The sequence below is a fragment of the Amycolatopsis azurea DSM 43854 genome (assembly GCF_001995215.1).
GTDB classification, from domain to species: Bacteria; Actinomycetota; Actinomycetes; order Mycobacteriales; family Pseudonocardiaceae; genus Amycolatopsis; species Amycolatopsis azurea.
This window is the reverse complement of sequence record NZ_MUXN01000008.1, coordinates 14,880-71,333: the sequence shown is the minus strand read 5'-3', so window position 1 is coordinate 71,333 and position 56,454 is coordinate 14,880. Positions and strand designations below refer to the sequence as shown.

Genomic DNA, 56,454 nt, shown 5'->3' with positions numbered 1-56,454 from the left:
CGAGGGCGCCGTAACACAGCAGAAAAGCGCCGCCGACCAGCGCGACGACAGTCAGCGCTTCCGGTGACGCGCCCACGATCGCGCCGACCCCGCCGACGCCGAGGCTCACCAGGATGGCGTCCGAGAAGATGCAGATCAGCACCACCACGAGCACCGCTTCGCGCCGGATCCCCTGCCGCAGCACGAACGCGTTCTGGGCGCCGATCGCGACGATGAGGGCCATGGAGGCGCCGAAACCGGCGCCCGCGCTGAACAGAACGTCTCCCATACGGAGGACATTAGGAAGCGGATCGTCAACAGTACAGCTAAAGATTCTTACGTAACATTAGCGCTCATGATGACAGATCTGCCTCTCGACCTGGTCCGCACGCTCTTGGCGGTCGCCGACGAAGGCACGTTCGACGCGGCGGCGTCGGCCCTGCACGTGACGCCGTCGGCGATCAGCCAGCGCGTCAAGGCGCTCGAACAGCGCACCGGCCGGGTGCTGCTGATCCGCACGAAACCGGTGCGCCTGACCGAATCCGGGCAAGCCGTCGTGCGGTTCGGTCGTCAGCTGGCCCTGCTCGAGGCCGATACGCGGGCCGAGCTCGGCCTGACCGCCGGTGACGAACCGGTGCGGCTGCCGATCGCGGTGAACGCCGATTCGCTGGCGACGTGGTTCCTGCCGGCGCTCACGCGGGTGCCGCCCGAGCTGAAGATCTGCTTCGAACTGCACCGCGAGGATCAGGACCACACCACGACCCTGCTGCGAGAGGGCCTGGTGATGGCCGCCGTGACGTCGTCGCCGGATCCGGTCGCGGGCTGTTCGGTGCACCGGCTCGGGCACATGCGCTATCTGGCCGTCGCGAGCCCGGCACTCGGCACGGACCTCGACCTCACCGAAACCCCCGTCGTCGTTTTCGACCGCCGTGACGACCTCCAGGACCGCTTCGCCCGCGAGCGCGGCTTGATCGCGAGTTCGCTGCGGCACTACGTCCCGTCGTCCGAAGGGTTCTTCGACGCTGTCGCCGCCGGGATGGGCTGGGGCATGGTGCCGCTCGCGCAGATCGGGGACCGGCTGCGCGACGGCAGGCTCGTCAGTTTCGACCCGGACCACCCGATCGACGTACCGCTGTTCTGGCAGCAGTGGAAGCTCGACTCCCCCGCGCTGGCGGCGGTGTCGGCCGCCGTCACCACCGCGGCCGCGGACCTGCTCGTCGACCCACACGGATGAGGACGCGCGCGGCGGCCCGGTCGTGAGATCCTGGGCGCATGACGCGCGCATTGCACCTGGTCGGGGACGAGGAAGCGGACCGGCTGCTGACCGAGGACCCGTTCGCGCTGCTCGTCGGGATGCTCCTCGACCAGCAGTTCCCGATGGAACACGCGTTCCGCGGCCCGCAGAAGATCGCGGACCGGATGGACGGTTTCGACATCGCGAAGATCCACGCGATGGACACCGAGACCTTCGTCGAGCTCTGCGTGGTCCCGCCCGCGATCCACCGCTACGGCGGCTCGATGGCCCGCCGGGTGAAGGACCTGGCGCAGCACGTCGTCGAGGTCTACGACGGCGACGCGGCCGGGATCTGGACCGCCGGACGCCCCAAGCCGGACGGCCCCGAGGTCCTCAAGCGGCTCAAGGCACTGCCCGGCTTCGGCGACCAGAAGGCCGCGATCTTCCTCGCGTTGCTCGGCAAACAGCTCGGCATTCACCCGAAGGGCTGGCGCGCGGCCACCGGCTCGTACGGCGACCGCGGCTCCCGGCGTTCGATCGCCGACGTCGTCGATGCGAAGACCCTCGGCGAAGTGCGCGCGTTCAAGAAGGCGGCGAAGGCCGCTGCCAAGGCTCCGGCGAAGTAGCTACTTCTTCCCCGCTCCCGGCCACGGTCCCGGCGTCTCGGCGGGCAGTTCGGCCTGCTCGACCTCGGTGCGGAACACCCGGAAACCGCGCGCCTGGTAGTTCTTGAGCGCGGCCGGGCCGTCCGTGGTGCAGGTGTGGACCGTGACGCGGCGTGTCGTCGTCTTGCCCGGCCAGCGCTCCGCGAGCGACCACGCCTCCCGCAGCGCGACGGTCAGCAGGTGCCCGCCGACGCCCTTGCCGACGAAGGACGACATCAGCCCGAAGTACGCGAGCTCGACTTCGCCTTCTTCGCTGCCGTCGAGTTCGAAGTAGCCACACGGCGTTCCCTGCGCGTACGCGACCCAGGTCTCGACGCCCGGCCTGTCCAGCCACTCGATCCACTGTGCCCACGTCCAGCTCAGCCGGTCGATCCAGAACCAGTCGCCGCCGACGGCGGTGTAGAGGTAGCGGTTCAGCTCCGGGCTGACCAGCTCGGCGCGGGTGACCGTCACCGGCACGGCGGGCGGTTTCGCCGCGCTCAGGTCGTCCGGCGAGGTCTGTTCGAGGTGCCAGGTCGTGATCTCCATGCGGCGATCATTTCAGCCAGACCCGCAGCGGTCCCAGTGCCGTGTAGCCGTTGCGGAGAGCGGCGTCGAGATCCTCGCCGTGTTCGTAGCCGGTGATCGGCAGACCGGGGAAGCTCGTCGCGACGGCCGAGGTCGCACCTCGCCACGCGTCGTCGACATCGCCGCGAGTGTACAAATTGGACAGTCCCGCGAAGTCGCCGTCGCGATTGGCGGTGACGCCGGAGACGCCGTCGGACCACACTGCGACGGACGGGTCGCCGAATTCGTCGTCGACTCGGGACCAGCCGGGTTCGAGCGGCATCCGGACCGTGCGGGTGATCCACGTGGCTTCGAAGAGCACCTCGAAGCCCGCTTGCGAAAGATCCAGGCAGCCGAAGCTGTCCTTCACCGCGCAGCCCGGCGACAGGTCGATCCCGTCCAGGACATCCTCGACCGTCGCGTCCGGCGTCAGGGTCATCGCGTCCGGATACAGCGGCGGCGTCCGGCACGCCGACTTCCAAGCGCGGGCGGTGAAGGTGCCCGTCCCGCACACCGTTTCGCACCAGCGGGCGTTGACGCGCGCGGCGTCGGCTACCTCCGCGCGAACCACAGCACGTCCGGTTCGCCTTGCGGCACCGGGATCTTCAGCTCCCGGACCTCACCGAACCGCGCACGCAGCCGCTTCGCGAACGACGGCACCGACTCGGCGCTCCACACCCCGAGCACACCGCCGGGCCGCAGCCGCTCGGCGAGCATGTCGAGCCCGTCTTCCTGGTACAGCTTGGCGTTGCCGTCGGTGACCGTCCACTCAGGACCGTTGTCGATGTCGAGGCACAGCGCGTCGAACCGCTCTTCCGTCCGGCGTAACCACTTCACCAGATCGGCCTCCACGACGGTGACCCGTTCGTCGGACAGGGCGTCGCCGTGGACGTCCCTGAGCGGGCCCTCGCGGTTCCACCCGATCACGGCCGGCTCGCGCTCGACGACCACGATCTCACCGACACCGGGGTGGTCCAGCGCGGCGCGCAGCGAGTAGCCGACGCCGAGGCCGCCGATCAGCATCCGCGCCTTGCCGGGCACCAGGTCCGCCGCCACCGAGACGAGCAACCGTTCCGATTCACCGTTCCGGGTGTCCATCAGGAAGACACCGTTCGCGATGACCTCGAAGTCGTCCCCTGCCCGGCGAAGTACCAGTTCGCCGCTCTTCCCGGCCACTGTGTCGAGTACGTCGGTCATCCGGGCAGCCTATCGGCGACGGTCACAGCAAGCCCGCCAATTTGTACAACACGAGACTGCCCGCGACGGCGACGTTGAGACTCGCGCCCGTACCCACCATGGGAATTTCGACGACGGTGTCGAGAAGGTCGAGCGCTTCCGGAGGAATGCCTTGCTGCTCATGGCCCAGCACGGCGATCGTCCGACCCCGCGCGGGAGGAAGATCGGCGAGGCGCACGGATTCGTCGGCGAGTTCGACGCCGACGATCGCCGTGCCCGCCGCCTTTTCCCGGGTCAGCCAGCCTGGCGGGTCGTGCACCCAATGCACACAAGCCGGGCGCCGCAACGTGTTCCCGCGGCGCAGCGCCTCCGGCACCCACGGGAACTTCGGCACGGCAAGACAGGCACCCACCGCGTCGCAGGTCCGCAAGAGGGTGCCGAGATTCGCGCCGTGCAACGGCCACAGGGGTGCCGCGACGAGATGTCCCCAGCAGGAGTGGGATTTCCTTCTTCTGGCCGCGCGCAGTTCCGAGGGCGTGCGGACCCGGATCGACGGGCTCACCGGCGGTGAGGCGTCGCGCCTCCAAGGATTTCGAGGATCATGCCCACACTGTAGCGGGATCACCTCCGACGCTCCTAACCTTGAAGCGTCGGAGGTGGTTCTCATGCAGGCGACCGTCGGAGACGAGATCCACGTGCACGGACGCACGGTGGGCTCGGCCGAGCAGCGCGGCGAAATCCTCGAGGTACGCGGAGAACACGGCGGCCCGCCGTATCTCGTCCGGTTCGCGGACGGGCACGAAGGACTGGTGTTCCCCGGCCCCGACTGCGAAGTCCAGACTCGCGCCGAATAGGCGTCAGTCGACCAGCGCGGGCTGCCTCACGCGGCTCCGCCAGCCCACCACGACCACGGCCGCGCCGAGCGCCGTCAGCACCGCCGCGATCTCGGGCAGCAGGAGCGGGCCGCCACCGCTGAGCACCGCTCCCCCGACCAGACCGGAGAGTCCGACGCCGAGATAGATCGCGGACGCGTTGAGCGAGAGGACGAGCCCCGCGTTCTGCTTGGACAGCTCGATCAGCCGGTGCTGGATCGGCGGGTTGATCGACCAGGTGGCCAGGCCCCAGAGGAACAGGATGACGGCCGCGCCGGCGACGGTGGTCGCGACCAGCGGCAGCAGCGCGAGCACCACGGTGATCCCGCCGAACACGATCAGCAGCGGTCCCTTGGCGCCCCAGCGGTCGGTCGCGCGGCCGCCGAGGACGTTGCCGAGCGCGCCGCCCGCGCCATAGACGAACAGCAGCAGGCTGACCGTCGTGCCGTGGACGCCCGCCGTGGCGGACAGGACCGGCGAGATGAAGGTGTAGACGGAGAACGCGGCGAGGCAGCCGAGCACGGTCGCGCCGAGCATGGCGAGCACGCGCGGGTCCTTGGCGACGGTGAACCGTTCGGCGAACGGGACCGGGGGCGGTGCCGGGACGGCGGGCAGGACCAGCCGGACCGCGAAGGCGCCGAGGAGCGAGAAGGCCGCGACGAGCGCGAAGACAGCCTGGTAGCCGACGCTCTGCGAAAGGACGCTGCCGAGCGGGACGCCCAGGATCGTCGCGATGGTCAGGCCGCCGAAGACGAGCGCGACCGCGCGGCCCCGGCGTTCCGGCGAGGTGAGTTCGGCGGCGACGGCGCTCGCGGCCGGGGTGAAGACCGCGGCGCCGATCGCGGTGACGACCCGCGCGAGGAGCAGGGTCACGTAGCCGGGCGCGAGGGCGGCGAGGGCGTTGCCGATCGCGGTGACGACGAGGGCGGCGACCAGGAGCGTGCGCCGTTCCCAGCGGCCCGTGACCGCGGCGAACAGCGGCGACCCGACCGCGTACGCGATGGCGAAGGCGGTGACCAGCTGGGCGGCGGCCGTCTCGGAGACGGCGAGCTCGCCGGTCAGCGCGGGCAGCAGCCCGGCGACGACGTACCCGCTGGTGCCGACCGCGAAGGTGCCGAGCGCCAGCACCGCGGTCCTGGGTGGTGAGAAAGTCATGACTCCCCAGCTCCAGACCCCTTTTTCGCCCACTTCCACGGTGGCGACCGGATCGCGTTTAGCCCGCGAAAGTCGCTCCCGGTCCCTCGGTCGCCCAGGTGCCGCCGGATCGCGATTAGGGGGCTAAACGCAGGTCGGGCCCAGGTCTCCCTGGAGCCGCCCGGATCGCGATTAGCCCGCGAAACGCAGGTCCGCGCGGCAGGCGGCCGGATCGCGATTAGCCCGCTAAACGCAGGTCGGTGCCGGATCGCACTTAGCCCGCGAAAGTCGACCTGGGGGTCGTTGTTCGATGGTTGTCGTAGTTCGATGAAGACCGTACTACGAACTCGCGAGAAGTTCGAGGGGCGTCGTACTATGGACGGATGGCCGCGACGACCCAGCAGTACGTCTACCCCGATCAGGACGAGATCCGGATCGAGGCGGTCCTCGCCGCGCTCGCGGACCCGGTGCGGCTCGACATGGTCCGCCAGCTGGCCGAAGCCGGCACCGAGATCTCGTGCAGCGGTTTCGACGTCGCCGTGACCAAGTCCACACTCACCCATCACCTGCGCACCCTGCGCGAAGCGGGCATCATCATGGGCCGCCAGCAGGGCACCGCGCGCTACAACTCCTTGCGCCGCAACGATCTCGACGAGCTCTTCCCCGGACTGCTCCAGGGAGTGCTCGCCGCCCGCCGCTGAGGGTGGGCAGCCTCACCCGAAACCGGGATGACAAAGGGCCCCTTGATCCGTTGAACTGGACGCCGGACAGCTCGTCGACGTCGGGGCCGCACGCGCTGTCTTCTTTTGTGTCCGAGAACTAAATCGATTCAGCAAGCCCATCCGCGACGGTGGGCGAGTAATCGTTTACCCAGAACGACCACCCCTGAGAGGAGAGCCGTGCCCGTCGCGCTGCTCGCGCTCGCCATCGGTGCCTTCGGCATCGGGACCACCGAATTCGTCATGATGGGCGTGCTGCCCGAAGCCGCCGCCGATTTCGGCGTGTCGATCCCCTCCGCCGGCTACCTCATCTCCGGGTACGCCCTCGGTGTCGTGGTCGGCGCCCCGCTGCTCACCGCCGCCGCCGTCCGGCTGCCGCGCAAGACCATGCTGCTGGCGATGATGGGGCTGTTCACGCTCGGCAACACCCTCTTCGCGCTCTCGCCGAACCAGGAGTTCGGCGTCGCCTTCCGCTTCCTCGCCGGCCTGCCGCACGGCGCGTTCTTCGGCGCCGGCGCGGTCGTCGCGTCCAGCCTGGCCAAGCCGGGCGAACGCGCGAAGGCCGTCTCGATGATGTTCCTGGGCCTGACCCTGGCCAACGTCGTCGGCGTGCCGCTGGGGACGCTGCTCGGCCAGAAGGTCGGCTGGCGCGCGACGTTCGGCGTCGTCGCCGTGATCGGCCTGATCGCCATGGCCGCGATCGCGAAACTGGTCCCCCACCAGGGCAAACCGGTCGAGCCGTCGCTGCGCGGCGAACTCGGCGCGTTCCGCCGCCCGCAGGTGTGGCTCGCGCTCGCGATCGTCACCTTCGGCCTCGGCGGCGTCTTCGCCTGCCTGTCCTACATCGTGCCGATGCTGACCGACGTCACCGGCTACTCGCCGTCGAACGTCACCCTGCTGCTCTCGCTGGCCGGGGTCGGCATGACGATCGGCAACATCCTCGGCGGCAGGCTCGCCGACAAGGCGCTGATGCCGAGCCTCTACGTCTCGCTGTTCGGGCTGGCCACGGTGCTGGCGATCTTCACCTTCACCGCGAACGGCAAGGTCGGCGCGGCGGTGACGATCTTCTTCGTCGGCCTCGCCGGGTTCATGATCGGCCCGATGATGCAGGCCCGGATCATGGAAAAGGCGGGCGGGACGCCGTCGCTGGTCTCCGCCGCCGTGCAGTCGGCGTTCAACATCGCGAACTCCATCGGCGCCTACCTGGGCGGACTGGTGATCGCGGGCGGATTCGGCCTGGTCGCGCCCAACTGGGTGGGTGCTTCGCTGGCCGTGCTGGGCCTCTCGCTGGCAGCGGTGTCGGGCGGCCTGGACCGCCGCGAAGCGCGGCTCACCCCCGCCATGGCCTCCTGACCGTCCAGGACATTCAGGACAGTGGGCCGCCGGTGATCGTGAAGGCGATGAACAGGATCAAAACGGACAGCGCGCCATAGGTCAGGACGTCGACAGGCTTGCCCCGGATCGCCAGCAGACCGGCCTTGGCTTCGGGCAGCGCCGCCCGGAGCAGGCCCGCGAGCAGCAGTGCTCCGCCGATGAGCACGGCCCCCTGCCGCCAGTGGTACTGCCCGATCCGCAGGGCGGCGACGGCCACCACCAGCATCACCAGCAGGAACGGCAGGTGATGGAGCAGTGCCCCACGGTCACGCCGCTGTCCGGCCACCGCCATCAGTCCCCGTCCTTTTCGGTCTCGCGGGCAAGTCGGTTCACTTCGCCAGTATCCCGGGTGAGTGACGCGGCACCAGGTCAGGGCTTATTCCGGGCTGTCAAGAGCGGCAAAACCCACATGCGGGGTGCACACGAGCGCGGATACGGTCAAAATGTGACCGTGGCACAACCGACGACTCAGTTGAACGCGACCGAGCAGGACACCCTGGTCAAACAGATCGGCCTCGCCCTGCTGCGGGCCGCGCCGCGCGATTGGCGGAAGGTCAGCGCCGAGTACCGAGCCGTCGGCAGGTACCACGAGATGACCGGCGAGATCATCACCGAGGACGGCTCCGCGCACGAATGGGTCGCGACGCACGACATCGCGACGCTGTTCGGCAGGCTCCGCGCCGGGATGTATCGCGACGGCCGCGGCACCTGGTTCAACGCCCGTTACCAGCTCGACCACCCGTCCAGCTACAACCTCGAGTACAACCGCGACGAGCCCCAGTGGCGCCTCGCGCCGCCTCCGCAGGCGCTCTCCGACGAGCTGCGCATGTTCCCCCGCTCCGAGGAGAACGTGCCCGAATGGCTGATCCGGCGCATGTCCGGTCTCGGCCCGGAGCAGCCAGGACCGCATTTCCGCATCGCCCGCATCTTCGACACCATCGGCCCGGCCGGGCGTCCGGTGATCAACCGGCCCGACCTGGAGATCGAGGAGCAGGACAGGCTGCTCGAGTACCTCGACCACGCGCCGTTGGTGGTCACCGAGCGCGGCTACGACATCGACAGGCTCGCGCAGACCCCCGAGGCCACCGTCCCGGTCGCCTTCCACAGCGACGGGCAGTGGATCTGGCCGGCCGCCGTCAACTTCTACCTGCGCGAGTACGGCGTCTCGCCGGAACTCGACCTGATCGACCACGTCCGGCAGAACGACTTCACGCTGCCCGAGGTCGACTCCCCGACGTTGCAGGCCGCGGCGGGGTACCTCACCAGGGGGAATCAGCCCCCGCAGCAGCGCCCCAACGGCCCGGGCGCGCCCAACGGCGGCCCCGCCGGACCGCCTCCGCAGGGCCCGCCCCAAAACGGCCCGGCACAGAACGGCCCGGTCCAAAACGGTCCGGTGCCGCCGCAGCAGCAGGCCGTGGTCAACCAGCCCGGCCCTCATGGTCCCGGCGGCGGTCCCGCGGGTCCCGGTCCGAACCAGGCCGCTCAGCCGCCCGTCCCGCCGCCGCATCAGCAGGGCCCGGACCCGGCCGCGGCGGCTGCCGCTGCCGCCGCACCGGTCGCCGCCGCGGCGGCCGTGCCCGCCGTCGAGTCCACGCTTCCGGATCAGGCCGAGCAGGCCCAGCGGTACGAAGAGGACTACGACACCCAGGACTACCAGGCGCAGGACTTCCACGAAGCCGCCGCCGAGCAACAGTACGAAGACGGCTACCAGGACCCGTACGCGCACGACGAGGCGCAGTTCCACGAGTCCGAACAGGACGTCTACGCCGACGAGGACCGGCAGGACGAGGCGTCGCATCAGCTCGCCGAGCCCGAACCGGCGCCGCAGGCCGCCGACCCGGAGGGCACCACGTACGTGCGGGCCCCGCAGGTCGACGCCTACGAGCAGCCTCGCGAAGAGGAGCAGGACGCGTACGCCCGGCAAGACGAGACTCAGCCGTACGCGCCTCCCGAGGAGGAGACGACCAGGGGCTACACGCCGGTCGAGCAGGCCGACGCGGGTCCTGAACTGCCTCTCCTGACCCACGACGCGGAGCCGAACGTGCCCCCGCCGTCGGACTCCGAGGTCACGCAGGTCGACGCCCCGCCGCAGGAGCGGGGGACCTTTGCTGCCGCTGCCGCGCCCGTCCCCGTGTCCCGCCCGGAGCCCGAACCGCGGCGTGAGGAAGCCCCGCGCCGCGTCGAGCACCTCGAGCCGGTGCTGAACGAGCTCCAGGCGAAGTTCGACGACCTCAACGTGCCCGGCGACGTCTACCGCATCGGCGGCCCCGTCGACCAGGGCTGGAGCGTCGAGCAGGTGGACGGCGGCGGCTGGCGGGTCGGCTGGTACGACGGGAAGCTGACCAACCCGGCGGTGTTCGGCGACGCCGAGGACGCGGCCGCGTTCATGCTCGGCAAGGTCCTGCTGAACCCGAACGGCGCTCCCCCGGTCGACGAACAGCCCTTGGACGAGCAGGCCTTCGACGAGGAGCCCGCCGTCGAAGAACCGCCCGCCGAGAAGCTGCCTCCGGCACGCCCCGTGCTGGCGACGCTGTCCCCCGAGGTCGCGACCGGGTCGCATCCGGTGCCGCCGCGGGAAGCGATCCCGGCGCAGGAGCAGACGGCGTTCACGACGGCCGAGGAACTGCTCGGGGACGACTTGGACGACGAGCCCGCCCCCGCACCGGTCCCGCCCGCGCCCCCGGTGCGGCCGAATCCGGTGCTGGCGAGCCCGCCGCCGCCCGCGCCGCCGCGCCGTGAGCCGCCGGTGACGCCGCCGCCGCTGCGGCGTGAGGAACCGGCCCGTCCGCCCGCCGCGGCGAACGCCGGGGCTCCGGACGCCAAGCAGAACTGGCCGATCTCGCCGCTCAACGGCGAGCCGCCGCTGACGCTGTTCCGCGGCAAAGAGCTGCGCGAGCTGCCCGCGGGCAGCGAGCTGGACCGCTTCGGTGGCCCGAACGGCAACCTGACCTACGCGGCCGGGACGCCGTTCGAGGAGCGCTCGCTCGTGCCGGAGTGGGTGAACCGGCCGTACCACGTGTACCGCGTGCAGCGGCCGCTCGAAGCGCTCGCCGGTGTCGCGATCCCGTGGTTCAACCAGCCCGGTGGCGGGTCGGCGTACCTGCTGCCGGCGTCCATCGAGGAGTTGCTCGCCGAGGGCGACCTCATCGAACTGGACCCGGGCGAACCGCCGATCGATTAGTCACGAAAAGGGCCCTTCCCGGCGAGTTCGCCGGGAAGGGCCCTTTTTCAGTGGATGACGAGGCCGTGCGCGGCGGCGTAGGCGATCGCGGTCTCGGTGTCCACGTGCACGCCCGAAAGGTTCGCCTGCACCAGGCCGTTGGCGTCGATCCGCGCTCCCCGAAGGTCGGCGCCATCGAGTTTCGCGCCTGCCAGCCGGGCACCGGTGAGGTCCGTGCCGCGCAGGTCGGCGCCGGTGAGGTCCGCCTCGGTCAGATTGGCCTCACGCAGCCGCAGCCCGGAGAGATCCACTTTGGACAGTCGGTTGCGGCTCAGTGAAACCAGCGAGAGATCACATTCGGTGAACGCGACCTTCTGGAACCGGCAGTCCACAAAGGACGATCCGAGCATCGAGCAGGAACTCCACCGGGTACCGGCGAGCACACTGCGGTCGAAGGTGCACGAGCGGAACGCGGACGCCTCGTGGCGCGAGCCTTCGAAGTCGACCTTGGTGAAGTCGCACTGGTCGAAGGTGCAGCCCTGGGTGCGCAGGCCGCGCAGGTCGGCCTCGGTGAAATCACAACCGACGAAACTGCGTTTTTCCCACCACTGCTGGGAAAGGACGGCTTCTCGATAGTCTTCGGCGGTCTCTGTCACCCGTTCAGGATCGCACACCCGCTTGAGCCCAGGTGATCCCGTCGAACAACGCGCGCAGCTTCGCCGCCCGCGCCTGCGAGGACGCGCCGATCCACCCGATGCGGCCGAGCAGATGGGCACGGAAGTCCGGATGCGCGGCCCGGTTCTGCGCCTCCGGGCCGGTGTGGACGCAGTTGTGGAGCAGTGCGCGCAGCGCGTCGTAGTCGGCGCGCGTCGCGGCGGGCGCGCTGTTGACCACCAGGCCCGCGACCCGTTGCCGCTGGTGCGCGGCGGCGACCGACGTCTTGTCGTCGCGCAGGCGGAAGCCTTCGTCGGTGACGATCCGCCGGACACCGGGCAGCAACCGGTGCAGCGGCAAGGAATCCCCGGAGAACGCCAGGTCGTCGGCGTACCGCGTGTAGACCGCGCCCAGTGCCCGCGCGAGGCCGTCGAGCCGCCGGTCCAGATGGTGCGTGACCGCGTTCGCGACCGCGGGCGAGGACGGCGCACCCTGCGGCAGATGTGTAGCCGCCAGGTTGTTCAGCAGCCGCACGCGGGCCGGATCACGCCGTCCCCCGGGCGCGGTGGCGAGGACGTCGGGCGGGACGGCCGTGGTGAGCACGCCCGCCAGCGCCTCCGCCACGGCGGGCGGATATCCGGCGAGCGCGAACAGCGCCGAGATCCGGCGTGCGGACACCGTCGGGAAGAACCCTTCGAGGTCCATCCTGACCACGGTCTCCCGGCCGGCGTGCGGTGCGGCGCAGGACAACGGCGAACGTCCGCGCCGGAACCCGTGCGCGGCTTCGTGCACCGGCAGCGCATCGACGACGTGCCGCAGGATCCGGCGCTGGAGTTCGGCGATCCGCGGCTTCGGCCGCTCGATGAGCCGCACTCCGCCGGACGCCGTCGGGATCCAGCGATAGGTGTAGTGGCGGATCGGCCCGGCCGCGCGCCGGTTCCAGCCTTTCGCGTCGGCGAACCAGGAAAGTTCACCGGGCGTCAGGTCGAGTCCGGCGGCGCAGCCGTCGAAGCTCGCCCAGCGAGCCACCTGAAACCGCCAGACCGGCGGCAGGGGTTCGGGGAGCGACGCGGAGGTGACTGTTTCTCCTGTCATCCGCGCGTACACGCACGCGAAGCATGCCGCTCTCGCGCGGGACGCCTTGCCTCGCTGACTTCGTGCTCCCCGGGGTTGCCCCGGAGTGGGTGGCGATCCACCGGCTCACCTCCGCGTCTCCACCACCCTACCGAATTCAGCGACTCGGGATGATCTTCGCGCTCGCCACGTAGTTCATGGCCTCGATGAACTTCGGGTCGTTCATCCGGCGCTCCATCTCCGGGTAGTCGAGGTCGACCAGCCGGGTCTGGATCCACCACAGGTTGCCGAACGGGTCGAGGACCCGGCCGACGCGGTCGCCGAAGAAGAGTTCGGTCTGCTTCGTGACCTCCTTGGCGCCCGCCTCGATGGCCCTGCGCTGCGTCTCGATGCTGTCCTCGACGTAGAGCCGCAGGTACGCCGGGGTTTCGATCCAGTCGTCCTCCGCGTCGAACAGCATGACGACCGAGTCGCCGATCCGGACCTCGGCGTGCCCGATCTTCCCGTTTTCCCTGTACACCGGTTCGCCCATCGGCTCGGCGTCGAAAACCCGCTTGAGGAAGTCGATCACACCCGCGGCGTCGCGCGAGATGATCCACGGGGTGACCGAGTTGTAGCCGGCGGGGATCGGGTTGGTCATCGAAGTTCTCCTCAGTCGTCTTGGTGCGATGAGAAGAACGCTAGAGGCCGTATAGGACAGATCGTGTCCTAATGAGATTTCAGCAGGAAAGAAGGCTTCGCTTCCCGCCACTCCGGCACGTCCAGCGAGTTGAGCACCTCGACGATCCGCTTCTCCTCGTATCGGAAATGCGTCTCCATGATCGCGGTGAGGCCGTCCAATTCCCGTTGGACGTCAAGGATCTCGCCCTGACTCGACCCGGGGCCGACACCGGCGACCAGCTCTTCGAGCCGTTCGATGATCCCGGTCATCACCCCGTGGTCGTGCGCGAGCTCTTCCAGCGACGGCCGCAGCTCGGGGAATTTGTCCGCCAGCACGAGGAAAGCGCCGCCGTCCTCGCCGGTGTGATGCCTGGTCAGCGCCGAGCAGAAGGTGAGGCAGTGCGCCCGGAGATCGCGCAGCCGCTCGGCGCGTCCCTCCGCGACCGACCCGAGGTCGTCGTGCAGCAGGGCCAGCTCTTTACGCAACCAGTTGTGAACCTGAACGAGTTGATCTCCGAACGCCGTCAACCGGCCGTTCGTCCGAGAAGGGGTTTCCATGATTTCCCATGGTCCGGCGCCTCCATGCCCGCGACGGTCTCTTTGCCGGGTGCACTGCGACGCTGGCAGGAACTTCAGCACGGCCCCCGGGTGATCGTCAAGGGGGTTCAGTGGAAGTCACGGGACTTGGCGGTGATCCGCAGCGGCAGGTGCCGGATCTGTTCGGCGAGCACGTTCACCACCTCGCCGGTGCGCTCGACCACGCCGCGGACCAGCAGCGCGGGACTGCCGCGGGCGACCCGGTGATAGCGCTGCCACACGCCCATCGTGCAGATGATGTTGATCATCCCGGTCTCGTCTTCGAGGTTCATGAAGGTGACGCCGCCCGCGGTCGCCGGCCGCTGGCGATGGGTCACCGCGCCGCCGGTCAGCACCCGTGCGCCATGCGGGACCGCGCGCAGGCCCTCCGCCGTGACGACGCCGAGTTCGTCGAGGTTCTCCCGGATGAACTGGGTCGGGAAGCTGTCCGGCGACACCCCGGTGGCCCAGACGTCCGCGGCCGCGACGTCGATCGCGTCCATTCCCGGCAGCATCGGCGCTTTGGCCCCGGTGGTGAGCCCCGGCAGTTTCTCCAGGCTCTCGTCGGCGACCGCGCCCGCCGCCCAGAGCGCGCTTCGCCTGCTCTCGCCGAAACAACCGAACGCGCCGGCCGCGGCCAGCGCCTCGACCTGCGGCGTGGTCAGCCGCACCCGCCGGGCGACCTCGGGCAGATCGGCGAACGGGCCGGCGCGTTCCCGTTCCCCGACGATCTCCTGCGCCAGGTTCTCGCCGATCATCCGCACGGTGGACAGGCCGCCCCGCACGGCGAGCAGCTCTCCCCCTTCCGGCAAGGGTTCCAGCGTCGCGTGCGGGAGGCTCGCGTTGATGTCCGGGCCGAGCACCCGCACCCCGTGCCGCCGCGCGTCGGCGACCAGCGACTGCGGCGAGTAGAACCCCATCGGCTGGGCGCGCAGCAGCCCCGCCAGGAACGCGTCCGGGTGGTAGTACTTGAAGTACGCGCTCGCGAACACCAGCAGGGCGAAACTCAGCGCGTGACTCTCCGGGAAGCCGAAATTCGCGAACGCCTTGAGCTTGCCGAAGATCTTCTCGGCCAGCTCACCTTCGATGCCGTTCTTCGCGGCGCCTTCGAGGAACCGCCGTTTGAGCCGTTCCATCTTCTGTTCGGAACGTTTGGCGCCCATCGCGTGCCGTAACTGGTCCGCCTCCGCCGGGCTGAAATCGGCGACGTCGAGGGCGATCTGCATCATCTGTTCCTGGAACAACGGGACGCCGAGGGTCTTTCCCAGCGCCTTGGCCAGTTTCGGATGGTCGAAATCCCATTTCTCCTGGCCGTTCTTGCGCCGGATGTAGGGATGCACCGAACCACCCTGGATCGGGCCGGGCCGGATGAGCGCGACCTCGACCGCCAGATCGTAGAACTTCTTGGGACGCAAGCGAGGCAGGGTCGCCAGCTGAGCGCGGCTCTCCACTTGGAAGACGCCGATCGCGTCCGCGCGGCAGAGCATTTCGTAGATGTTCTGGTCCTTGAGATCCAGTTCGGAGATGTCGACCTCTTCCCCTTTGTGGTCGTGGACGAGATCTATCATATAGTGCAGGGCCGACAACATCCCGAGTCCGAGCAGATCGAATTTGACCAATCCCGCGGCGGCGCAGTCGTCCTTCTCCCACTGCACGACGCTGCGGTTCTCCATTCGTGCCCATTCGATCGGCACGACCTCGCTCACCGGTTGTTCGCAGATCACCATCCCGCCGGAATGGATGCCGAGATGCCGGGGGAAGTCCTCGAGCGCGCAAGCGAGTTCCACGACCTCTTCCGGGATGTCGTGGTCGTGGTCCTTCTCCGTGGCCCGCAACGCGCCCCAGCGGTCGATCTGCTTGCTCCACGCGTCCTGCTGGCCGGGCGAGTACCCCAGCCCCCGCGCCGCGTCCCGGACCGCGGACCGTGCCCGGTAGGTGATCACGTTCGCCACCTGCGCGGTGTTCAGCCGCCCGTATTTCCCGTAGACGTACTGGATCGCCTCTTCGCGGCGATCGGATTCGATGTCGAGGTCGATGTCCGGATAGCCGTCGCGATCCGGGGCGAGGAACCGTTCGAAGAGCAGGCCGTAGCGCACGGCGTCGACCTTGGTGATGCCGAGCGCGTAGCAGACCGCCGAATTCGCGGCCGAGCCCCGGCCCTGGCAAAGGATTTTGTTGTCCCGGCAGAACCGCACGATGTCCCAGACGATCAGGAAGTAGCCGGGGAAGCCCAGTTCTTCGATGATGTCCAGTTCGTGCTCGATCAGCTTCCGGGCTTTTCTGCGGTACTCGGGGGACTTGTTCTTCTCGTGCTCCTTCGCGCCTTCCTTGGTGAGGTAACGCAAATACGACGCTTCGTCGTGCCCCTCCGGCACTTCGAACGGAGGCAGCTTCGGCTCGATGTGGTGAAGCTCGAACGCGCATTCCCGGCCGAGCAGCGCCGCCCGCTGCACCGCGCCCGGATACCGCTTGAAGATCTCGGCCATCTCCTCCCCCGACCGCAGGAACGCCGTCCCCGCGGCGGGCAGCCAGCCCTCCATCTCCTCCAGCCCGCGCCGGGCGCGGATGGCGCTGAGCGCGTCGGCGAGCGGGGCCCGTTCCGGGCGGGCGTAGTGCGCGGCCGTGGTCGCCACCGTCGGGAGCCCGAACTCCTGTGCCATCTCGCTCAGCAGGTCGTTGTGCGTGCTGTCCAGGGGAAGCGTGTGGTCGATGAGTTCGACGTAGACGTTTTCCCCGCCGAAGCAGTCGATGAGCTCCTTCAGTCTCTCGACGGCCGCGGCGGGGCCTTCGGTCACGAGCGCCTTGCGCACCGCGCCCTTGCGGCAGCCGGTGAGCACGACGCACTTCCCGTCGACCTCTTCGGCGACCGCGCGCAGGTCGTAGACCGGCCTGCCTTTCTCCGCCCTTTCCTTGGGCGACAACGAGTCCCTGTCGAAGCCGTACAGCTGACCGGCGGTGATCGCGCGGTTCAGGCTCAGGTAGCCGTCCTGTTGCTTGGCCAGCAACAGGAGATGCTCGCCCTCGGGATCGGCGAACCCGTTCTGCGGTCCGGACAGGCCGAAGCTGAGCTCCGTGCCGAAGACGGTGTGCACGCCCAGTTCCCTGGCCGCTTCGGCGAAGCGCACCACGCCGTACATGCCGTCGTGATCGGTGAGCGCGATCGCGTCCAGGCCCAGCCGAGCGGCCTCCTCCACCAGTTCCTCGGGATGGCTCGCGCCGTCGAGGAAGCTGAAGTTCGAATGACAGTGCAGTTCGGCGTACGGCACCCGGCGCGTGGTGGCCCCGTCGTCTTCGCCGCTCTGCCACGTCAGATCCGGGGGCCGCCGGTAGCCCTCCCGTTTGGCGCTCCACGCGGGGCTGTCACCGCCGTCGCCGGGCTGGACCTCGCCCGCGAGTTCGCGAGCGAGATCCTTCCATGGCCGCGGAGGATTGTTCAGCCCATCGGTCACCGGTTCTCGGTCGAGCGTCTCGGCGCGGGGACGAACACTTCCGCTCGCGGGACGCACGCCGCCCAGGCCGTGTCCAACTCCGCACGCTGCACCGGGATGGCCGGTTCCTCCAGCCAGCGCCGCACCAGCCGCGTGTACTCCTCGTCCATGTTCAGTCGTACTTCCCTTCCAGTGTCCACATCGGATTCCTGTGGTGTTCGAAGCGGAGCAGCACCGCCTCCTCGGCGTCGTCCCCGTCGGCCAGCAGCACCTGCAACCGGATCCGGGTGCCCGACCGGGCGTGCCCCGCCCCGGCCCGGACGCCGACCAGCCAAGGCCCGGCCCAGGCGAGGACCTCGCGCGGCTCGTCGCCCTCGAAACTCACGACGAACGGCGCGGCGGTGACCCGGCGTCGCGCGGTGATCTCCACGACGCGCCCGTTCTCGTCCAGCACCTGGGCGGGCACCGGCCGGGCGAACACCGTCGCCGGGGAGGGCGACGGGAGCCTCCCGGCCCAGTTCGCGTCCGCCTGCGCCGACTTCTCCCGCCTGTCGCCCCACGGCACCAGCCGGACGCGCTCGACGGGATCGCGGCCACCGTCGAGCACCGCGGTGAAGACGCTCTCCGGGCCGAGCAACCCCTGCACCCGCACCAGTGCGCGACCGGCACGCTCGCCGGACAGCCCTTCGTCCTCGGTAGCGGGGCGCAACGTGCCCGTCGCGCCCGTTCGCCACAACCCGAGTTGCAGCGACCGGCCTTCGACGGTCTCCTCCGGCTCCAGCCGCAGCCGGACGACGCCGGACCGGGGCCGCGCCGAGGTGTCCTTGACCTTCAGCCAGCCTTCGAACTGCCAGCGCACCCTGTCCGCGACGCCGAGCGGGGTCAACGGTTCGGCGCAGCGCCACACCCGGCCGAGTTGTTCACCGGTCTCGGTGGTGGCGTAGATGCCGAGGCGGGTGCAGGCCAGCCCGTGCGCGGAAAGCCCGGCGTGAAAGCGTTCGCCGAGTGCCTTCGCCACGAACGCGGCGGCGTCGATCCGGTCGATCGGCGGGTCGAACGCCTTCGCGAGCGAGAGTTCCGGTGGCGGCCGACGGCGCGACGGCGGCCGTTCGGACCGTCCCCGCGCCAGCCGGTGCGCGAGTACGCCCTCCATGCCGAACCGCGCGGAGACGTCGCTCTCGTCGAGCGCCGCGAAGGCGCCCAACGTGCGAAGGCCGAGCTGTTTGAGCAAGGTGACCAGTTCGGTTCGGCCCGCTTCGGGCTGGTCGAGCTCGCGGATGGGCAGCGGGGCCAGGAAGTCCGCCGTCCCACCGGGATCGACCAGCGTCGAACGACGGGCGGCGAGCGTCGCGGCGAACAGGCCGTCGGCGACGCCGACCTGGCATTCCACCCCCGCCGCCACGGACACCTCGTCCACCAGCCGTTCGAGGAGGCCGTGTTCGCCGCCGAAGTACCCGGCCGCGCCGTCGACCGGGACGGCGACGATCCCCGGGCGTACCACCTCGACGCCGACGGCCAGCTCCTCCACCGCCCTCGCGACGGACTCGAAGAGCCGGGCGTCACGGCCGTCGTCCTCGCCGAAGACCGCCAGCTCCGGGCAACAGGACTGGGCCTCGCGCCGCCGCATCCCGCGACGGACGCCGTACCCTCGGGCGACCGCGGTGCAGGCGACCACGCGGTTCGCCGAGAAGACCGCGGCCGGGCGGCCGACAGGCTCGCCCGCGACGGTCGCCGCGGCGACCGCGGGCCAGTCCGGGCACCACAGCACCAGCATGCGCAGAGGTGGGTTCACGCCGTCCCCCACCTCGCCGCGACCGGCGTGGGGAAGTCGGCCTTCCGCACCTCGCCCTCGCCGGGAAACCGCAGCAACGCCGACATCGGGCGGGCGGCCGCACCCCGGCCACCCGTCCGTACCTCCACCTCACGAGCGCGCAGGTAGCCCGCGCCGTCGCCGGTGAGACCCGTCCAGCGTGAGCGCCGACAGCTCAGCTCGACCTCCGCACCGGGCCAGGAACCCAGTGAGAGCAGGACCGAACCACGGTTGCGCGCGCGGGCGGACAGCCGTCTCGCCACGTCGGGCCGGGCGAACCCCGGGCCGACGACCACGAGATCGAAGCCGTCGAGCAGGGCCGCGGTCACCGCCGGGAACTCGGCGCCAGGACGGGGGACCAGCGCCAGCCTGCCCACCTCGACCCCGAGTTCCGCGGCGGCGACCACCCCGAGCGCGGGCAGGCCGACCGCGACCGCCCACGCACCGCCGGCGGTCGCGGCGGCCAGCAGGGTGAGCATCAGTGACGTGGACCCCAGCACCGAAACGGTGCTCCCGCGCCGGAGCCCCGCAGCGGGCAGCAGACCGGACAACGCCGGGGACACCGGGAGCACCCTTCCCGTCGTCCTCGCGTGTTCGGCCGCGGAAGCCACGCCACTGGCCGTGCTCACTCCCGGCAAGGCCGCCAGCCTCGCCAACGGCAAGGCCCGTGCCTCGACCACCTCCGCTGTCACCGGACCCCGCCTCCCCACGACATCTAGACCGTCCTTTGTGGACGGAACTGGACGCGCCACGGGGAAGGCGGCACTTCGAACGCTTGTTCGATACCTCCAGTAGACCGGGTGCCGCGGCGGTTGTCAAGCGAGGTGGGAACGATCACCGGACCTGTCACGTCCGAGACCGGGAATCCCCGCGCCGGAAAGGAAAACCCGCAGTGAACGACGCTTGGCCCGAGACGGTGAACGGCTGGGAACTCGCCAGGGAGGGCCACATCGAGAACTACCGCAAACGGCTGGCCAACCGGGTCACGGTCACCGCGGTCTGGGAGAACGAGACCGGCCGTGGCCGGATCGACGCCCGCACCGAACCACTGGGCGGTGGCCGGACCCTGACCGGCAGCCGCAAGGACTTCCGGGACAAGGAGGCGTTCTGGACCGCCGCGACCTGCGTCCTGGAGATGGCCGCGAACCTGCCGTCACTGGAATGGAGCACGAGCCCCGCGCCCACGGCACTGGCGGGGACCGTGGCGGGCATGGTCGAGGCGGAACCCGGCACCAGTGGCTACCCGGAGGCGGAACTGACGTTCACGCTGACCGACGGACACACCGTGACCCTGTGCATGACCGACGAACAGGCCTTCGACCTGAGCAACGCCATCTCGCGGCTCGACCACCACGTGTGGTCCGAAGAACGCGAAGACGACGAAGATGAGGACGACTTCGAAGAGGTCGACGCCGAGGTCGAAGACATACCCGACGTCGAAGAAGTCCACTCCGGCCCGGACACCGGGCACGACCTGGTCACCGTCCTGGACGACCGGTTCGGGGTCACCGAAGACGATCTGCTGGCGCACGTCGACTGGTCCGCGCTCATCGTGGTGAATGAACCCGCGGTGAGTTCACTCATCGACCGGGGTGACGAGCTGACCGCCGCGGTCGCCCCGAGGTGGTATCCGGTCGTCGCGGACCGGCCCGGTGAGCGCTGGGTCGTCCTGAAGCGCACGGGCCTTCACTACCACGGGGAATGAGCGGCGGTTTCTGTCATTCTGGACGTCATGCCCTCGCCAGCCCTTCGCCGTGCCCTGACCGATCCCGGCGAGCCGCATCTCCGCCCTTTGCCGGACGACGTGAGCGCACTGCTGGAGGAACTGTCCGCTCCCCCGCGGCTGGCCGCGCATCTGCGCGCGGTCCACGACGTGGCCTGTTCGCTGGCCGACTGGATGGAGAAGCGGCATCCGGACGTGGTCTTCGACCGCGAAGCGGCCCTGTTCGGCGCGGCCGTCCACGACATCGGCAAGACGATCCACCGCGAAGAGCTGTCCGGCCCCGGCTCAGCCCATGAGCAAGCCGGTTACGAACTCCTTGTCTCCCAAGGAGTCGACGCGAACCGGGCCCGGTTCGCACGGACGCACGCCGCCTGGGGCACGGACGTCGGCGTCGAGGATCTGCTCGTGAGCGTCGCGGACAAGGTGTGGAAGGCGAAGCGGGTCACCGATCTCGAACAGCTGCTGGTCGACCGGCTGACCGTCGCGAGCGGACAGCCGTCGTGGGAGGTCTTCCTGGCGCTGGACGACCTGCTCGACCGGATCGCGGCGGACGCCGACGGGAGGCTGGCCTTCCAGGCGAGCCATCCCGTCGACGGCTGACGCGTCAAGCCACGCGGGGCAGCGGGGCCGGGTGATGCCGCCGGAAAGCCGGCGCGGAGACGCCCTGTTCACCGTGCAGCCAGTCACGGAGGAAGCGGAGCTCCGGCCCGAACCGGTTCGCCTCGGCGTTCAGCCTTTCCGGTGACGTCGACGGCCAGTGGCCGGTTTCGACGCGATCCCGCAGCACCCGCAACGCCGTCAGCTCCTCGGCGGCGGTGTGCTGGCAGTGCCCGCCCCGGTTCACGAACAGCTGCCGGATCCGGCCGGAATCGACGCGGTCGCCGTAGTTCCGTTCGTGCTCGGGAGCGACGCCGTCGCCGACCGGGTGCAGCGTGACGACGGGCTGGTGGCCGTGTCCGGTCGGCGTCCCGACGCGGGCGAGCCGGCGGGCGGCGGCGTTGTCGGCCTGGACGCGCGGCGCGGCGGCGAGCTTGGCGAGATCGGCGCCGAGATCCAGTCCCGCGTCACGGTAAGCCTGGTTCACGAGGTCGCGTTCACTCGACCGCGCGAGCAAGTCGCGGTAGTCCACTCCGGTGTTCCCGGTCGGGTTCCCGCCGGCCTGCGCCTCCAGATCGGCCCGGTGAGCGCCCCACGAAAACTGGTTGTAGACCGCCTCGACGAACTGCGTCTGTTGACGGATCTGCTCGGCGACGTCGGCGGAGCGCGGACGGAGCGCCGTCGACCAGCCGGGGACGTCGGCGAACGCGTTGGCGAGGGCGAGCCGCGCCCGCCCATCGGGTGACTCCAACGCCTTCGCGATCACCTGATGGGCTTTCGCCAGGTTCGCCTGCGGATCGGCGATCCGGACGACCTCCAGCTCGGGCGCCAGCAGTGTCCGGACCGCGAAACCGAGGTCCAGCGCCTGGCCGAACAAAGCGGAGCCGCCCGCGACGGGACCGCACATCGCCAGCACGCCGTCGATCCGGCGCGGGAGGCGCTCAGCCAGCAGGACCGCGTTGAGGCCACCACCGGAAGCTCCCCAGGTGAGCACCTGCGCCGGGCGGCCGACGTTGCGGTCGAACCACGACAGCAGCGCCGTCTGGTCGTGCACGGCTTCGCCGGCCGAGAAGCCGTTCGGCTTGCTGTAGAGCGACGCGGCCAGCGCGTACCCCTCGCCGAGGAGAACGGGCTTCGCCTCCTGCCGGTTGGCGAGCTCGACCTCCTCGGGAACGTAGCCCGGCGGGTAGATCCCGTGGTTGTACAGCAACAACTTGCCGTTCCAGTCCGGCGGCACCTCGACCCGGTACCGGGCGCCTTCGATCACTCCGGTGTGCACCCGGACGTCGTCCGCGGCGAGGGCGGGCGCGCCGGTGACGATCAGCGCGGCGGCCAGGATTCCTGTCAGTGTCATGGCGGAAATGCTGGCAGCGCGGGGCTTCGCAGGAATCCGTCGAGACGCGGCTTCTCGGCTACGCTTCCCGGCGTACGAGCGCTTCCGCCAGCTCGACGGTGATCCCTTCCGGGCCGCGGACGTAGCAGAGCCGGTAGCTGTCCTCGTACTGCACCAGTTCGCCGACGAGCTCGCCGCCGTGCGCCCGCAAGCGCTCCAGCACGTCCTCGATGTCCTCGATCGAGAACACGAAGTGGCGGATGCCGGGCGTGTTCATCGGAACTCGGGAGTGACCGTCCCGGCTCGGAGCGTGGTACTTGATCAGCTCCACTCCTCCGTGACCGTCCGGCGGCCTCAGCACCGCGATGTCCGTCCGGACGTTTTCGAGGCCGGTGAGGCGATCGACGGTGTCGCCCTTGAGCGACGCCTCGCCTTCCAGTTCGAGACCGAGCGCGATGAAGAAGGCCTTGGCCGCTTCGAGGTCGTGCACGACGACGCCGATGTGTTCGAGCTTCATGACCGGTTCCTTTCAGGCGCTCTGCCGCGCCGCCTGCCGGCGCAGGAGCTCTTCGACGGCGGTGGGCAGGGTGTTCTCGAAGTCGATGAGCTTGACCCAGGTCGGGGTCAGCACGACGCGGACCATGCTCTCGTAGAGCGACCGCACGTTCTCCTCCCACTCGACCCGCTGCTCGGGCGTCATCTCGTAGGTGCCGCTCCACTGCATGTACTCGTCGGGGATGCCGTCGACGTGGTCCAGCTCGACGGTGCCGCGGAGGAGCAGGATCTTCGGCGGGTGCGACTCGGTGTCGATGGTCAGGGCGACGGCGGGATTGCGGCGCAGCGACGGCAGCTTCGGCGCGTTCGGCGGGGTGCACATGACGATCTCCCGGCCGTTCCAGTGGATGCCGATCGGGATCGACCGCGGCGTGCCGTCGAGCGCGGTGTAGGCCAGCCGGGCCAGGTCACGGGCCAGGAGCTCCTGGCTGAGCGGGCGGTTCAGGATCTCGTCGATCGTGCTCTGCTGCATGTCGGTCTCCTCGGGTCGCTTTCTTCGCGGACACCCCAGGGACGCCGCTGTCCCACGCACTTCGACACTCCAGAATGTGACCTGTGTCACGTCGCCTTTAGCGGACTAAACGCGATCCGTTTGTCGAAACGCGCCCTGGCCAGGCGTCGCGTCTGTGAAGGCACACGAGAAAGGGACAGACATGGCGAAGGAATCCGAGGTCCGCTTCGAGGGCTTCCTGCCCACCACGCCCGCCGACACCTGGGCCGCGATCACCACGGGCAGCGGCGGCTGGCTCTGGCCGATCCGGTACGAACCGCGCGACGGCGGCGCCGAGTCCGGCCTCACTCCCAACGGCGGCATGGTGACCGTCTGGAAGCCGTCACAGCGCTTCGTCACCTACGCGGAAGACGAGAACGGCTGGTTCAACACGCTCGAGTACGTCCTCGAGCCGAAGGACGGCGGCACGTACCTGCGCTACGAGCACAACACGGTCCTCGACGACTTCGACGTGGAGTACGACGCGTGCAAGCGGCACACGGCGTTCTACTACCACTCGCTGGGCGAGTACCTGACGCACTTCAACCGGCGCGAGGTGAAGTACTTCAAGACCGATGCGCCCGAAGCGTCGAAGGCACCCGAAGCGTTCGAGGCTGTGCGGACGGCTATCGGCGCGACGGTCGCGGGCGGCGAAGTGCTCTTCGAGGTGCCGGGCGTCGGCACCGTCGAAGGCGTCGTCGACTACCTGACGTCGGCCTTCATCGGCGTCCGGACCGAAGACGCGCTGTACCGCTTCTACGGCCGGAACGTCTGGGGCTGGCCTGTCGGCATCGGGCACCACCTGTTCGCCGAAGACGCCGACGCGGACAAGGCCGAGAGGGCGTGGACGGCCTGGCTGAACGGCCTGTACGCCTAGCGGGGCAGCTTCTTGGCGATCTCGGCGCCGACGGACTTCGCCGCTTCGGCGGACTCCGCCGGCGGGATCGGCGAGTTCGTGAAGAACCCCTTGTCCCAGCCCTTGTAGGTGACGATGACGACGTACACGCCCTGGGTGTAACGCAGTTCGGCACCGCTGAAGGCACTGTCGGTGTCGAGGGAGACGAGAACCGCCTTCTCCCCGATACCCTGAACCTGCTGCTGACGCTCGGACGGCGCGGCCGACCCGACGGACGACTCCGACGCGCGCTTTTCGGCGTCCGGCCCCTCGTGGCGGTAGATCGTGACCTGGAGGGCGCGGTCGTGGACGTTGTCGCCGTCCGGCGCCAGCCAGGAGCAACCCCGCTGCTTGGTGACGATGTCCAGCGCCTTGATCTCGTTCTCGCGGGAGCCCTGGAAGCTGGTCATGAGCGTCTTGTTCAGGACCTCCGGGGAAATCGCGCACTCGGCGGGCGGCTGCTCGGAGACCGGTGCCTTGCCGACCGACGAGTAGTACTCCGACGCGAAGATGCCGCCGGGGATGCCCAGGCCGAGCAGCACCACGCCGCCCACGATGAGGCCGACGATCAGGCCGGTCTTTTTCTTCTTGGGCGGCGGCCCGTAGCCGGGCGGGCCGTAACCGGGAGGCTGACCGTACGGAGGCTGCTGTCCGTATCCGGGTTGTCCTGGCTGAGGTGGTCCGTAACCCGGCGCGCCCGGCTGAGGCGGTCCGTAGCCCGGCTGGCCTCCCGGCCCAGGTGGCGGCCCGTAACCCGACCCCTGGCCGTACCCCTGCGGCGGCTGGTGCACCGATCCTCCTACCGATCCCTCACGTACGTCGCGCGTCGCGATTAGGGGGCTAAACGCAGGTCGGCGCCCGGATCGCGTTTAGCCCGCTAAAGGCGACACGCGGCCAGCATGGCACGGCGACCGGGGCCGGGCACCGGGAACGCCCACAGTCCGGCCCGCGGGCGCCCCCGGATCGCGTTTAGGGGCTAAACGCAAGTCCGCCGCCGGATCGCGATTAGCCCCCTAAACGCAGGTCGGCGCTAGTGGGCGAAGTGGCGCGTGCCGGTCAGGTACAGGGTGACCCCGGCGGCCTCGGCGGCCGCGATGACCTCGGCGTCGCGGATCGACCCGCCCGGCTGGACGACGGCGCGGACACCGGCCACCAGCAAGACCTCGAGCCCGTCCGGGAACGGGAAGAAGGCGTCCGAAGCGGCGACGGAGCCCTTCGCCCGTTCTCCCGCCCGCGATACCGCGAGCCGCGAGGAGTCGACCCGGTTGACCTGGCCCATGCCGACGCCGACGGTCGCGCCGTCGTTCGCCAGCAGGATCGCGTTCGACTTCACCGCGCGCAGCGAACGCCACGCGAACTCGAGGTCGGCCAGCGTCCGCTCGTCGGCGGGCGCGCCGGTCGCGAGGGTCCAGTTCGCCGGGTCGTCGCCCTCGGCGGCGATCGTGTCGACGGTCTGCACCAGCATGCCGCCGGAGATCGGCCGGAACTCGATCGGATCCGGCGAAGTGATCGCTGGCAGCTTCAGCAGCCGCACGTTCTTCTTGCGCTGCAAGATCTCCAGCGCCTCGGCGTCGAAGTCCGGTGCCAGGACGACCTCGGTGAACACCTCCGAGATCTGCTCGGCGGCCTCGCGGGTCACCGGCCGGTTGGTCGCGATCACCCCGCCGTAGGCCGAGACCGGGTCGCAAGCGTGCGCCTTCCGGTGTGCCTCGGCGATATCCTCGCCGACCGCGATCCCGCACGGGTTGGCGTGCTTGATGATCGCGACGGCCGGGGCGTCGAAGTCGTAGGCGGCGCGGCGCGCGGCGTCGGTGTCGACGTAGTTGTTGTACGACATGGCCTTGCCGTGCAGCTGCTCCGCGTGCGCGAGGCCAGGCCGCCAGTGCTTGTACAGCGCGGCCTTCTGGTGCGGGTTCTCGCCGTAGCGCAGCACGTCGCCGCGCTCCCACGAAGCACCGGTGAAGTCGGGGAAGCCGGAGTCGTCCGCGGGCGCGTAGACGTTGGCGAACCACGCGGCGACGGCGGTGTCATACGCCGCCGTGTGCGCATAGGCCTGCGCGGCGAGCCGCTTGCGGTCGGCCAGCTCGAAACCGCCGGCGGCGACGCGCTCCAGCACCCACTCGTAACGGGAGGGATCGACCACGACGGCGACGCTGTTGTGGTTCTTGGCCGCGGCGCGCACCATCGCCGGGCCGCCGATGTCGATGTTCTCGACGCAGTCTTCCGGGCTCGCGCCCGACGCGACGGTCTGCGTGAACGGGTACAGGTTGACCACGAGCAGGTCGAACGGCGCGATGTCCAGCTGCTTGAGCTGCTCGACGTGCTCCGGGCGGTCGCGGTCGGCGAGCAGGCCCGCGTGCACGCGCGGGTGCAGCGTCTTGACCCGGCCGTCGAGGGACTCGGGGAACCCGGTGACCTCTTCGACCGGTGTCACCGGCACCCCGGCGTTCGCGATGACCTTCGCCGTGCCTCCGGTCGACACGATCTCGACGCCGGCCGCGTGCAGCCCGGTGGCGAGTTCGAGCAGGCCGGCCTTGTCCGAGACACCGATCAGCGCGCGCCGGACGGGACGCTGTCCCTGTGCGGTACTCACGAAAACCTCACCTTTCGTCCCTCGACCGAGCACCCGCTCCGGCCGAGTTTTTCGATCGTTTCCACCAGGAGCCTGCGTTCCACGGCCTTGATCCGCTCGTGCAGGACGTGCTCGTCGTCGTCGGACTCCACGATCACCGGCTCCTGCGCGATGATCGGCCCGGTGTCGACTCCGGCATCGACGAAATGGACCGTCGACCCGGTGACCTTGACGGCCATCGCCAGCGCGTCGGCCACGGCGTGCGCGCCGGGGAACGACGGCAGCAACGCCGGATGCGTGTTGATCACACGGCCGGGGAACCGCGCGAGGAATTCGGCGCCGAGGATCTTCATGAACCCCGCCGAGACGACCAGGTCCGGCTGGTAGGCGGCGACGGCTTCGGTGATCGCCTTGTCCCACGCCTCGCGGTCCGGATGATCGGCCATCCGCACGGTGAACGACGGCACGTCGGCGCGTTCGGCCCGCGTGAGCGCTTCGATCCCGGTGCGGTCCGCTCCGACGGCGACCACTTTCGCCGGGAAGTTCGGCTTTTCGACCGCGTCGAGCACGGCTTGCAGCAGCGTGCCGGAACCGGACGCGAGGACGACGAGCTTCACCGGAGTGGGCAGGTCCAACCGACTAGCCAGAACGGGCTCCTTGCCACGGCGGTACGCACTCGGGCGTACGGCGCTTCACCTGGTCGCGACAACCCTAACGGTCGCCGCCGGGCGCGCTTTCGTCGCCGGACCCCTCGGTGGACTCGGTCACAGCGACGTCCTGCTCGGGCTCGGTTTCCGGCTCTGTTTCCGCCGGGGTCTCGTCGAGGTCCTCACCGAGCTCGCGGGCGAGTTCCGCCTCGGCCTCGTCGTCGAATTCGTCGGTTTCCTCGTCGAGCTCGGCTTCGGCTTCTTCGGCTTCTTCGGCGGGCTCCGCCGCTTCGTCCTCTTCGGCCTCGACGGCGTCTTCCTCGACGGCGACATCCTCGGCGACGACTTCGTCGTCGGGTTCACCCGGCGGTTCGGGCGGCTCGTGCGCTCCGGCGAAGAAGGCGACGAACCCGCCGGGGATGACGATCCAGCAGAAGGCGATCACCGACGCGACCCCGACCGGCACGCTGACCGGGTCGAACGGCCCGTCGCCGAGCCTGCCGCCGGCGAGGGTGCCGAGGACGACGCAGCCGAAAGCGACGAGCGCGCCCGCGACGGCGACCGCCCGCATCCGCAGCATCGGATCCTCGTCGATCGTGCGGATCTTCCAGCCGACCAGCGCTCCGGCCAGGGCGGGCAGGAGCAGCAACGCCGGCCACCACACCGCGTGGTGCGACGGGACGCCCGCCAGCACCGGCACTCCCGGCAGCCGCCCTTCCTGATAGCCGAACATGCCGACGGTCAGCGAACCGACCGAGAAGCCGGGCCCGGCGGTGAAGGACAGCGCGGCGACGACCGCGTTCGGCAGGTAGGCCACGGAAAGCACGAACATGCCGAAGCTCGTGCCGAATCCCGGTTCGAACAGACTGTCCACAGTGGACCACGAGAGCGCGGTGGCCACGGTGAACACCGCGGCGCCACAGGCGATCATCGCGGCGAGGCCGAGCGCGCCCGCCCGCAGACCGTGGACGGCCACCGGATCGAACCGGTCACGCACCGCGGACGGCAGCCCGCAGAGCTTGGCGACTCCCGCGACGGCGGCGAGTCCGGCAAGGAGTGCCGGCACACAGAAGGCGGTCAGCGGGTTCACGTCGATCGGTGATCCGCTCGCCGACAAGGCGACGAGCACGCCGAACAACGCGTGCGACCCGGCGATCACCGTCACCACCGGGACGGCGTCCGCCGGGGTCCGGCCGCCGATCCGGCGGACGGCCCGTGCGGCGGCCCTCGCCACGAGCCACGCGACGACGAGCGTCGGCAGCAGCGGCAGCACGCCGAGCGGATGCCCGCCGAGGTCGAGTTCCACCTGCCACGAGGCTAGCCAGCCAGGCCCGGCGGCGAGCAGGGCGCCGGTGGCGGAGAACCGGGACCGGTCGGCGGCGAACGCGACGACCGCGAGGACCAGCGCGACGACGGTGTAGGAGAAGAGCAGGGGCGAGCAGGCCGCGGCGAGCAACACCCGAACCCGCTTCGCCCTGGACACCTCCGGCTCGGGGACGAGGTCGCTCACCGGCTCTTCGCCCGGCGGGCGTTCGTCGCGGGTGAGCATCTTCATGATCCGCACCATGACATCCGTGCTGCTCCGTCCGGGTGAGGCACGCCGCCGCCGAACGGCGCGCGTGGCCCAACCCACCCGGTCGGGTAACCCGGAAAGCGAAAACACCCGCTGTGACACGGAGAGTCACAGCGGGTGTTCCTACGTTCGAAAGCTCAGCTCTGCTGGCCGAAACCACCCGGCGGCGTGCCCGGGTTCTGGCCCGACTCCGAGGAGGAGGACGGCGGCTGCTGGAAGAACTGGCCCTGCTGCGGCGCGTACGTCGTCGCCTGCTGGCCCGGCGGCTGCGTGACCGGCGGCTGGAACCCGCCCGGCTGCGCGAACGGGCCGGACGGCTCGCCCTGCGGCTGCCCCTGCTGACCTTGCTGGCCCGCGCCGGGGAACGGCTGGACCTGGGTGGCGGCCGGGCCCTGCTGACCCTGCTGGCCGAACGGACCCTGCGGGCCCTGCTGCGGGAACTGCTGGCTGTACGGGGCCTGCGGCGCCTGCTGCTGCGGCTTCGCGGCGGGCAGCTTGATGACGTCGTGCTCGAACAGCAGCGCCGCGACCGCGACCAGCATCTGCAGGATGCCGAGGATCAGCACCACGGTGAGGATGCCCGGGACCGAGACCTCCTCACGACCGCTCCCGTAGCCGATGATCAGGTCGAGGCCGCCGAACGCGCCGAGGACGCTGAACAACGCGGCGAACGGCAGCGTCTTCGGGCCTCGCGGCAACGCGTGCAGTGCCGCGAGCAGACCGCTGACCAGGAGGAAGACCGAGACCTGTCCGGCGGCGTCGGCCTCGTCGGAGAAACCGATGAAGAACTGCACCAGGCCGAGGACGGTGACGGCGAGCGCGAGCAGCAGCGCCAGGTTCAGCGGGGCCGCCTGCGATGACGGCGCCTGCTGCTGGGGAAAGGCTCCCGAGCCGGGGTGGGACTGAGGGGGTTGCTGGCCGCCACCCTGCTGGGGGTAGCCGGGCCCACCGCTGGGATAGGACATCCGAATGCTCTCCTGTCGTTCGACCGGCACCCCGGGGCGCGCGGGACTCCCGGGACAAACGAGGCGGCTGTGATGCTCGAACGCTAGCGCACACGCGGACACCCCACGCCTCGGGCTCTGAGACGTCTGTACACCCGATCGGGTTCCCCACGGAACCCCTCGCGACACCCATATCGCGTTTAGCCCGCTAAACGCGACGCGCCCGCCGGATCGCGATTAGGGGGCGAAAGTCGACCCGGCCGCCGGATCGCGATTAGCCCGCGAAAGTCGATGCGGCCGCCGCGTCGCGATTAGGGGGCTAAACGCACGTCCGCCCCGACCTGCGTTTAGCCCCCTAAACGCGATCCGGTGCGGGCGAAAGCAGGCGGGCCGGGCACCGGTGAAGGTGCCCGGCCCGCCGGGGAAAGCTCAGTCTCCGAAGGATCAGAGGCTGTTGTACAGCTCACGCGCCAGGACGGCGGTCTCGCTCGGGGTCTTCCCGACCTTGACACCGGCGGCCTCGAGGGCCTCCTTCTTGGCGGCGGCCGTGCCGGAGGAGCCGGAGACGATGGCGCCGGCGTGGCCCATGGTCTTGCCCTCGGGCGCGGTGAAGCCCGCGACGTAGCCGACGACCGGCTTCGTCACGTTGTCCTTGATGTAGGCCGCGGCGCGCTCTTCGGCGTCGCCGCCGATCTCGCCGATCATCACGATGACCTTGGTCTCGGGGTCGGCCTCGAACGCCTCGAGGGCGTCGATGTGCGTGGTGCCGATGACCGGGTCGCCGCCGATGCCGACACCGGTCGAGAAACCGATGTCACGCAGCTCGTACATCATCTGGTAGGTCAGCGTGCCGGACTTCGACACGAGACCGATCGGGCCGGCACCGGTGATGTCGGCCGGGATGATGCCCGCGTTCGACTTGCCGGGGCTGATCACGCCGGGGCAGTTCGGCCCGATGATCCGGGTCTTGTTGCCGGTCGCGACCGCGTGCGCCCAGAAGTAGGCCGAGTCGTGCACCGGGATGCCCTCGGTGATCACCACGGCGAGCGGGATCTCGGCGTCGATCGCCTCGATGACCGCGTCCTTGGCGAACTTCGGCGGCACGAAGATGACCGAAACGTCGGCGCCGGTCTCCTTGATGGCTTCCTCGACCGTGCCGAACACGGTGAGGTCCTTGCCCTCGATGGAGACGGTCTGGCCGGCCTTGCGGGCGTTGACGCCACCCACGATGTTCGTACCGGACTTCAGCATCTTGGTCGCGTGCTTCATGCCCTCGGAGCCGGTGAGCCCCTGGACGATGACCTTGCTGTTCTCGTTGATGAAGATCGACATCTCACGCACCTGCCGCGGCGAGCTCGGCGGCCTTGTCGGCCGCGTTGTCCATTGTGTCCACCACGGTGACCAGCGGGTGGTTCGCGTCGGCGAGGATCTGGCGACCCTCGACGACGTTGTTGCCGTCCAGCCGCACGACGAGCGGCTTGGTGGCCTCGTCACCCAGGATCTTCAGCGCCTCGACGATGCCGTTCGCGACCGCGTCGCAAGCGGTGATGCCACCGAAGACGTTGACGAAGACGCTCTTCACGTCGGTGTCGTTGAGGATGACGTCCAGCCCGGCCGCCATGACCTCGGCCGAGGCGCCGCCGCCGATGTCGAGGAAGTTGGCGGGCTTGACGCCGCCGTGCTTCTCGCCCGCGTAGGCCACGACGTCCAGCGTGGACATCACGAGGCCCGCGCCGTTGCCGATGATGCCGACCTCGCCGTCGAGCTTGACGTAGTTGAGGTCCTTGGCCTTGGCCTTCGCCTCGAGCGGGTTCTCCGCGTCCTTGTCGACCAGGGCCTCGTGGCCCGGCTGACGGAACGAGGCGTTCTCGTCGAGGGTGACCTTGCCGTCGAGGGCGATGATCTTGTCCTGCGGGTCACGGACCAGCGGGTTGACCTCGACCAGGGTCGCGTCCTCGGAGACGAAGGTCTCCCAGAGCTTCACGACGACGTCCGCGGCCTCGTCGACCACGTTCTCCGGGAACTTGCCCGCGGTCAGGATCTCGACGGCCTTCGCCTTGTCGACACCGATGATCGCGTCGACCGGGATCTTCGCGAGCGCTTCGGGACGCTCGACGGCCAGCTGCTCGATCTCCACGCCGCCTTCGGCCGAAGCCATCGCGAGGAAGGTGCGGTTCGCACGGTCCAGCAGGAAGGAGAAGTAGTACTCCTCGGCGATGTCCGAGGCTTCGGCCACCAGCACGCGACGCGTGATGTGACCCTTGATGTCGAGACCGAGGATCGCCTCGGCCTTTTCCGCGGCCTCGTCCGGCGTCTGGGCCAGCTTGACGCCGCCGGCCTTGCCGCGGCCGCCGGTCTTGACCTGCGCCTTGATGACGACCTGGTTGCCGATCTTCTCGGCGGTGGCCTTGGCTTCTTCGGGGGTGTTTGCCACGGCACCCGGCAGAACCGGTACTCCGTGGGCGGCGAAGAGATCCCTCGCCTGGTACTCGTAGAGGTCCACTACTCCAGTCTCCTGACGACACGCCACTGTGGTGGTCCGTTGCCGGACCGCGCTGTCGGACCAGTCGAGGTTAGCGACCTGCGCAGAAGCAGGGGACTCCGCACCTGGTGAAGTCGGTCACCGTACGCGGTCAGACGGGGTTTCCACGGTGTGAGACCGCACACCGGAGACCCAGTTCGCCGCCTTTTCCAGGCTTTCGAAGGCGTTCTCGAATCCGCTCGGGCCGTTACCGACCGCGAAGAGCAGGACGCCCGGCAGCGTTTCGGCGAGTCCTTCCGGTTCGCTCTCGCCACGCACGACGCCGAGGATGTCCGGATCCTCCTGTTCGACCGTCCGGACCAGTTGTTCGGCGGTGTCGAGGCGCCCGGCGTAGACGACCTCGACCCCGTCGTCGCGCAGCGCTCTCCCGAGCGCGACCGACGCGCCTTCCTCGACACCGAACTCGGCCAGCACGACGCGAAGGAGACGACGGGTCACGCGGACCGCCGTGAGCCCGTGACGGCCATCCCGCCCGCGACGAGGGAGACGACGGCGGCGCCCAGCGCGAGCCAGAACCCGATGCCCGCCGCCGAGCCGTCGTACTCCGAGCCGACGAGCGGCAGTTCCGCCGCGCGCAGGCCGAGCACCAGCGCGGCGCCGGCCACGGCGGCCGCGGCCGCGATCGGCCGTGAACGCGGGACGAGCGCGTACAGGCCGAGGACGACCGCGAGCGCGCCGAGCAGGCCCCACGACGCCGCGCCGAAGTCCGACCACAGACCCGGAGCGGTATAGCCGGGCGCGGTGAACACGGGCGTGCCGAACGCGGCGATCGCCAGCACCGCCGCCGCGACGACCGGGGTCAGCACGGTGCTGTTCGCTCTCGGTTCGTCCATTCCGCCGTCGTCCGAGACGTCGCGCTCCACCACACCGGTGATCACGGCGGCGAGCGCCGCCACCGCCGCCAGCGCGAGCGCGACGAAGGTCCAGGTGACGCCCGGGCCCGCCGAGTAGCCGACCTTGTCGGGCAACGGCAGCGGCAGGTCGACGCCGAACGAAGCCGGGTCCACAGCCTTGTCTTCGGTCACCGACAAGGCGGCGCTCAGCACGGCCGCCGCCGCGAGCACGACACCCGCCCACGTCGCCGCGACGACTCCCCTGGCGAACGCCGAGAGCCGCGGCACGAAGACGAACAGCGCGGGCACGGCGAGCACCACGGCGGCGCCGAGCAACAGCCAGCGCGACGGCGTCTCGGGAACGGGCGTCGGACCGTTGGCCGTCAGTACCGGCGTCAGCGCACCGGCGACCGCGGCCCCGGCGGCGAGCAGCGCCAGCCCGCCGGTGGCCAGCCGCCACCAGAACAGCCCGGGCAACCTGGCCTCACCGGCCAGATCGCCGTCGACCGTCTCCGCCGCTTCAGCGACGTCGAACCGGGTGAAGGCCAGTCCGGCCAGCGCCAGACCCGCGACGGTCACCAGCACCGACCCCAGTGCGACCGAGAGCCGGTCCACGACCAGCCCCGCGACCACCTGCGGCACGCCGACCGCGAGCGCCGCCAGTCCCGCTCCGGCGAACCCGCCCTTGCCGACCCCGGCCGAGGGCGAACTCACCGCCACGAGCACGGTCAGCGGCAGCAGCGCCGCGAGCAGCAGGTAACCGGCCATCGCGACGGTCGGCCCCTCGAAGGCGTTCTTGGCCAGGAGGTACGCGTTGCCCGAACCGATGGGCGCGAGCAGCAGGCCGATGCCGCCCGCCACGCCGAGCACGGGCCCGAGCAGCCGCCAGCGGCGCCGTCCGTCCAGTTCGCCCGCCAGTTCCGCCTCGTCGCGGGCGGTCCCCGCGGCGAACGCCCCGGCGGCGAGCGTGAGCAGGTGACCCGCCACCAGCGGCCACAGCCCCGGCCCCGCCGGAGGCAGGGTGAGCAGCCTGTCGGCGAGGAACAGTTCCGGACGCGAGGCCAGCGACCCGTCCGCGAGCAGCTGCAGGTCAAGCAGCAGCCGACCGGGCGCGAGCGCGGTCAGGCCGAGCACCAGCCCGGCCGCGAGCCCCGAACGTCCGGTCGTCACCGCGTAGAGCACGGCCACCGCGGGCGCCAAGGCCAGCACGACCAGCAAGGGCCAGGCGGTGAAACCGGGGGAACCGCCCCGTACGGCGGGCATCAGCGCGCCGACGGCCAGAGCGACCGCACCGGCCGCCACCAGTCCCGCCGACAGCAGGAGCGCTCGCGGGCGCGTGCCCGGTTCGCTCCGGAGAAGTTCGGCGGACGCGGTCCCGGGGGCGGCTTGCCCGGCGGTTTCGCCGGGGTGCCGTGAGCGCGAAGTCATCGACGGCGACGCTAGCAAGCCGGGCCTGGCCGGGCCCGCCAGCAGGGGGACCACCGGTCTCGGCGGCGTCTCGGAGACGACTGAGAGCGGGTAAGCCTCGTTCAACATCACCGGGCAACCGGTTATTTCCCTCGTTTGCCTCCTTTCCGGCCCTCCGGTACCCCCGAACGGCCGCATGATCTTGTAACGCAAATCACAAGGTTAAGAGTAAACCTGCTCTAACTTTGAGTAATCTCCACTGGATAACGGCCAGATCTCCGTCGCCCGATCGGCCGAGAGCGCCGCCAGATCTTGCTGACCGGGGTACCGCTTCGTTACTGTTCCCGGGTCCCCATTACAGTCAGATCACGAATGAGAGCACTGAACGAACCACCCCCGAGGTCGTTCACCGGGTTCCCCCGCCCGGGCTCTTGATCAGACTCCCCGAACATGGAAGGCCCCGTCTTGGCTTCACACCGCTCCCCCGGCGGCCAAGCTCCTTCCCCGGCGCTCGAGAACGCACTCGATGGTGCGGTCGTTCGCGTCCGGGGCTCGCACCGACTGTCGCCCCCGTCTTCGGCCCTTCGCGGCCGTGTCGTGGTCTCGGCAGTCGCCGCCGGCGCCTTCGCGGCCGCCGTCGCCGGGCAGACCCTGAAGTCCGTTTCGGAAACTTCCGACGCCGCCGTCACCCCGCTGGCCAGCACCCAGGACGCGAGCGCCTCGTTCGCCCTCGGTGGCGGAGCCGCTGGTGGCGCCCCTGAACTTCTGCCGACCAGCCAGTCGGCGAACGCCTCGGCCGAAGCCCAGAAGCTCTCGGACAACAACAGCATCACCCAGGCCCGCGTGAAGCGTGAGGCCGAAGCGGCCCGCAAGGCCGAAGAAGAGGCCAAGCGCCCCAAGACCTGCCTGCCCGCCAAGGGCACCTTCACCTCGGGCTTCGGTGCCCGGTGGGGCACGAGCCACCTCGGCATCGACCTCGCGGCCCCGATCGGCACGCCGATCGTCGCGGCTTCCGACGGCACTGTCATCGAAGCGGGCCCGGCCAGCGGTTTCGGCCTCTGGGTCAAGGTCCAGCTCTCCGACGGCACCGTCCACGTGTACGGCCACATGAACTCCTTCTCCGTCCGCGAAGGCCAGAAGGTCAAGTGCGGCGAGGAGATCGCCGAGGTCGGCAACCGTGGCCAGAGCACCGGCCCGCACCTGCACTTCGAGGTCTGGCAGAACGGCACGAAGAAGATCGACCCGCGCCCGTGGCTCGCCGCCCGTGGCGTCAGCGTCAGCTGATCGAGCCTCGCCTTTCACTTCATCGCAAGACCCTTTCGCCACATCGGTGATCCCGCTCGCCCCCAGGGCGTGCCGGGCAACGACGCTCTGGCACGCCTGAAGGACTTCCGCTTCCCCCGTTGAGGACATCGGGAAGCGTCGTAGGTCCTCCAGCTCGGAGCGCAGGGGGTTTTCCGGGCCCTGAACGCCCTCACGCGACGCCGTCGGGCAGTTTCCCCACGAGGAACCCCACGGCGATCCGCCAGACCGTGCAGAGGCTTGCCGGGCGCCGTTCGAACGGCCGTCATCCGGCGAGAAGTCGCCCGGGAAACGCGCGTGGAAGAGTTCGGTACCCGGCTGGCCGCGGCCCGAACAGCCATCGCCGCGCGTGCCCGCATACGACGCACCGTCCGGCCCCGTCCGGTTCGTGCGTCCGCGGTAACGCGCGCCAGGCCGCGACCAGCCTGAGCACTTCCGGCGGTTCCGGACCCCGATCCGGCCCCGCCCCTTCTTCAACACCCCGCAGGTAATCGAGTACCCCACTCGAGGGCGCCCCAAACAAGATCCCGTCCCCACCGTGCGCCCCTTCCCTGATCGGGGGACACCGGCTTGTCCAGCATACCCCAGCGCATCGAACTCGTGTTCGATGGGACAGGTATACGGGAAGGGTCCGACAGTTTTCGAAGGTGTCGGGGAAACCGCAGGTCAGGGCTAGAGTTTGACCATCGGGACGCTGCCGATGAGCATCAGCCGGACCTTGCCCGCCGCGCCGAAGTCGATCGTCGCCGTGGCCCGGGGCCCGGCCCCGTCGCAGGCGACGACCGTCCCGAGCCCGTACTTGTCGTGGCTGACCCTGTCGCCGACGTCGAGCTTGAGCGCGACGGTGTCCTTCCAGGCCTTGCCGAACGGGCTCGTGCTCGTCGACCTCGACGACGAGGACGAGCCACCACCGCGGCTGCCCCACGTCGTCGCGGCCCGCGGAGAGCCGCCCGACGAACCGAAACCGCCGGAGGAGGACGAAGGCGCGAGCCTGCGCCAGTCGACCAGCTCGGCGGGCAGCTCGTCGAGGAACCGCGAAGCCGGGTTCATCTGCGGCTGGCCCCAGGCCGAGCGCACCATCGAGCGGGAGACGTACAGCCGCTTCCTGGCCCGCGTGATCGCGACGTAGGCGAGCCGGCGTTCCTCGGCCAGCTCGGTCGGGTCACCGAGCGCGCGCATGTGCGGGAAGATCCCGTCTTCCCAGCCCGTGCCGAAGACGACCGGGTACTCCAGGCCCTTCGCGGTGTGCACGGTCATCAACGTGACCACGCCCGCGTCGTGCCCGTCGCCGTCTTCGCCACCGTCGGCGGCGGGGATCGAATCCGCGTCCGCCACCAGCGAGACCCGCTCCAGGAAGGCGGGCAGCGAGCCCGGTTCCGGGACTCCAGCATCGGCGGGTTCCGCTTCGGGGAGTTCGCCGTCCGGTCCGGCGACCTCGGCGGTGAATTCGGTGAACTCCCGCGCGACGGTGACGAGTTCCGTCAGGTTCTCCACCCGCGACGCGTCCTGAGGATCGTCCGACTCCTCGAGTTCCGCGCGGTAGCCCGTGCGTTCCAGGACCGCTTCGAGGACGTCGGCGACTTCGGCGCCGCTCTCGACGACCTCGCCGAGTTCGTCCAGCAACTCGACGAACCCGGTGATCGCCTTGGCCGAACGTGGGTTCAGCAGCGGGATCTCGCCGTTGACGGCGCCGCGCAGCGCCTGCGCGAACGAGATGCGCTCGCGCTCCGCGTACGTCGCGATGACCGCTTCGGCGCGGTCGCCGATGCCGCGTTTGGGGACGTTGAGGACCCGGCGAAGGCTGACCGTGTCCTCCGGGTTCGCCAGCACCCTCAGGTACGCGAGCATGTCGCGGACCTCGCGCCGTTCGTAGAACCGCACGCCGCCGACGACCTTGTACGGCAGGCCGAGGCGGATGAAGATCTCTTCGAAGACCCGCGACTGGTTGTTGGTGCGGTAGAAGACCGCGACGTCGGAGTAGTCCGCTTCGCCCTTGTCCGCCAGCGCGTCGATCTCGCCCGCGACGAACGCCGCTTCGTCGTGCTCGTTGTCCGCGACGTAGCCGACGATCTTCTCGCCGTCACCGGAATCGGTCCACAGCCGCTTCGCGCGCCTGTTCGGGTTTCGCGCGATGACCGCGTTCGCCGCGTTCAGGATCGTCTGGGTCGAGCGGTAGTTCTGTTCCAGCAGAACGGTCCGAGCGTTCGGGAAGTCGCGTTCGAATTCCTCGATGTTGCGGATGGTCGCCCCGCGGAAGGCGTAGATCGACTGATCCGCGTCACCCACGACGCACAGTTCGGCGGGCTCGATCCCGGCTTCGTTCTTCTCCGTGCCGACCAGTTCGCGGATCAGCGTGTACTGCGCGTGGTTCGTGTCCTGGTACTCGTCGACCAGGACGTGCCGGAACCGCCGCCGGTAGTACTCGGCGACGTCCGGGAAGGTCTGCAGGAGTTCGACCGTCCGCATGATGAGGTCGTCGAAGTCGAACGCGTTGGCCTGGTTCAGCCGCCGCTGGTACTCGACGTAGACCTCGGCGACGCGGCGTTCGAGGTCGTTGCCCGCGTCGGCGACCGCGGTCTCCGGGTCGATCAGCTCGTTCTTGAGGTTCGAGATGTTCACGGCCAGTGTGCGCGCCGCGTACTTCTTCGGGTCGATGTCGAGATCACGGGCGACGAGGGTGATGAGCCGCTTCGTGTCGTCCGAGTCGTAGATGGAGAAACTCGACGACATCTCCAGCGTTTTCGCCTCACGGCGCAGGATCCGCACGCACATGGAGTGGAACGTCGACACCCACATGGCGTTGGCGCGGCGCCCGACGAGGTCGCTCACCCGCTCCCGCATCTCCGCGGCCGCCTTGTTGGTGAACGTGATCGCCATGATCTGGCCGGGGTGCACGTCCCGTTCGGCCAGCAGGTACGCGATCCGGCGGGTCAGCACCCGGGTCTTGCCCGAACCCGCGCCCGCGACGACCAGCAGCGGCGAGCCCGCGTGGGTCACGGCTTCGCGCTGCGCCGGGTTCAGGTCGTCGAGCAGGTCCGTGTGCCGGGGCTTGGCCGGACCGTCCGCTGGGAGATCGAAGAGGGTGTTCATCGCCGGTCCACGCTACAGCGCCGGGCGTAGGCGGTGTTGCCGCCTGCCGTCCGACGCGCGGACGGTGTTCGCGGCGGAGGATCGGATGCCATGGACACCAACGGAATTCCCTCCCGGCTCAGGGCAGCCGACGCCGATCGCGAGCGGGTCGCCTCGCTCATCCAGGCCGCCGGCGGCGAAGGCCGTCTCACCCTCGAAGAAGTGGAAGACCGGCTCAGCGCTGTGTATTCCACCAAGTACACGGACGAACTGGCCACGCTCACCTCGGATCTGCCGAAACCCGCGCCGAGGCGGCGTCCCGTCGTCTTCGGGCATCGGGCGGTGCGGATCCATCTCGCGGTCGCCGTGGCGCTTTCGGTGCTGCTGATCGTCCGGTGGGTGGCCTCGGGGGTGCCGTTCTTCTGGCCCGCGATGCCGATGTTCTGGCTGGCCATGAGCGTCCTGGTCCACGCGCGTGTCCGCGGGGCGCGCCGCCGCTTCAAGCCGGAGGACGGTTTCGCTGTGGCATAATCACGGTATGCGGCACCTCGCGACGCGATTTTTTTACGGGACCCGGACTCCGGCTCCCGTGATCGTGTAGTGCCGAACTGCCATCACCCGAAGCCCCGGAGTCCGCGGACCCCGGGGCTTTACGCTGTTCCGGGGGCCAGCAGGGAATCCGGACCGAAGAGAGGTCCCGATGGACATCACACAGAAGCCGGACGCTGACGAACCCATCGCCACCGCCGAAGAGATCGGCGAGCTCCGCAAGGAGATCGACTTCCTCGACGGCGAGATCCTGCGGCTGGTCAAACGCCGCGTGGAGGTGTCCAAGACGATCGGCGCCGCCAGGATGGCCGCGGGCGGAACGAGGATCGTCTACAACCGCGAGATGGACGTGCTGGCGCGGTACCGCGAACTCGGGCCGGAGGGGCGGCAGCTGGCGATGGCGCTGCTGAACCTGGGCCGGGGCCGGCTGGGTCGCTAGGGGCAGGGCGATAGCAAAGGTCCCTTGCTCCCCCGACGTCACCGGGATCGCGTTTAGCCCGCTAAACGCGATCCGGCCACGTCACGATCCCGTGCCGTGAGGTGAAACTCAGGGTGTTCCCCGAGCCACGACGGCTTGAGACAGGGCAAACTGGACACATGATTAACCTCATCGCCGTGATCATCGCGATCGCCGGTGTCCTCGCGGCATTGGGCCATCTCGGCTATCTCGCCATGTTGAACAACGCGGCGGGTAAGCGTGCGGGCGGTACCCCCATCGCCCAGTACGTCAAGACGCGCTGGCCGATCGCAGCGGGTACCACCGCGGCCTCGCTGTTCGCCTGGCTGCTCACGAGTGGGGGAACGCCGCTCGACATCATCGCCATTTTGCTTGCGGCGGGTAGCGGAATCACGGCCACCAAGGCCCTGCAGTCGACCCAGCAGAAGTACCGCAGCGGCAACTGAACGGCTTCACCAGCACCGATCGCACTGCGTAGCGTCACCGAGGCCCGTTCGGGCGCGCCCGACCGAGTGAAACATCTGCAACTTGCAGAGTGGGTGAAGACGTGCGGGGTGTCGGGCTTTTACTGTGGTCCCCGTGAGGACCCTTGCGTCTGGGTCGGGCGATGCCCGAATGGCGCGCGGGGGCGACGGCCCCGCGCGCCCACCGTCGCATGCGCGTGCATTTGCTCACGAGACTGCCCGGGAGTCTGCAAGCGAGGGATCCCGTGAAACCGCTGCTCCGTTCGGCTTAACCGGTGTCACTTCGCCGTCAGGGCCTGCCCGCGAGGGGGTCGCTCGGACATGAACGGCTGGGCGGAACACCAAGGACGGGACGGCGCCGCGCACGCGGGCCGTCACCGGGCGGGCGGCACCGAGAGCTGGACCCCACCCGTGCCGCCGCGGCGGCAGCGCCCTACCGGGCACGGGCATCACGCACACCGTGAGTTCGCCCCGCCTTCCACCGGTTCCCTTCCCCTGCCGCCACCGCGGAACAGGAGGGCGCCGAGCCCCGGCTACGCCCCATCGAGCGGCCGTCTGCCGCTCCCCCAGCCCGCTCGCGAGGTGCCCGTGGAACGCCCGGCACGCGTCGAGGTCTCGTTCACAGAGCCCGTCCTGGCCTCCGCCGAGGAACGGCGCGCGAAGGCGGCACAGCGCACGAAGGTGACGCTGACGGCGCCCGCTCCCCGCCGCCCCGAGCCGGTCGAGACCGACGGCGACGACGACGTCCGCGTCTATCTGGCCCCGCCGATCGACGGGCTGAGCACCTTCGACCTCGGTTCGGTGCCCGCTTCGGTGACCCCGCCCAAGACCTGGCGCAAGGCCGCCTGGTTCGCCGCGGCGGCGTCCGCGCTGGTCGTGGTCGGTCTGCTCTTCGCCGGTTCGTTCCTGGTCGGCAAACCCGCCCCGGAGCAGCAGAGTCAGGGCGGCTGGCCCGGCTACCGGGGTGGCAGCCCGCTGACCAACGAAGGCCTCGCCGGCAATCCGACCACGCAGCCGCAGGGCGGCGCGGCGGGTAACCCGTCCGATTCCGCGACCGACTCCTCCTCCCAGGACGACCGCAGTTCCTCCAATTCCGGCACCCCGTCGGAGGACGAGAGCACCGGCAACAGCGAGACCCGGCCCGGCTCGGGTGGACCGGTCACGACCGGGCGGCCCGCGTCGTCGTCGAGCGAGCGGCCGCAGAAGCCGCCGGTCATGCCCGCCGACCGCACCACCACGACCTCCCCCTGGTACGCGTCGCAGCCGGACGCGCAGGCGATGGGCGACCACACCGAGACCTTCCTCAACACCGTCACCACCAACCCCCAAGAGGCCGCCGCGGTGACCTCCGGTGGCCTCCGCGAAGAAGGCGCCCAGGGTCTCCGTGAGCGCTACGCCGACGTCGCCTACTTCGAGGTCAAGAAGGTCAGCATCGACCAGCGCCGCGGTGTCACGGTCAACACCGTCGAAGTCACTCACAAAGACGGAACGAAGACCATGGAGCAGCGCACGTTCACCTTCGGTGACGACGACAAGATCGTCGACGACGGCATGTAGGCGATCGCGCACGTGCAAGTGTCCTGTTCCTCTGCACGTGCGGTGCGCCGAGCGGTTGTCCCTGGTCCGGGTGGGTGACCTAAGCTGCCGTTCGTCGTATCGCGACGGCATTCCGGCGATAGAGCCTGGCCGCGGACCGTCTCCACAGGGTTACCTGACGACAGCAAGGTTCGCACCGTTCAGAAGACGGCCGCGCGGACCAATGGCGTCGGCCGAACGGCCCAGCGCCTGCCCCGGACCAGAGCGAGGAATTTCGTGCTTGATCGACAGCGCATACGGCGTGAGGACGCCGTACGTGTCGAGGACGTCATCCCGGAAGAGATCCTGAACGACACCCGCGTCGACCGCGAGTACCTCGAGCAGGTCTTCCGCGAGCCGCAGAAGTTCGTTCCCGCCCGCGCCCGTCAAGAGCCGTCGCCGAAACCGGAACCCGACGACGCGGACGAGCCGGAGAGCCGGGCCGCCCGGCGGGCCAAGATGGCCGGTCTGGTCGCCGCCGGGCTGCTGGTCGCGGGCGCCGTCGTCACCGCCGGAGTGCTCGCGGGCACCCAGCGGCAGGGCGCGGTGACGGGCGCACCCGCTCCCGAGGTGATGAGCGGAGCCGCCGCGCTCGGCGGGCTCGCCGTCCCGGACTCCTCCGAACCGCAGCGCAAGCACGAGGCGCCGTCGTCGACGGGCACCAGCACGACGGCCCAGCCGTCTTCGGGCACCGGCTCGGGCTCGCTCTCGAGTCAGAGTTCGGCGACCAGCAGCACCAGTTCGCAGCCTGCCGCCAAACCGGCCGCGATCAGCACGGCCGAGGGCAAGATCGACGCGGTCCGGAAGTTCTACCAGACCATCGACGCCGATCCCTACGGCGCGAAGTCGCTGCTCACGCCGGTGCTGGCCCAATCCGAAGCAGGCAAGCTGATCGAGGCGTGGAGCTCCATGGACGCCATCCAGATCCAGGACGTCCGGGAACAGGCCGACGGCACCGTCCTCGCCGTGGTGACCATGCGCAACCCGGACGGCGGTCTGGTCCGGGTCACCCAGATACTGGCATTCGCCGACGAGACGACCGGTCTGATCACCGACGCCCGGTTGCTGTCCGCGCAGCACATGTGACGGACACCCCGCGTAGACCGGCCCTCAACCCAGGGCGATCAGTGCGTACCGCGTGTGTGTGCGCAGAGTGAGCGCCTAGCCTTGTCACGAGTCGGTCTCGGAAAAACCGGCACACAGACCACTACATGTGCATACGCTCCAACGCTGTGGCGTGCTGAAGGCCGCACCGCGTGCGCGGACGACTCCGCGACGTGAAGACGGAGCCCAAAGGGAGGTCGCGTGAGCGACGAGGGTCGCCTGGTCGCCGGTCGATACCGCATAGTCCAGCGGATCGGCACGGGCGCGATGGGTGCCGTCTGGCAAGCGCATGACGAGGTACTAGGCCGCACGGTGGCGATCAAGCAGTTGCTGCTGCAGCCCGGCCTCGAAGCCCAAGGCGCCGAAGACGCCCGCCAGCGCACGATGCGAGAAGGCCGGATCGCCGCCAGACTGCACCACCCGAACGCCATCTCGGTGTTCGACGTCGTCACCGACGACAACGGTCAGCCTTGCCTGATCATGGAGTACCTGAACTCCACCAGCCTCGCCCAGGTGCTGCAGGAGGAGCGGACGCTGCCGCCGACCGAGGTGGCGCGGATCGGCGCGCAGGTCGCGGCGGCGCTGACCGAGGCGCACGCGGTCGGCATCGTGCACCGGGACATCAAGCCCGGCAACATCCTGCTGGCGCCCAACGGCACCGTGAAGATCACCGACTTCGGCATCTCGCGGGCGAAGGACGACGTCACGGTCACGAAGACCGGGATGATCGCCGGCACCCCCGCCTACCTGGCGCCCGAGGTGGCCATCGGCGGCGACCCCGGACCGGAGTCCGACGTCTTTTCGCTCGGCTCGACGCTCTACGCGGCCTGTGAAGGCCAGCCGCCGTTCGGCCTCAGCGAGAACACGCTCAGCCTGCTGCACGCGGTCGCGGCCGGGCAGATCATCCCGCCGCGCCAGTCGGGCCCGCTCGCCAGCGTGCTGGCCGTGCTGCTGCACCCGGAGGTACGGCACCGCCCGACCGCCGAAGAGTGCGAAGAGCTTCTCGCCGCCGTCGCGCGCGGTGAGACGCCGCTGGGCGGTCCCGCGGACGACACCATGCTCGCCGCCCCCGTCGCGGGCGCGATCGCCGGTGGCCTCGCGGGTGCGGGTGTGACCCAGGCGCTCGACAGCGAATCCGCCGGTCACTCGGGCTCGCTCCTCGACGACCAGGCCGCGGCCGGGCCGTACTACGACGACGAAGACGACTACCACCAGCCGCCCGCGTCGGGGTACCCGGAAGACGACTACGACGGGTACGACAACTACGACGAGACGGCGTTGCTGTCCGAACGCGGCCACCCCGGTGGCGGACCGGCGCCCACGCGCGCCGTCCCGATCCCCGCGGGCGGCTACGACGACGATCACTACGACGACGACTACGACGATCAGCCTCCTCCCCCGCCGCCGCCCACCCGGGCGCAGACCAGCCCGGTGGACGATGACGACGAGAAGCCGGGCGCGTGGAAGAAGCCCGCGATCATCGGCGGTGTCGTGGTCGTGGCGCTCGCGGCGCTGGGCTTCTGGCTGCTGAGCCCGAACAACCCGGAAGCGCCCGCGCAGGTGGGGAACTCCTCGACGAAGCCGTCGCCGACACCGACGTCCTCGGCCCCGGAGACGACGGAATCGCCGTCGGAGACGCAGTCGGCCGAGCCGCCCAAGGAGACGTCGTCGTCGAAGAAGACGTCGAGCAAGGCGACCCAGACGCAGGAGCCGGATCCGCCGACGCCGACGAAGACGCCGACCAAGACGACTCCGACGAAGACTTCGACCCCAACGTCGTCCTCCAAGCCGACTGACCCGCCCGAGTCGTCATCGTCTCCGGCGACCCCGTGATCCGAGGATTGCCTTGAGTTCTGAAGGTTCCATCGTCGGCGGCCGGTACCGCCTGGACCAGCCCATCGGGCGTGGCCGGGCGGGCATCGTGTGGCTGGCGTTCGACACACGCCTGCTGCGCACGGTCGCGATGAAGCGCATGTACCTGCCCGTCGGCCTGCCGCCGGACCGGGCGGAGCAGGCCAAGGCCGTCGTCGTCCAGGAGGGCAAGGACGCGGCCAAGTTCGAGCACGCCACCGCCATCAAGGTGTACGACGTGCTGCCCGACGGGCCGGACGTGTGGCTGGTGATGGAGTACATCCCGTCACGCGGGATGGCGACCTTCCTTGCCGAGCACGGCAGGCTGACCGCGGAACAGGCCGCCGCGCTGGGCATCATGCTCGGCCGCGCGCTGGCCGCGATGCACGAGGCCGGGGTGGTGCACCGGACCGTCGAGCCGGGCACGGTTCTGCTGGCCGACGACGGCGGCGTGAAGCTCACCGACATCGGCATCACCGGTGGCGGCGCGAGTCCGGCGTACCGGGCGCCCGAGGTGGCGCGCGGCGAACCGGCGACTTCGGCGTCGGACGTGTTCTCGCTGGGCGCGACGCTGTACACGGCCGTCGAGGGTGTGCCGCCGTTCGGTGAGGACGGCGAGTCTTCGGAACGGCCGCCGCAGACCGCCGGTCCGCTGGCCGGCGCGCTGCGCAAGATGTTGCGGGCCGAGCCGGACGTGCGGCCGACGATGGCCGACACGGTCCGCTCGCTGGGCGCGATCACGGAGGGGCGGCAAACGGCGTTCATCCCGCCGACCGCGCCCGCCATGCCGACCATGCCCGCGTCGATGCCGGTGCCGATGCAGCAGGCGCCGCAGCAGCAGCCGGTGCCGCAGTTCCTCCAACAGCAACAGCCGCCGCAGCAGTATCAGCCGCCTCAGCCGCCGCAGCAGCAGTTCACGCCGCCTGCTCAGCAACAGCAGCAGTACGCTCCCGCCGCGCCGGCCGCGGCGAAGTCGCCGGACACCCGGAAGTGGCTGATCACGGCAGGTGCCGTGGTGGCGGCGATCCTCATCGGGGTGCTGTTCGCGGAACTGTTCCTGATCTAGAGCCGCTCGCGGATCAGCGTCGCGAGTTCGACGGGCCGGCTGAGGAACGGGCTGTGGCTCGCCCGCCAGGTCACCGTGGTTTCGCAGCGGGCGGCGAAGTGGGCGACCATTTCCGGGGCGAGCGCCCGGTCTTCGGAGCAGATGACGTAGGTGTTCGGGGTGTCCTTCCAGGACGCCCCGATCGGCGATTCGGTGAAGATCGAGACGGGCTCCGAGCGCAGCAACGCGATGGCGCGCTCGGCCGCGGCGTCCGAGCAGTCGGCGTACAGGGCCTCGCGGGCGGCGGTGCGGTCGAGGTGGGTCATGCCCTCGTCGTCGAAGATCAAGGGCAGCGACTTGGGTTCGCGGCCGGTTTCCTCCGTGACCCGGTCGATCCAGTACCGGGCGGTCTCCCCCGGTTCGCTGACGATCGCGGCCAGGAGGATCAGGTGCGAGACCCCCGTGAGCCCACTGGCGATCACTCCGCCGTAGGAGTGCCCGAGTACCACCGGCGGCTCGGACGCGCTGTCGACGATTTCCTGGACGGTCCTGGTGATTTCGGCGATCGGGCGTGCGCCGACGTCGGGGACGGTGACGTCGACGCCCTCCCGGCGAAGTCGCTCGGCGACGTCGTCGAAATGGGCGGGCTGGTGCCAAGAGCCGTGCAGGATGATCAGGGGACGCACGGGGGTCCTTTCACTGGCGGAATTCGTGGCTTCCCTGCCAGGTTGTCGACCGCCGGTGCCGCTGTTCAAGCTCAGCCGGGTTTCCTGCCCGACCGGTCACTTCCGCCTACCCGTCCGGTCAGGCCGCTCGGGCGCCTTCGCGGATCGCGCCGAGGAACCGGCGCACCGCAGGATGGTCCCTGGCGTGCGCGGCGACGGCCGCGTGGATGGACCGCACCGGATCGGGACGGCGCACCTTGCGGATGGCGACACCGGGATGCGGGGCGCCGAGGCCTAGTTCCGGGATGAGCGCGACCCCGAGCCCGGCGGCCACGAACCCTTGCGCCGTCTGGTAATCCTCGGATTCGACGACATGGTTCGGGGCGAATCCGGCCGCACCGCAGGCGTCGAGCAGGATGTCGCGGCAGGCGCCGGGGAGACCGTCGACGCCGACCCACGGATCCTCCGCGAGTTCGGCGAGATCGAGGACTCGTTTGCGGGCGAGCCGGTGGTTCTTCGGCAGGATCGCGCGGTACGGGTCGTCGAGGAGGTGGATGTACTCGGCGCCCTTGATCCGGGGTGTGGTGCTGGGGAGCACGATCATCGCGACGTCGGCCTTGCCCGACTCGATCTCGGGCAGTGAATCGTCGGGCTCGACCAGTTTCAGGTCGAGGCGGACGCCCGGGAAGTCCCGGCGCAGCGCGGCGACGGCCAAAGGCACCAACGAAGCGCCCGCGGTGGCGAAGTAGCGGATCGCGAGCCTGCCGGTGCGGCCCTCCTTGAGTTCGGTGAGCGCGGCTTCGGCCTTGGCGAGCTGGGTGCTCAGCGTTTCCGCGTGTTCGGACAGCAGCGAACCGGCCGGCGTCGGCCGCACGCCGCGGCCGACGCGTTCCAGCAGTTCGACGCCCGCTTCCCTTTCCAGGGTGGACAATTGCTGGCTGATCGCGGAGGGTGTATAGCCGAGATTCCGGGCGGCGGCGGTGATCGAACCGCTGCTGATCACGGCTCGGAGGACCTGCATGCGGCGGACGTCCAGCATGCCCCGATCGTACAGTTCTTCTTAAGGCTTCATGCAGTTATTTTCGCTTGTCCTTACGCGTCGGCGCGGCGAAGCTGGGCCAGGCACTTAAGGAGGACTGGGGTGGGCGAGACGAAGACCCTGCTGCGGATCGGCGCGCTGGCGCTCATGTGGGGATCGAGTTTCTTCTGGATCAAACTGGGGCTGGGCGCGTTTTCCCCGGTACAGCTGGTGTTGGCGCGGGTGGCGCTCGGCGCGGCCGTGCTGATCGGGCTCTGTTATCTCGGCCGGGACCGGCTGCCGTCGGGACGGCGGATCTGGGGACATCTGGCCGTCGCGGCGTTCTTCCACAACGCGCTGCCGTTCCTGCTGTTCGCGTGGGGCGAGCTGACCGTCGATTCCGGGATCACCGGCGTCCTGAACGCGACGACGCCGCTCTGGGTGTTGCTGGCCGCGCCGATGCTGGGCGCGCGTACGCGGATGACCGCGGTCCGGGTCGCCGGGCTGATCGCCGGGCTCGTCGGGATCCTGCTGATCTTCGCGCCGTGGCAGGCGTCCGGCCTGCTCAGCTGGGGCGCGCTGGCGTGCCTCGCGGCGGCCGCGAGCTACGGTTTCGCGTTCGTGTACGAGGGCAAGTACCTCACCGGCACCGGTGACTCGCCGATGTCGCTGGCGGGCGGGCAGATGCTGCTCGCGACCGGGTTCCTGCTGCTGGCGATGCCGATGGGCGGCTTCGCACCGGTGCACCTGAGCACCGGCGCGATCGTGGCGGTGGTGATCCTGGGGATCGGGTCGACCGGGATCGCGTTCGCGCTGAACTACCAGCTCCTCGCGAGCGAGGGCGCCGTCGCGGCGTCGATCGTCGGGTACCTGCTGCCGGTGGTTTCGGTGCTGCTGGGGGCGGTGTTCCTGGGCGAGGCGCTGGACTTCCGGGTGATCGCCGGGATGGTCGTCGTGCTGGGCGGGGTCGCGCTGACCCGGCTCCGCCCGAAGGAGCGGGGGACCTTTGCTACCGCCCCCGTGGTGGAGCGCCCCCTGGCCGCCGCCGGGGAGGCCGCGCCGTGAAGACGACGACGTTGTGGCGTCCGACCGGGCCCGTCGAGCTCGACCTCGTCCGGGAGTCGGGCTGGCGCGAGTGGCCGCCGCGGTTGCCGGAGCAGCCGATCTTCTACCCGGTGCTGAACGAGGACTACGCGATCAAGATCGCCCGCGACTGGAACGTGCGGTACGACGGCGCGGGCTTCGTGACGCGGTTCGAGGTCGAGACGGACTTCGTCGACCGGTACCCGGTCCAGCAGGCGGGCGGGAAGACCATCCTGGAGCTGTGGGTCCCGGCCGAGGACCTGGCCGAGTTCAACACGCACATCGTGGGGAAGATCGAGGTCACCCACGAATTCAGGCCACCCGCCTGACCTGCGTTTAGCGGGCTAAACGCGCTCCCGCCGGTCCCAGCCGCCCGGCACCTCCCAGACCGGCGGGAGCGACTTTAGCCCCCTAATCGCGACGCGGCGGGGCCTGGACCTGCCGCATCGCGATTAGGGGGCTAAACGCAAGTCCGGGCGTCAGAGGGCGGAGACGACGAGCAGGGCGGCCATCACCAGCTCGACCCAGAAGTAGAGCCAGCTCGGATAGAACCGCTCGGGCCGTTCCGCGAACCGCGCGACCAGCCGCCCGAAGGCCATCCCGACGAGCGCGACGGCCACCGCGATCGCTGCACCCCGCTGGATCCCGCCGACGTCGAAGGCCGCGAACCCGAGCAGCACCGCGACAGCCACCCCGAAGCCGCCGTAAACCGCGCGCACCTCGGTCCGCGCGGTCACGGAATCCAGCGTGATGCCGAACGGCCGGATCAGCCGCCGCGGATCGACGAGCCCGAGCAGCCCCATGCCCAGGAAGAACACGGCCACCAGGCCGATGAGAACCGGCGCCACCTAGACGAGACGCCGGTCGGAAGCCCACCGCGAAAGCTCGTACCGGTTCGAAAGCTGCGTCTTCCGCAGCACGCTCGACACGTGCGTCTCGACGGTCTTCACCGAGATGAACAGCTCGGACGCGATCTCCTTGTACGCGTACCCGCGCGCGAGCAGCCGCAGCACGTCGCGTTCCCGCGGCGTCAGCAGGTCCAGGTCCGGGTCGCTGATCGGCGCGGAACCCGGCCGGTCGGCGAACGCGTCGAGCACGAACCCGGCCAGCCGCGGCGAGAACACCGCGTCACCGTCCGAGACCCGCACGACGGCGCGCACGAGTTCCTTCGACGAGATCGTCTTCGTGACGTAGCCCCGCGCCCCGGCACGGATCACCGCGATCACGTCCTCCGCGGCGTCGGAGACCGACAGCGCGAGGAACACGACGTCCGGCAGTTCCGGCCGCACCCGGCGCAGGACCTCGGCGCCGCCGCCGTCCGGCATGTGCACGTCGAGCAGGACGACCTGCGGTTTGGTCCTGGCGATCCCCGCGACCGCCTCGGCCACCGAGCCCGCCTCGCCGACCACGCGGACGTCGTCGGTGATCGAGTCCAGTTCGGTGCGCACACCGGCCCGGAAGAGCGCGTGGTCGTCGACGAGGAAGACCTTGACCGGCTCCCGCGTCTGCTGGTTCTCCGTCACGATGCTCCCTCGCTCGCCCTGTCCCGTGAGCATAGCGACCTCACGCCGCACCCTTCCCCGCCTTGACCGGCATCTCCAGCTGGACCTCGGTTCCTTCACCCGGTGCGGTACGCAGTTTGAGTTTCCCGCCGTGCCGTTCCATCCGCCCCCGGATGGAATCGGCGAGACCGTGCCGGTCGCTCGGCACGACGTCGGGGTCGAACCCCTTGCCCCTGTCCCGCACGAAAACCGTCACCGCCGTCGGCTCGACCTCGGCGTACACACTGACCTCGTCGACGCCCGCGTGCTTGGCGGCGTTGACGATCGCTTCGCGCGCCGCCTGGACCAGCGCGGTCAGCGGCTCGTTCAGCGTCGCCTCCCCGACGACGACCTGCTGCACCGAGATCGCGAAAGCGTCCTCGACCTCGCCGCACGCGGCCGCGAGTACCTCGGACAGCTGCCCGCTGACGGCCTCTTCCTCGGTCTTCTTGCTCTTGCCGTACCCCGACGGCCCGTACAGCCACCCGCGCAGTTCGCGTTCCTGTCCGCGCGCGAGCCTGGCGACCTCGCGCGGCGATTCCGCCTGCTTCTGGATCAACGCGAGGGTTTGCAGCACCGAGTCGTGCAGGTGCGCGGCGATCTCGGCGCGTTCGTCGGTGCGGATGCGGGCCATGCGCTCGTCGGACAGGTCGCGGACCAGGCGCAGCCAGAACGGGACGGTCAGCACGGCCACCCCGATCAGCGTCGCGATCACGGCGACCAGCGCGAACTTGACCTGGTCGATGCTGCCGCTCTCCAGGACGACGACGCCGATGCCGGTCATCACCAGCGCGACGCCGGCGACCACGCGGATCGCGGCCGACCAGCCACCGCCGCCGAGGAACGCCGTGGCGACCCCGCCCTTGGTGCTGAGCCGCCAGCGGCGTCGTTGCGACTCGTCGGCCTCCCGCCAGACGACGGCCGCGCCGATCATGGCCAGCGCCAGCGGGATGGCGACCCAGCCGCTGATCAGGCCGGTCAGCGTGCCGCTCGCGACGGCGAGGCCGACACCCAGCGCCATCAGGCCGAAAGCCTGCTGCTTTTCCTTGGGCGCGGACTTCTCCGGCTCGACTTCACCGGACTGCTGCTGAACGAAGACCCAGAGCAGGCCGTACGCGAGCAGACCGGCGCCGTTCAGCGCGGCCAGCAACGCGAACGCGGTCCGGACCCAGAGCACCTTGACGCCGAGGTGGTCGGCGAGGCCGCCGGCGACACCCGCGATGGCGCGGCCGGAGCGGCGGCGGTACATCTTGGGCGGCTCGAACGGTGCCGGGGACAGGCTGCCGGGAACGGGCACCGGAGGGCGCTCGATGATCGTCGGCTTCACCTGGTCGGCGAGGTCGTTGGGGGCGGATTCCTGCACGTTCTCCATGGTCACACGGAGTGCTGTACTGATCCATCGGGGAAACCCCTGACTCTTCCCGCTGGGGGAAACCTCAGGGACGTTCCCGGATGTGTCGAGGGGTCGCCGGGGCGCATTCTTTGTGGCATGAGTGGGAGTGAGACACACGTTCCGAAGCGTGGCCCCGCGGCCGGCTTCGAAGAGACCGTCAAGGATTTCTGGCGGAGCAGGCCGGTCCGCCCGGTACACGGCCGTAAGTTCGCCGGTGTCGCCGCGGGGATCGGCTACCGGTACGGCATCGACCCGACCGTGGTCCGCGTCGCGCTGGTCGCCGCGACCGTGTTCGGCGGGTTCGGCGTCTTCGTCTATCTGCTGGGCTGGCTGTTCCTGCCGCAGGAGGGCGACCAGGTATCCGCGTTCGAGGGCCTGATCGGCCGGGGCCGCGCGTCCAGTTCGCCCGCGTTCGCCGTGCTGCTGCTGATCCTGCTGTTCCCCGGTCTCACCTGGACCTTGAGCGGCGGCTGGATGACCGACGGCACCGGGCTGATCGGCTTCGCGCTGATGGCCGTCGCCCTGTATCTGTTGCACCGCAACCGCGGTCAGTACAACCGGCCGACGATGCCCGCCCCGGCTCAACCTGCCGCCGCGTTTTCGATGGCGTCCGCGGCCACCGCCTCGACGACGACCGAAGGCGGCTGGGACCCGCTCGCGGCCGACCCGTCCGCCTGGGACCTGCCGAACGCTTCGCCGTCCGGTGGTCTGCCGCCGCAGACACCTCCGCCGCCGCCCGCGCCGCCGACACCTCGCCGTCGCAAGTCGAAGATCGGCGCCGCGACCTTCGGGATCGCCGTGCTGGTCGGCGGGGTCGGCACCGTCCTCGGTCTGGACGGCGAACCGTGGTTCACCATGCAGCACGTCGTCGGGCTCACCCTGGGTGTGGTCGGCATCGGGCTGGTGGCCGGTTCGTTCGTGCGGGGCGGCCGTGGGCTGATCGGGCTGGCGGTGCCGCTGGCGATCGCCGGGATGGCGCTGACCACGGTCCCGTTCGACAACTTCTCCGTGAAGGGCGGCGTCGGGGACCTGAAGGCGACGCCGATCCAGGTGTCCGAGGTGCTGCCGGAGTACCGCCACTCGGCGGGGGACATCGACGTCGACCTGACCAAGCTGCCCGCGGGAGCTTCGGTGACCACGAAGGTCTCCAACGGAGCGGGCAACTCGACGGTGCTCGTGCCGGCGGGTGCCGAAGTGAAGGTCTCCTGCGAGACGGGAGCGGGCGATGTCGACTGTCTCGGCCAGTCGCGCTCGGGGGTCGGCGAGGACACCATCGTTTTCACCTCGCCGGGTGACAACGGGCAGAAGATCACTTTGAACGTCAAGAACGGTGTCGGGAACGTGGAGGTGCGTCGTGGCTGAGTACGACTACGACAATTACGACAGCACGCAGACCCAGGCGGCTCAGCCGGCGAAGCGCGGGGTGGACGTCATCACCTTGTTCGTCGGGATCGCGACGCTGCTGGTGTCGGCTTACGTCCTCTCGGACGGCGCCTCGTGGCTCCCGCGGTTCGACTTCCGGTGGGTCATGGCGGGTGGGGCGATCTTCGTCGGCGTCCTGCTGCTCGCCGCTTCGCTGCGCAAGAGCCGCCGCTAGCGGCCCCGCTCACGATCCACCCCACTCCGAAGGCCCCGGCCCCTCGCCGGGGCCTTCGCCTTGCCCCCAACTTGCGTTTAGCCCCCTAATCGCGATCCGGTCACCCAGGTGCCCCCGGTACGCCGACCTGCGTTTAGCGGGCTAAACGCGATGCGGTCACCCAGGTGCCACGGGCCCCACCGGATCGCGATTAGGGGGCTAAAGTCGCTCCGGGCTCGCTCAGGTGCCCAGGCCGCCGGATCGCGATTAGCCCGCTAAACGCAAGTCGGGTCGCCCAGGTGCCCGGCGGCGGCGGATCGCGATTAGCCCGCTAAACGCAGGTCGGAGCGGGAGCGGGTCACTCCCACTCGATGGTGCCCGGCGGCTTGGACGTGACGTCCAGGACCACCCGGTTCACCTCGGCGACCTCGTTGGTGATGCGGGTCGAGATCCGCTCCAGCACCTCGTAGGGCAGCCGCGTCCAGTCCGCGGTCATCGCATCCTCGGACGACACCGGCCGCAGCACGATCGGGTGCCCATAGGTCCGCCCGTCGCCCTGGACACCCACGCTCCGGACGTCGGCCAGCAGCACCACCGGACACTGCCAGATCTCGCCGTCCAGCCCGGCCGCGGTGAGCTCCTCGCGCGCGATGGCGTCCGCCGCGCGCAGCGTCTCGAGCCGCTCGGCGTCGACGGCACCGATGATCCGGATGCCGAGTCCCGGCCCGGGGAACGGCTGCCGCTGCACGATCGTCTCCGGCAGCCCGAGCTCCAGCCCGACGCGCCGCACCTCGTCCTTGAACAGCAGGCGCAGCGGCTCGACGAGTTCGAACTGCAGGTCGTCGGGCAGCCCGCCGACGTTGTGGTGGCTCTTGATGTTCGCCGCGCCCTCGCCGCCGCCGGACTCGACGACGTCCGGGTACAGCGTGCCCTGGACGAGGAACTTGTAGTCGCCCTCGGCCTTGAGGTCGCGCTCCGCCTGCTCGAACACGCGGATGAACTCACGACCGATGATCTTGCGCTTCTCCTCGGGGTCGGTGACCCCGGCCAGCGCGTCGAGGAACCGCTCGCGCGCGTCGACGGTCACCAGGTTGACCCCGGTCGCGGCGACGAAATCGCGTTCGACCTGGGTCCGCTCGCCGGAGCGCAGCAGACCGTGGTCGACGAACACACAGGTCAGCCGGTCACCGATGGCCCGCTGGACGAGCGCGGCGGCGACGGCGGAGTCGACACCGCCGGAGAGCCCGCAGATCGCCCGGCCGTCACCGACCTGCTCGGCGATGCGCTTGACCTGGTCGTCGACGATGGACGACGTCGTCCACTGCGGTTTGATGCCCGCGATGTCGTGCAGGAAGCGGCGAAGCACCTCCTGGCCGTGCGGCGAGTGGTGCACCTCGGGGTGGTACTGGACGCCGGCGAAACGGCGCTCGACGTCTTCGAACCCGGCGACGGCGGCACCATCGCTCGACGCGGTCACGGTGGCGCCTTCCGGAGCCTTGGTGACGCTGTCGTTGTGGCTCATCCACGCGGGCTGGCTGCTCGGGAGACCGGCGTGCAGGACACCGCCTTCACCGGCGACGCGGACCTCGGTGCGGCCGAACTCACGGATCCCGGTCGGCTCGACCGTGCCACCGAGGGCCTGCGCGAGCACCTGGTGGCCGTAGCAGATCCCGAGGATCGGCACGCCCGCGTCGACCAGGCCGGGGGCGAGGGCGGGGGCGTTCTCCGCGTACACGCTGGAAGGTCCACCGGAAAGGATGATCGCGGCGGGGTCCTTGGCGAGGATGTCCTCGGCGGTGGCGGTGTGCGGGACGACCTCGGAGTACACCTGCGCCTCGCGCACGCGGCGCGCGATCAGTTGCGCGTACTGCGCCCCGAAGTCCACGACGAGTACCGGACCGGTGGGACTGGGCACCTGAAACCTCCAGATCAGAGCAGTACGCTTCCCCACCATCGTCCCAGGTGGGCCCGGTCACCCCGCCGCCAACCCCCTCACGATTCAGGACAGCGGATGACCGCGACGCGGCCTACCGTCCGAAGGCATGGGCATCGACTGGAGCAAGGAACTCTCCGAACAGCTCGACTGGCACTGGACGCAGCACTTCCGGCCCAAGCTGGACACCCTCGGCGACGACGAATACTTCTGGGAACCCGCCGAGGACTGCTGGACGATCCGGCCGACCGAAACCGGCAAGCTCATGATCGATTGGGCTTATCCGGAGCCGTCCCCGCCGCCGGTGACGACGATCGCCTGGCGGCTCGCGCACGTCATCATCGGCGTGTTCGCGATGCGGACCGCGTCGCACTTCGACGGCCCGCCCGTCGACTACCAGACCTTCCCGTACGCGGCCTCTGCCAAGGAGGCGCTGGAGCAGCTCGACGACGCGTACGCACGGTGGCGCGACGGCGTCCGCGGCCTGACCGCCGAGGACCTCGAGCGCCCCTGCGGCGAGGCCGAGGGCCCGTACGCCGAGTACCCGCTCGCGACGCTCGTCCTGCACATCAACCGGGAGGCCATCCACCACGGCGCCGAGATCCTCCTCCTGCGAGACCTCCACGCGCGTCGCGTTTAGCCCGCTAAACGCAGGTC

Annotated in this window: 56 protein-coding genes (1 of these 56 cut by a window edge); 22 read left to right on the top strand and 34 right to left on the bottom strand. The window is 69.9% G+C overall.

Features of this window, described 5'->3' with window-relative positions:
• On the bottom strand, positions 1–268 hold the 5' end (the start) of the coding sequence (locus B0293_RS12130) for a LysE/ArgO family amino acid transporter (protein ID WP_005166493.1). 347 nt of this gene lie to the left of the window's left edge; the window shows 268 of its 615 coding nt (coding positions 1–268); the start codon lies at positions 266–268; its stop codon lies beyond the left edge, outside the window.
• 66 nt (positions 269–334) lie between these two features.
• Between B0293_RS12130 and B0293_RS12125 the strand changes: the two genes are divergently transcribed.
• Both B0293_RS12125 and B0293_RS12120 read left to right on the top strand, forming a co-directional pair.
• Positions 335–1,213 (top strand): LysR family transcriptional regulator ArgP, encoded by an 879-nt coding sequence (locus tag B0293_RS12125; protein WP_005166495.1) that lies wholly within the window; start codon positions 335–337, stop codon positions 1,211–1,213.
• A 38-nt stretch (positions 1,214–1,251) separates the two neighbouring features.
• Positions 1,252–1,839 (top strand): HhH-GPD-type base excision DNA repair protein, encoded by a 588-nt coding sequence (locus tag B0293_RS12120; RefSeq protein WP_039919619.1) that lies wholly within the window; start codon positions 1,252–1,254, stop codon positions 1,837–1,839.
• On the opposite strand, the gene B0293_RS12115 is transcribed toward B0293_RS12120, so the two are convergent.
• The 4 genes from B0293_RS12115 to B0293_RS12100 are packed head-to-tail and all read right to left on the bottom strand — an operon-like array spanning position 1,840 to position 4,162.
• Positions 1,840–2,406: a GNAT family N-acetyltransferase gene (locus B0293_RS12115; protein ID WP_005166498.1), complete on the bottom strand. Its 567-nt coding sequence runs from the start codon at positions 2,404–2,406 to the stop codon at positions 1,840–1,842.
• 7 nt (positions 2,407–2,413) lie between these two features.
• Complete coding sequence (locus tag B0293_RS12110) at positions 2,414–2,995, bottom strand: hypothetical protein (RefSeq protein ID WP_039919620.1); 582 nt, start codon at positions 2,993–2,995, stop codon at positions 2,414–2,416.
• Positions 2,977–3,621, bottom strand: a complete 645-nt coding sequence (locus B0293_RS12105) for a spermine/spermidine synthase domain-containing protein (protein WP_005166500.1) — start codon at positions 3,619–3,621, stop codon at positions 2,977–2,979. The genes B0293_RS12110 and B0293_RS12105 overlap by 19 nt, the downstream gene beginning before the upstream one ends.
• A gap of 22 nt (positions 3,622–3,643) precedes the next feature.
• Positions 3,644–4,162, bottom strand: coding sequence for a TrmH family RNA methyltransferase (locus B0293_RS12100; RefSeq protein ID WP_005166501.1), 519 nt, complete (start codon positions 4,160–4,162; stop codon positions 3,644–3,646).
• Positions 4,163–4,265: 103 nt separating this feature from the next.
• On the opposite strand from B0293_RS12100, the gene B0293_RS12095 reads away from it, so the two are divergent.
• Positions 4,266–4,454 (top strand): DUF1918 domain-containing protein, encoded by a 189-nt coding sequence (locus B0293_RS12095; protein ID WP_005166504.1) that lies wholly within the window; start codon positions 4,266–4,268, stop codon positions 4,452–4,454.
• A 3-nt stretch (positions 4,455–4,457) separates the two neighbouring features.
• Here B0293_RS12095 and B0293_RS12090 read toward each other — a convergent pair whose 3' ends face one another.
• On the bottom strand, positions 4,458–5,627 hold the full coding sequence (locus B0293_RS12090) for an MFS transporter (protein ID WP_039919621.1): 1,170 nt from the start codon (positions 5,625–5,627) through the stop codon (positions 4,458–4,460).
• A gap of 362 nt (positions 5,628–5,989) precedes the next feature.
• Here B0293_RS12090 and B0293_RS12085 point away from each other — a divergent pair, with 362 nt between their 5' ends.
• Entirely contained in the window at positions 5,990–6,307 is a 318-nt protein-coding gene (locus B0293_RS12085; RefSeq protein WP_005166507.1) for an ArsR/SmtB family transcription factor, read from the top strand.
• Positions 6,308–6,505: 198 nt separating this feature from the next.
• Entirely contained in the window at positions 6,506–7,678 is a 1,173-nt protein-coding gene (locus B0293_RS12080) for an MFS transporter (RefSeq protein ID WP_005166508.1), read from the top strand.
• A gap of 13 nt (positions 7,679–7,691) precedes the next feature.
• On the opposite strand, the gene B0293_RS12075 is transcribed toward B0293_RS12080, so the two are convergent.
• Positions 7,692–7,991, bottom strand: a complete 300-nt coding sequence (locus B0293_RS12075; protein ID WP_005166510.1) for a DUF3017 domain-containing protein — start codon at positions 7,989–7,991, stop codon at positions 7,692–7,694.
• A gap of 153 nt (positions 7,992–8,144) precedes the next feature.
• Between B0293_RS12075 and B0293_RS12070 the strand changes: the two genes are divergently transcribed.
• Complete coding sequence (locus B0293_RS12070) at positions 8,145–10,880, top strand: TNT domain-containing protein (protein ID WP_077241298.1); 2,736 nt, start codon at positions 8,145–8,147, stop codon at positions 10,878–10,880.
• 47 nt (positions 10,881–10,927) lie between these two features.
• Here the strand turns inward: B0293_RS12070 and B0293_RS12065 are convergent, their stop codons facing one another.
• From B0293_RS12065 to B0293_RS12035, 8 genes are all read right to left on the bottom strand, one after another.
• Entirely contained in the window at positions 10,928–11,515 is a 588-nt protein-coding gene (locus tag B0293_RS12065; RefSeq protein WP_005161938.1) for a pentapeptide repeat-containing protein, read from the bottom strand.
• Between the two features lie 4 nt (positions 11,516–11,519).
• Complete coding sequence (locus B0293_RS12060) at positions 11,520–12,608, bottom strand: reverse transcriptase family protein (RefSeq protein ID WP_039919041.1); 1,089 nt, start codon at positions 12,606–12,608, stop codon at positions 11,520–11,522.
• A gap of 136 nt (positions 12,609–12,744) precedes the next feature.
• Positions 12,745–13,227, bottom strand: coding sequence for a VOC family protein (locus tag B0293_RS12055; protein WP_005161933.1), 483 nt, complete (start codon positions 13,225–13,227; stop codon positions 12,745–12,747).
• A gap of 68 nt (positions 13,228–13,295) precedes the next feature.
• A complete protein-coding gene (locus B0293_RS12050; RefSeq protein WP_039919039.1) occupies positions 13,296–13,805 on the bottom strand; it encodes a hemerythrin domain-containing protein in 510 nt (169 codons plus the stop codon).
• Positions 13,806–13,912: 107 nt separating this feature from the next.
• Positions 13,913–17,272 carry an error-prone DNA polymerase gene (locus tag B0293_RS12045; protein ID WP_039919038.1) on the bottom strand — a complete coding sequence of 1,120 codons (3,360 nt, stop codon included), beginning with the start codon at positions 17,270–17,272 and terminating at the stop codon, positions 13,913–13,915.
• Positions 17,269–17,421 (bottom strand): hypothetical protein, encoded by a 153-nt coding sequence (locus B0293_RS43690; protein ID WP_005161922.1) that lies wholly within the window; start codon positions 17,419–17,421, stop codon positions 17,269–17,271. The genes B0293_RS12045 and B0293_RS43690 overlap by 4 nt, the downstream gene beginning before the upstream one ends.
• Before the next feature lie 2 nt (positions 17,422–17,423).
• A complete protein-coding gene (locus B0293_RS12040) occupies positions 17,424–19,025 on the bottom strand; it encodes a DNA polymerase Y family protein (protein ID WP_039919042.1) in 1,602 nt (533 codons plus the stop codon).
• 14 nt (positions 19,026–19,039) lie between these two features.
• Entirely contained in the window at positions 19,040–19,753 is a 714-nt protein-coding gene (locus B0293_RS12035; RefSeq protein WP_005161912.1) for a hypothetical protein, read from the bottom strand.
• A gap of 200 nt (positions 19,754–19,953) precedes the next feature.
• On the opposite strand from B0293_RS12035, the gene B0293_RS12030 reads away from it, so the two are divergent.
• On the top strand, positions 19,954–20,766 hold the full coding sequence (locus tag B0293_RS12030) for a hypothetical protein (RefSeq protein WP_005161909.1): 813 nt from the start codon (positions 19,954–19,956) through the stop codon (positions 20,764–20,766).
• Between the two features lie 27 nt (positions 20,767–20,793).
• Positions 20,794–21,384: an HD domain-containing protein gene (locus B0293_RS12025; RefSeq protein ID WP_005161905.1), complete on the top strand. Its 591-nt coding sequence runs from the start codon at positions 20,794–20,796 to the stop codon at positions 21,382–21,384.
• Positions 21,385–21,388: 4 nt separating this feature from the next.
• Here B0293_RS12025 and B0293_RS12020 read toward each other — a convergent pair whose 3' ends face one another.
• Genes B0293_RS12020 through B0293_RS12010 form a run of 3 tightly spaced genes read right to left on the bottom strand, consistent with a single transcriptional unit; the run spans position 21,389 to position 23,741 of the window.
• Positions 21,389–22,735 carry a DUF6351 family protein gene (locus B0293_RS12020; RefSeq protein ID WP_005161902.1) on the bottom strand — a complete coding sequence of 449 codons (1,347 nt, stop codon included), beginning with the start codon at positions 22,733–22,735 and terminating at the stop codon, positions 21,389–21,391.
• A 58-nt stretch (positions 22,736–22,793) separates the two neighbouring features.
• On the bottom strand, positions 22,794–23,231 hold the full coding sequence (locus B0293_RS12015; RefSeq protein WP_005161899.1) for a VOC family protein: 438 nt from the start codon (positions 23,229–23,231) through the stop codon (positions 22,794–22,796).
• A gap of 12 nt (positions 23,232–23,243) precedes the next feature.
• Positions 23,244–23,741, bottom strand: coding sequence for a PNPOx family protein (locus B0293_RS12010; RefSeq protein WP_005161897.1), 498 nt, complete (start codon positions 23,739–23,741; stop codon positions 23,244–23,246).
• Between the two features lie 181 nt (positions 23,742–23,922).
• Between B0293_RS12010 and B0293_RS12005 the strand changes: the two genes are divergently transcribed.
• Entirely contained in the window at positions 23,923–24,636 is a 714-nt protein-coding gene (locus B0293_RS12005; RefSeq protein ID WP_005161894.1) for an SRPBCC family protein, read from the top strand.
• Here the strand turns inward: B0293_RS12005 and B0293_RS12000 are convergent.
• The 9 genes from B0293_RS12000 to B0293_RS11960 all read right to left on the bottom strand — a co-directional run bounded on the left by B0293_RS12000 (position 24,633) and on the right by B0293_RS11960 (position 35,193).
• The gene (locus B0293_RS12000; RefSeq protein ID WP_005161892.1) at positions 24,633–25,445 is read right to left on the bottom strand and encodes a hypothetical protein; all 813 of its coding nucleotides are present in this window, start codon (positions 25,443–25,445) and stop codon (positions 24,633–24,635) included. The genes B0293_RS12005 and B0293_RS12000 overlap by 4 nt on opposite strands.
• Before the next feature lie 239 nt (positions 25,446–25,684).
• On the bottom strand, positions 25,685–27,247 hold the full coding sequence (gene purH / locus B0293_RS11995; RefSeq protein ID WP_005161889.1) for a bifunctional phosphoribosylaminoimidazolecarboxamide formyltransferase/IMP cyclohydrolase: 1,563 nt from the start codon (positions 27,245–27,247) through the stop codon (positions 25,685–25,687).
• Entirely contained in the window at positions 27,244–27,861 is a 618-nt protein-coding gene (gene purN / locus B0293_RS11990) for a phosphoribosylglycinamide formyltransferase (RefSeq protein WP_039919037.1), read from the bottom strand. The genes purH and purN overlap by 4 nt, the downstream gene beginning before the upstream one ends.
• 76 nt (positions 27,862–27,937) lie before the next feature.
• Positions 27,938–29,440 carry a cell division protein PerM gene (locus B0293_RS11985; protein ID WP_077241297.1) on the bottom strand — a complete coding sequence of 501 codons (1,503 nt, stop codon included), beginning with the start codon at positions 29,438–29,440 and terminating at the stop codon, positions 27,938–27,940.
• A gap of 143 nt (positions 29,441–29,583) precedes the next feature.
• Positions 29,584–30,411, bottom strand: coding sequence for a DUF5336 domain-containing protein (locus B0293_RS11980; RefSeq protein WP_005161883.1), 828 nt, complete (start codon positions 30,409–30,411; stop codon positions 29,584–29,586).
• Between the two features lie 423 nt (positions 30,412–30,834).
• Positions 30,835–31,722 carry a succinate--CoA ligase subunit alpha gene (sucD, locus tag B0293_RS11975; RefSeq protein WP_005165134.1) on the bottom strand — a complete coding sequence of 296 codons (888 nt, stop codon included), beginning with the start codon at positions 31,720–31,722 and terminating at the stop codon, positions 30,835–30,837.
• A gap of 1 nt (position 31,723) precedes the next feature.
• Positions 31,724–32,893 (bottom strand): ADP-forming succinate--CoA ligase subunit beta, encoded by a 1,170-nt coding sequence (gene sucC / locus B0293_RS11970; RefSeq protein ID WP_005165132.1) that lies wholly within the window; start codon positions 32,891–32,893, stop codon positions 31,724–31,726.
• 117 nt (positions 32,894–33,010) lie between these two features.
• Positions 33,011–33,370 (bottom strand): hypothetical protein, encoded by a 360-nt coding sequence (locus B0293_RS11965; protein ID WP_005165130.1) that lies wholly within the window; start codon positions 33,368–33,370, stop codon positions 33,011–33,013.
• Entirely contained in the window at positions 33,367–35,193 is a 1,827-nt protein-coding gene (locus tag B0293_RS11960) for a hypothetical protein (protein ID WP_052014573.1), read from the bottom strand. The genes B0293_RS11965 and B0293_RS11960 overlap by 4 nt, the downstream gene beginning before the upstream one ends.
• A 576-nt stretch (positions 35,194–35,769) precedes the next feature.
• Between B0293_RS11960 and B0293_RS11955 the strand changes: the two genes are divergently transcribed.
• Positions 35,770–36,456, top strand: coding sequence for a M23 family metallopeptidase (locus B0293_RS11955; protein ID WP_005165126.1), 687 nt, complete (start codon positions 35,770–35,772; stop codon positions 36,454–36,456).
• A 690-nt stretch (positions 36,457–37,146) separates the two neighbouring features.
• On the opposite strand, the gene pcrA is transcribed toward B0293_RS11955, so the two are convergent.
• Positions 37,147–39,564 carry a DNA helicase PcrA gene (pcrA, locus tag B0293_RS11950; RefSeq protein ID WP_005165124.1) on the bottom strand — a complete coding sequence of 806 codons (2,418 nt, stop codon included), beginning with the start codon at positions 39,562–39,564 and terminating at the stop codon, positions 37,147–37,149.
• A 90-nt stretch (positions 39,565–39,654) separates the two neighbouring features.
• Between pcrA and B0293_RS11945 the strand changes: the two genes are divergently transcribed.
• The 7 genes from B0293_RS11945 to B0293_RS11915 all read left to right on the top strand — a co-directional run bounded on the left by B0293_RS11945 (position 39,655) and on the right by B0293_RS11915 (position 46,609).
• Positions 39,655–40,074 carry a DUF1707 SHOCT-like domain-containing protein gene (locus tag B0293_RS11945; RefSeq protein ID WP_005165123.1) on the top strand — a complete coding sequence of 140 codons (420 nt, stop codon included), beginning with the start codon at positions 39,655–39,657 and terminating at the stop codon, positions 40,072–40,074.
• A 169-nt stretch (positions 40,075–40,243) separates the two neighbouring features.
• Positions 40,244–40,531 (top strand): chorismate mutase, encoded by a 288-nt coding sequence (locus tag B0293_RS11940; protein ID WP_005165120.1) that lies wholly within the window; start codon positions 40,244–40,246, stop codon positions 40,529–40,531.
• Positions 40,532–40,689: 158 nt separating this feature from the next.
• Positions 40,690–40,995, top strand: a complete 306-nt coding sequence (locus B0293_RS11935; protein ID WP_005165118.1) for a hypothetical protein — start codon at positions 40,690–40,692, stop codon at positions 40,993–40,995.
• Between the two features lie 339 nt (positions 40,996–41,334).
• A complete protein-coding gene (locus B0293_RS11930) occupies positions 41,335–42,570 on the top strand; it encodes a hypothetical protein (RefSeq protein WP_245192078.1) in 1,236 nt (411 codons plus the stop codon).
• A gap of 255 nt (positions 42,571–42,825) precedes the next feature.
• Positions 42,826–43,674: a hypothetical protein gene (locus B0293_RS11925; RefSeq protein ID WP_005165115.1), complete on the top strand. Its 849-nt coding sequence runs from the start codon at positions 42,826–42,828 to the stop codon at positions 43,672–43,674.
• Between the two features lie 219 nt (positions 43,675–43,893).
• Positions 43,894–45,525, top strand: a complete 1,632-nt coding sequence (locus B0293_RS11920; RefSeq protein ID WP_005165113.1) for a serine/threonine-protein kinase — start codon at positions 43,894–43,896, stop codon at positions 45,523–45,525.
• Between the two features lie 13 nt (positions 45,526–45,538).
• A complete protein-coding gene (locus tag B0293_RS11915; RefSeq protein WP_005165111.1) occupies positions 45,539–46,609 on the top strand; it encodes a serine/threonine-protein kinase in 1,071 nt (356 codons plus the stop codon).
• Here the strand turns inward: B0293_RS11915 and B0293_RS11910 are convergent.
• Both B0293_RS11910 and B0293_RS11905 read right to left on the bottom strand, forming a co-directional pair.
• Complete coding sequence (locus B0293_RS11910) at positions 46,606–47,274, bottom strand: alpha/beta hydrolase (RefSeq protein ID WP_005165109.1); 669 nt, start codon at positions 47,272–47,274, stop codon at positions 46,606–46,608. The two genes, B0293_RS11915 and B0293_RS11910, sit on opposite strands and share 4 nt — an antisense overlap.
• A 118-nt stretch (positions 47,275–47,392) precedes the next feature.
• Positions 47,393–48,292 carry a LysR family transcriptional regulator gene (locus B0293_RS11905; RefSeq protein ID WP_005165108.1) on the bottom strand — a complete coding sequence of 300 codons (900 nt, stop codon included), beginning with the start codon at positions 48,290–48,292 and terminating at the stop codon, positions 47,393–47,395.
• A gap of 102 nt (positions 48,293–48,394) precedes the next feature.
• On the opposite strand from B0293_RS11905, the gene B0293_RS11900 reads away from it, so the two are divergent.
• Together B0293_RS11900 and B0293_RS11895 are read left to right on the top strand one after the other, a co-directional pair.
• The gene (locus tag B0293_RS11900) at positions 48,395–49,336 is read left to right on the top strand and encodes a DMT family transporter (protein ID WP_005165105.1); all 942 of its coding nucleotides are present in this window, start codon (positions 48,395–48,397) and stop codon (positions 49,334–49,336) included.
• On the top strand, positions 49,333–49,683 hold the full coding sequence (locus B0293_RS11895; protein ID WP_005165102.1) for a hypothetical protein: 351 nt from the start codon (positions 49,333–49,335) through the stop codon (positions 49,681–49,683). The genes B0293_RS11900 and B0293_RS11895 overlap by 4 nt, the downstream gene beginning before the upstream one ends.
• A 150-nt stretch (positions 49,684–49,833) precedes the next feature.
• On the opposite strand, the gene B0293_RS11890 is transcribed toward B0293_RS11895, so the two are convergent.
• Genes B0293_RS11890 through B0293_RS11880 form a run of 3 tightly spaced genes read right to left on the bottom strand, consistent with a single transcriptional unit; the run spans position 49,834 to position 52,273 of the window.
• Complete coding sequence (locus B0293_RS11890; protein WP_005165101.1) at positions 49,834–50,202, bottom strand: DUF4345 domain-containing protein; 369 nt, start codon at positions 50,200–50,202, stop codon at positions 49,834–49,836.
• The gene (locus tag B0293_RS11885; protein ID WP_085939730.1) at positions 50,203–50,910 is read right to left on the bottom strand and encodes a response regulator; all 708 of its coding nucleotides are present in this window, start codon (positions 50,908–50,910) and stop codon (positions 50,203–50,205) included.
• 7 nt (positions 50,911–50,917) lie between these two features.
• Complete coding sequence (locus B0293_RS11880) at positions 50,918–52,273, bottom strand: ATP-binding protein (protein ID WP_005165095.1); 1,356 nt, start codon at positions 52,271–52,273, stop codon at positions 50,918–50,920.
• 111 nt (positions 52,274–52,384) lie between these two features.
• On the opposite strand from B0293_RS11880, the gene B0293_RS11875 reads away from it, so the two are divergent.
• Both B0293_RS11875 and B0293_RS11870 read left to right on the top strand, forming a co-directional pair.
• On the top strand, positions 52,385–53,650 hold the full coding sequence (locus B0293_RS11875; protein WP_005165092.1) for a PspC domain-containing protein: 1,266 nt from the start codon (positions 52,385–52,387) through the stop codon (positions 53,648–53,650).
• Positions 53,643–53,885: a hypothetical protein gene (locus tag B0293_RS11870; protein WP_005165090.1), complete on the top strand. Its 243-nt coding sequence runs from the start codon at positions 53,643–53,645 to the stop codon at positions 53,883–53,885. The genes B0293_RS11875 and B0293_RS11870 overlap by 8 nt, the downstream gene beginning before the upstream one ends.
• Positions 53,886–54,222: 337 nt before the next feature.
• Here B0293_RS11870 and guaA read toward each other — a convergent pair whose 3' ends face one another.
• Complete coding sequence (gene guaA, locus B0293_RS11865) at positions 54,223–55,779, bottom strand: glutamine-hydrolyzing GMP synthase (RefSeq protein ID WP_005165086.1); 1,557 nt, start codon at positions 55,777–55,779, stop codon at positions 54,223–54,225.
• A gap of 127 nt (positions 55,780–55,906) precedes the next feature.
• Between guaA and B0293_RS11860 the strand changes: the two genes are divergently transcribed.
• Entirely contained in the window at positions 55,907–56,437 is a 531-nt protein-coding gene (locus B0293_RS11860) for a DinB family protein (protein WP_005165084.1), read from the top strand.
• The last annotated feature ends 17 nt before the right edge of the window (positions 56,438–56,454 follow it).

Coding starts and splice junctions, on each gene's coding strand:
- B0293_RS12125 (WP_005166495.1), top strand. CDS start 335: ATGATGACAGATCTGCCTCTCGACCTGGTCCGCACGCTCTTGGCGGTC.
- B0293_RS12120 (WP_039919619.1), top strand. CDS start 1,252: ATGACGCGCGCATTGCACCTGGTCGGGGACGAGGAAGCGGACCGGCTG.
- B0293_RS12115 (WP_005166498.1), bottom strand. CDS start 2,406: ATGGAGATCACGACCTGGCACCTCGAACAGACCTCGCCGGACGACCTG.
- B0293_RS12105 (WP_005166500.1), bottom strand. CDS start 3,621: ATGACCGACGTACTCGACACAGTGGCCGGGAAGAGCGGCGAACTGGTA.
- B0293_RS12095 (WP_005166504.1), top strand. CDS start 4,266: ATGCAGGCGACCGTCGGAGACGAGATCCACGTGCACGGACGCACGGTG.
- B0293_RS12090 (WP_039919621.1), bottom strand. CDS start 5,627: ATGACTTTCTCACCACCCAGGACCGCGGTGCTGGCGCTCGGCACCTTC.
- B0293_RS12085 (WP_005166507.1), top strand. CDS start 5,990: ATGGCCGCGACGACCCAGCAGTACGTCTACCCCGATCAGGACGAGATC.
- B0293_RS12075 (WP_005166510.1), bottom strand. CDS start 7,991: ATGGCGGTGGCCGGACAGCGGCGTGACCGTGGGGCACTGCTCCATCAC.
- B0293_RS12060 (WP_039919041.1), bottom strand. CDS start 12,608: ATGACAGGAGAAACAGTCACCTCCGCGTCGCTCCCCGAACCCCTGCCG.
- B0293_RS12055 (WP_005161933.1), bottom strand. CDS start 13,227: ATGACCAACCCGATCCCCGCCGGCTACAACTCGGTCACCCCGTGGATC.
- B0293_RS12050 (WP_039919039.1), bottom strand. CDS start 13,805: ATGGAAACCCCTTCTCGGACGAACGGCCGGTTGACGGCGTTCGGAGAT.
- B0293_RS43690 (WP_005161922.1), bottom strand. CDS start 17,421: ATGGACGAGGAGTACACGCGGCTGGTGCGGCGCTGGCTGGAGGAACCG.
- B0293_RS12040 (WP_039919042.1), bottom strand. CDS start 19,025: ATGCTGGTGCTGTGGTGCCCGGACTGGCCCGCGGTCGCCGCGGCGACC.
- B0293_RS12025 (WP_005161905.1), top strand. CDS start 20,794: ATGCCCTCGCCAGCCCTTCGCCGTGCCCTGACCGATCCCGGCGAGCCG.
- B0293_RS12020 (WP_005161902.1), bottom strand. CDS start 22,735: ATGACACTGACAGGAATCCTGGCCGCCGCGCTGATCGTCACCGGCGCG.
- B0293_RS12015 (WP_005161899.1), bottom strand. CDS start 23,231: ATGAAGCTCGAACACATCGGCGTCGTCGTGCACGACCTCGAAGCGGCC.
- B0293_RS12010 (WP_005161897.1), bottom strand. CDS start 23,741: ATGCAGCAGAGCACGATCGACGAGATCCTGAACCGCCCGCTCAGCCAG.
- B0293_RS12005 (WP_005161894.1), top strand. CDS start 23,923: ATGGCGAAGGAATCCGAGGTCCGCTTCGAGGGCTTCCTGCCCACCACG.
- B0293_RS11985 (WP_077241297.1), bottom strand. CDS start 29,440: ATGGTGCGGATCATGAAGATGCTCACCCGCGACGAACGCCCGCCGGGC.
- B0293_RS11980 (WP_005161883.1), bottom strand. CDS start 30,411: ATGTCCTATCCCAGCGGTGGGCCCGGCTACCCCCAGCAGGGTGGCGGC.
- sucD (WP_005165134.1), bottom strand. CDS start 31,722: ATGTCGATCTTCATCAACGAGAACAGCAAGGTCATCGTCCAGGGGCTC.
- B0293_RS11960 (WP_052014573.1), bottom strand. CDS start 35,193: ATGACTTCGCGCTCACGGCACCCCGGCGAAACCGCCGGGCAAGCCGCC.
- pcrA (WP_005165124.1), bottom strand. CDS start 39,564: ATGAACACCCTCTTCGATCTCCCAGCGGACGGTCCGGCCAAGCCCCGG.
- B0293_RS11945 (WP_005165123.1), top strand. CDS start 39,655: ATGGACACCAACGGAATTCCCTCCCGGCTCAGGGCAGCCGACGCCGAT.
- B0293_RS11940 (WP_005165120.1), top strand. CDS start 40,244: ATGGACATCACACAGAAGCCGGACGCTGACGAACCCATCGCCACCGCC.
- B0293_RS11935 (WP_005165118.1), top strand. CDS start 40,690: ATGATTAACCTCATCGCCGTGATCATCGCGATCGCCGGTGTCCTCGCG.
- B0293_RS11930 (WP_245192078.1), top strand. CDS start 41,335: ATGAACGGCTGGGCGGAACACCAAGGACGGGACGGCGCCGCGCACGCG.
- B0293_RS11905 (WP_005165108.1), bottom strand. CDS start 48,292: ATGCTGGACGTCCGCCGCATGCAGGTCCTCCGAGCCGTGATCAGCAGC.
- B0293_RS11885 (WP_085939730.1), bottom strand. CDS start 50,910: ATGCTCACGGGACAGGGCGAGCGAGGGAGCATCGTGACGGAGAACCAG.
- B0293_RS11875 (WP_005165092.1), top strand. CDS start 52,385: ATGAGTGGGAGTGAGACACACGTTCCGAAGCGTGGCCCCGCGGCCGGC.
- B0293_RS11860 (WP_005165084.1), top strand. CDS start 55,907: ATGGGCATCGACTGGAGCAAGGAACTCTCCGAACAGCTCGACTGGCAC.